This is a genomic window from Limnohabitans sp. Rim8 (assembly GCF_945901735.1).
In the GTDB taxonomy this organism is placed as follows: Bacteria; Pseudomonadota; Gammaproteobacteria; order Burkholderiales; family Burkholderiaceae_C; genus Limnohabitans_A.
The window spans coordinates 1-53,658 of sequence record NZ_CAMDLM010000013.1; the positions used below are offsets into that span (position 1 = coordinate 1).

The window sequence follows — 53,658 nt, forward strand, 5'->3', positions numbered from 1 at the left end:
GATGTGGTAACGCACACCAGGCAAATCCTTGACACGACCACCGCGCACCAGAACCACCGAGTGTTCCTGCAGGTTGTGGCCTTCACCGCCGATGTACGAAATGACTTCGAAACCGTTGGTCAAGCGAACTTTGGCTACTTTACGCAGCGCCGAGTTAGGCTTTTTTGGCGTCGTGGTGTACACGCGGGTGCACACGCCACGGCGTTGTGGAGAGTTTTGCATCGCAGGGCTTTTGGACTTGATCGTTTCGACCTCGCGCCCCTGACGCACCAATTGATTGATGGTTGGCATTGTTTGTAACGTCCCTAAACGTTGAATTTTGACAAAAGAAACTTCCCCGCCCCAAAAGCGGAAAAGCCCGCCAGTATAACCGCATGGTGAAAGAGTGGCAAGTTATCCACAATTTAACAGCGCTTCGGCAGGCGCTGGCCGTTCCCGCAGGTCATTTGATCCAAAGCCTCACAGCGTCCCAGGCACGCCCCAGAACGCCGGCTTGTTCGACCGGCTCCAGCACCTGCAAAGGCACATCAAACAAGGCTTTTTCACCCTGCAACACCTTCAGACTACCCACGACCTGCCCTTTGGCAAAAGGCGCGACCAAGGGGTCCGGGCGCACCACCTGGGTTTTGAGCTGCGCAGCGCTGCCTGCAGGGATGGCCACCACCAAGGGGAGCACCGAGCCCAGCTTGAGCACTGGCTGTTTACCTTTCCACACCGATGGCGTGACCACCGCCTGGTTGGCGTCAAAGAGCTTGACCGCATCAAAGGCTGCATAGCCCCAGTTGAGCAGCTTCTGGCTCTCGTTGGCACGGGCATTTTCACTCTCGGCCCCCAGCACCACGCTCAGCAAGCGTCGCGTGCCCACATTGGGCAACTCACGTTTGGCCGATGCCACCAAGCAATAACCCGAAGCCTGAGTGTGACCGGTTTTGAGGCCATCCACACTGGCATCTCGAAACAGCAACAGATTGCGGTTGGTGTCATTGGCCGCCGGAGTGCCTTCGTAACGGTACTTTTTGATGGCGTAATAAGGCACATAGTCTGGAAAATCGCGCATCAACCGCGTGGCCAGCAAAGCCAAGTCTCGGGTGGTGGTGGTGTGGCCAGGGGCTGTGAGGCCTTCGGGGTTTTTGTAAAGCGTGCTGCGCATGCCCAAAAAGACCGCCTGGTCGTTCATCAACTGCACAAAGCGCTCGACGCTGCCCGCGACCCCCTCGGCCAAGGCCACCGTCGCATCGTTGCCCGACTGGACAATCATGCCTTTGATCAAGTCCTCTACGGGCACCTTCATCTTGGGGTCGATGAACATGCGCGACCCTGGCATCCTCCAAGCCCGTTCGGACACCGGCAAGCTTTGCTTGAGGTCGATCTTGCGGTTTTTCAGGGCGTCAAAGACCAAATAGGCCGTCATCAGCTTGGTCAGCGATGCGGGCTCCACCGGCATATCGGGGTCTTTGGCCGCCAAAACTTGGTTGGCGGTCACGTCCATCAGCAGATAGGCTTTGACCGCCATTTCGGGTGCTTCAGGCATTTGGGCCTGAACGCACCAAGAAGCAGCGGCCAGCCAAGCACCGATCCAAAATTTCGAAATTGCGTTCATGCGCTCGTTTGCCATGCGGAAAGTTTGCAATCTAAAAGGGCCCGAACCGAGCCGCGCAACCGGAGCATCGCTCGAAAAAAGGGGCTTGAGAACAGGACCCACGCATCAGGACCTCAAATGGCGCACCACCAATGATTTGAGAAGGGGCAATTGTCCGTGAAAGAAATGTTCACATCCAGGAATCACCGTGATAGGCAAGGATTGCGGCCGGGCCCAGTCCATCACGCTGGCCAATGGCACGGTGTCGTCTTGCTCGCCATGCAAAACCAGGCAGCGCTCGTGCAAATCAGGGGCCACTGGTGCCACCTCAAAACGCGACGCCGCCGTGCCCACCAGCACCAGTTGTTGCGGCGGCCGTTGGTCGCCCAAGGCTTGCACCACATGGCTGGTCACAAAAGCACCAAAGGAAAACCCGGCCAGCGCCAGGGGCCCCACTGGTGCCACCTGTGCGATGACCTTGCACATGTCTGCAGCCTCACCTTGGCCTTCGTCGTAGGTGCCCTCGCTCGCGCCCACGCCCCTGAAATTGAAGCGCACGGCCCGCCAGCCACTTTGCACAAATGCACGCGCCAAGGTCTGCACCACTTTGTTTTGCATGGTGCCGCCAAACAAGGGGTGGGGGTGTGCAATCACTGCAGTGCCCTGCACCGGGCCTTCAGCAGGCTCGTCCATCAAGGCTTCGATCTGCCCTGCCTGGCCTTGCAGACTGAGCGCACGGGTCGTGGGGTTCATCAACGCCCCAGTTGCTCGGGGGTCACCAAACGCTGGACTACCTGGCCATTTTTCAAATGCGACTCCACGATCTCATCGATATCGCTCTGGTCCACATAGGTGTACCAAACGCCTTCCGGGTACACCACGGCCACCGGCCCGCCCGCGCAGCGGTCCAGGCAACCGGCCTTGTTGACCCGAACTTCGCCAGGACCGGCCAGACCGAGCTCTTTCACACGGGACTTGCAATGGTCAAAAGCGGCCTGGGCGTTTTGTTGTGCGCAACAGGCCTCGTTGTTTTTGCGCTCATTCAGGCAAAAAAAGATGTGGCGCTTGAAATAGGGGTTGGGGGTTTCGGTGCTCATTCGGTAATTTTAGGCCCCCGCAGGAGGGTGAGGATTCACCCAACTCAGGAAAGGCCTGGCCAGGACAGTCGGCGTACCAGGTACACCAACAAGACAAAGGGCCACATCCAACCCAGCCACTGGATGAGTCCATGAAAACGGATGAAGCGTCCCTGCTCCCAAGTTTGCAGCGTCAAGGAAAAATACACATCGGCCGAGGCGCTGTTGAGCAAGCTCAACTGCAGTACCAAGGCCGCCAAAGCCAGTACCCAGCACAGGCGGGGTGGACAAAGCGAAAGCACCGCCGCCCCCACCAAGGCCCAAACAAAGCCCTTGATCACCTCGGGACTGATCCACCCCCACGCGTGCACGGGTCCGTATGTCAAAGCGGCCGACAAGGCGCTGGCCAACAAACCCACCGCCAAGCAAGCCCCGGCCACCACCCAGCGCTGCGGCCTGCGGCGCACCACGCCATACGCCAGCAAACAAGGCAGCAGCAAACCGACGGCCACACACAAGGTCTCAGTCAAAGGCAACAAAGGCTGGAGTTCTGCCATGCGCACTGGCCACCAATCCAGCCAGGGTGTGCCCTGTAACCACTCGATCCAAGTGGTCTCCACGCGCTCAAACACATGGCCCAGGCCAAACGGGACAGGGGCCGGAAACAGCAAAGCCAAGGGCCACAGGGCCAGCAAGGCCAGTGCACCACTGGCCTCGGCTTCAAACCAACGGTCCCTGAAACGACCCCAACGCTCAAGCAGCCCAGCCCAAGCCAGGCCCCGGGCCATCAGGGCACCTGCCCAAGCGCCCCCCACGTTGAGCACCCAATCGAGGTTGGAAGGCACCCGCACCGGCAAGAACATCTGCAGCGACTCCATCACCAGCGACAAGGCGGCGGCCACCAAGGCCGCTATGGTGACGGCAGGCCATTGTCGGCGGCTGCGGTGCACGGCCAGCGCCAGCAAAAAGCCCAAGGGGGCATAGCCCAGCACGTTGGAAAAAACGTCAAACCCAGTCCAGTAACGTGGCCAGGGTGCGGTCAGGAATGACCAAGACACCAGGCCCTGAAAGCGCCAGTTGTCAAACGGGTACAGGCTGGCGTAGACGATCAGGGCCGCATACAGCCAAAACAAAGGCCAGGCGGTTGTTTTGCGCCAAGTGGGCTTGCGCATAAGCCTGACGGGTCAGCCTTTAAAAAGGCTTGACCACCACCAAAATGACCGCCAGCAGCATCATCAGCACTGGCGCTTCGTTGAACCAGCGGAACCAGACATGGCTACGCTGCATCTGCCCGTTTTCAAACTTTCGCAACAACGCGCCACAACTGTGGTGGTAACCCAACAAAGCCAGCACGATCAGCAGCTTGGCATGCATCCAGCCCTGGCCCGTGCCCAGGCCAATGCCGTAGTAAAGCCAAAGCCACAAGCCCAACGCCAAGGCCGGAACAGCCAGGATGGTCATAAAGCGGTAGAGCTTGCGTGCCATCAAGAGCAGGCGATCACGCTCGGCGGTCGAGTCGGCTGGCACCATGGCCAGGTTGACGTAAATGCGTGGCAAATAAAACAAGCCGGCAAACCAGCTGGCAATGAAAACGATGTGAAGGGCTTTGATCCAGAGCATGCTTCAAGTGTAGCCAGTGATGCCCGAACCAAGGGCCTGTTCGCAGGGCAAAAAAAAACCCCGGCCAGGGGCCGGGGGTGGGAAGCCTTGTTGCTGTCACACATCAAGGCGCCCGCTCAGGGAGGAAAAGCGGGAGGCAGCAAGCTGCCCGAATTGGAATTTATCAAATAACAAAACCAATAACAAGCATGTGTTTTCCTTTTGTGTTGTTTTTATCATTTGGTGCCATCCAAGCATTTCACCTGAAGCGCACTGCCACCTGAGCGACCGCACGCACCCAACGACTTTTGGCATCTGCGCGGACTTCAGGCACAATTTTCGATATGAACTCTGTCGCCCCATTCCCCAACAGCCGCCCACGCCGCTTACGCCGTGACGAATTCACCCGCAACCTGGTGCGCGAACACCAAGTCACAGCGCACGATCTGATCTACCCGGTCTTTGTGCTGGACGGCCAGAACCAGCGCCAGCAGGTCAGCTCCATGCCCGGCGTGGAGCGCCTGTCGCTCGACCTGTTGTTGCCCGTGGCCGAAGACTGCGTCAAGCTGGGCATCCCGGTCATGGCGCTGTTCCCGGTGATCGATCCCAGCCTGAAGGACCCGACTGGCAGCGAAGCCATGAACCCGGGCGGCCTGGTGCCCCGCGTGGTGCGTGAGCTGAAAAAACACTTTCCCGAGCTGGGCATGATGACCGATGTGGCGCTCGACCCCTTCACCAGCCACGGCCAAGATGGCCTGCTCGACGAGACCGGCTACATCCTCAACGACGAAACCACCGCCGTGCTGGTGCAGCAAGCCCTGACCCAAGCCGAAGCCGGCGTGGACATGGTCGCCCCCAGCGACATGATGGACGGGCGCATCGGCGCGATACGCCAAGCGCTCGAAGCCCGCGGCCTGATCCACACCCGCATCATGGCCTACAGCGCCAAGTACGCCAGCGCCTTTTATGGCCCCTTCCGCGACGCGGTCGGCTCGGCCGGCAACCTGGGCAAAAGCAACAAAAAGGTCTACCAGATGGACCCCGGCAACAGCGACGAAGCCCTGCGCGAAGTGGCCATGGACCTGGCAGAGGGGGCAGACATGGTGATGGTCAAGCCCGGCATGCCGTACCTGGACATCGTGCGCCGCGTCAAAGACGAGTTCAAGGTGCCGACCTTCGCTTATCAAGTGTCGGGCGAATACGCCATGCTCAAAGCGGCCTCACAAAACGGCTGGCTGGACCATGACCTGGTCATGATGGAAAGCCTGCTGGCCTTCAAACGGGCCGGTGCAGATGGCGTGCTGACTTACTTTGCCCGCGACGCTGCGCGCTGGATCGCCGCCCATTGAAAGACGCCCACAGCCCTGCGGGCGTGCCCGGGTTGCGGGTGTTCAGCATCACCGGCAACCAGGTGCAGGCTTGGCCAGAGGGCAGCGCCGAGACCCCGCAACCTCAGGCCTTGCCCGAGCAAGGCTTCCTCTGGCTGGCTTTGTCCCGCTCGCATTTCGAGCAGCATTTATCCGCCATTCAGGCCAGCCTGCAACAACTGACGGGACAAAGTCTGGTGGACCTGCATGTCGCGGACTTGCTCAACGGCCAGCTGCCCTCACGCTACGACTTCACCTCGCACTACGACCTGGTGGTGTTTCGCCGATTGGCGCAGCAAACGAGCACCGCACCCCGGCACAGCGAAACCAAGGCTGCACACGCCCAGGGCAAAAGGCCTGGTCCACCCATCTTGCGACGCATCGACACCAGCCCGGTGGGTTTTGCGGTGTTTGAGCGGGTGCTGCTGAGCGTGCACCCCGACGACTGTGCCGTGCGCGAAGCCTATGCCAGCCGCCTTTTGAACGCGACGAGCGACAAGACCTTGGCACACGACCCAAGATCTGCCGGGGCACGGGGCATCCCCTTGGGTCCAGCCGACATGATGCTGCGCATCGTCAGCCAAATGGTGGACGCTTACCTGGACTTGCGCCGCGAATTGAGCCGCCAGCTCGACCACTGGCAGGCCGAGCTGATCCACCCCGGTGCGCGCTTTCGGCGTTGGGACGCCTTGCTGCAGGCCCGGCTGGCCCTTCACCAGCTTGAAGACCTGTGCGACGACCAGCACACGGCCATGCTCAACTGGAACGAAACCCTGGACGACTGGGTGGTGAGCGATGACCCGACCGCGCTGCGCGAGCACGAGTTGCTGAAATTGCGCTGCCGGGACGTGCTGGAACACATCGACCGGGTCGTTCACCACGTACGCCGCTTGGAACACAACACCGAAACCGCCGTGCAAATGCACTTCAACGCCCAAGGCAACCGCACCAACGACATCATGCGCACCTTGACGGCGCTGACCGCAATCTTCTTGCCCCTGAACCTGATCGCTGCGGTGTTCGGCATGAACTTTGAATTCATGCCCTGGCTGCACAAGGCCAGCGCCTTTTGGTGGACGCTGGGCGGCATGGTGGCCGTTGCCACCACCTTGGCCCTGGTGTTCTGGCGCAAGCGCTACCTGGCCCGCACGGGCGATTGATCGGCCAGGTCAGCCCAAATGCTGCTTGAAAAACGCCAGCGTGCGCTCGCGCGCCAGCTGGGCCGAAGGCGCATGCCATGAAGCGCGCTGGTCGCAATTGAAGCCGTGGTGCGCGGCATAGGTGTGGACAGCCACTTCGGAGTGTGCCTTCTGGAAAGCAGCCACCGTGTCCAGTGGAATCCACTTGTCCTCATCAGCAAAGTGGGCCAGAACAGGCACCCGAGGTTGGCGGGCGATTTCGGCCGCGCTGGTGACACCGCCTCCGTAGTAAGGCGCTGCAGCACTCAAACCCGTCAAAGTGCAGGCCGCACGCCAAGTCAGCAAACCGCCCCAGCAATAACCCACGATGCCGACCTTGCCCCCTAAGGCCTGGGCCGCATGGTCAATGGCCGCCTGAATGTCCTGCATCACGCCAGGTGTGGGCAAGGCCTCCACCGCCGTTTTGTAGCCAAAGCCTTCGCCCATGTCGGCATCGGTGTACCCCAGCTCCACCCCCGGCTTGACGCGATGGAAGGCGGCCGGAGCCACGGCCAGGTAACCCTCTGCCGCATAGCCATCGGCCACTTGGCGGATGTGGTTGTTCACGCCAAAAATTTCCTGGATGACCACCACAGCCCCCTTGGGTGCGCCAACAGGCCGGGCCTCGTAGGCGGGCACTGGGGTGCCATCTGCGCTTTGAAGTTCAATCATCGTTCCCATGTGTTTTCCTTTCGGTTAGAGCTCAGTTCAACGGGCCAACGCACGCTCGACAAAGTCTAGGCGGTCCTGGCCCCAAAAAATCTCGCCATCGACCACATAACTGGGGGCACCAAACACCCCTGCATCGATGGCCGACTGGGTGTAACTTTCATAACGCTCCTGCACCGCTTGGCTGCGCGACTGTGCCATCAAACTGTCTGGCAAATTATGCTCATACAGCAGTTCGGCCAACACCTTGTCATCAGCCATGTTGCGCTCTTGCGCCCAGCAAGCGGCCAAAATCGCACCCGCGATGTGCATGGCCCCCAGTGGGCCATGGGCCAGATCGGCGGCAATGATCAGACGGGCCGATTCGTCACCACCCACCGGGAAATACTTGGGCTTGAGGTTCAAAGGCACATCCAAGTGCTGGCTAAAGCGCTGCAACTCCACCAAGCGGTAAGCCTGGCGCTGGGGCGCACGCTGGCCTAAAGGCAAGCCACCCGAAATCGGAAACACCTTGCCGCCCAGATCGATGGGCATGACACGCAGCGTAGCCCCCGTGCGCTGCACGATGTCAGCCAGGCGCTGGTGGCCCAAATAAGCCCAGGGGCTTTGGGGTGCGAGGTAATAGTCCACTGTGCGACCCATGCTGTCTCCTTGTGTGTTGTGTAATCTTTGGGTGGAACAAGGGTTTTAACCGTTCTCAACATTTTTTGCAGGAGATATGCCATGAACAAAGTCTTGTTGGTGACCGGCGGCAGCCGAGGGATCGGCGCGGCAACCGCCCTGTTGGCGGCAAAAAATGGTTGGTCGGTGGCCGTGAACTACACCGCCAACTCGCTGGCCGCCGACGAAGTGGTTCGGCAAATACGCGCAACGGGCGGGCAAGCCATGTCGGTGCAGGCCGATGTGGCCGAAGAAGCGCAGGTGCTGCGCATGTTCGAGCACATTGACGCCAAATTGGGCCGCCTGAGCGGGCTGGTCAACAACGCCGGCGTGGTCGACGTCAAGGCCCGCATAGACGAAATGAGCGTGGCCCGCTGGAAACGCATGTTCGACATCAATGTGATCGGCAGCCTGATCTGCGCCCGCGAAGCTGTGCGCCGCATGAGCACCTTTCACGGCGGAGAAGGCGGCAGCATCGTCAATGTGTCCAGCGCCGCCTCTCGCTTGGGCGCGCCGGGCCAGTACGTGGACTACGCCGCCGCCAAGGGCGCGATCGATGCCTTTACCCTTGGCCTGGCCAAAGAGGTGGCCGCAGAGGGCGTCCGGGTCAACGCGGTGCGCCCGGGTCTGATCGACACCGAGATCCACGCCTCTGGCGGCCTGCCCAACCGGGTGAAAGACCTGCAGCACCTGGTGCCAGCAGGGCGCGGCGGCAGCGCCGAAGAAGTGGCCGAGGGCATTGTCTGGCTGCTGTCGGATGCGGCCAGCTACACCACCATGAGTTTTCTGGACATTTCGGGAGGCCGGTGATGGCCGAAATCAAATACTTTTGGGAAGACTTTGCGGTGGGCGAGGTGCGCGATTTGGGCACCATCTCGCCCACTCGCGAAGAAATCATCGCCTTTGCCACCCAGTTCGACCCGCAACCTTTTCACCTGAACGACAAAGCAGCCAAAGCTTCGGTCTTTGGGGCGCTGTCGGCCAGCGGATGGCACACCTGCGCCATGGCCATGCGGCTGATGGTCACCAATTTTTTGAACGACTCCTCCAGCCTGGGTTCGCCGGGTCTGGAAGGCGTCAAATGGCTCAAACCCGTTTACCCGGGAGACACCCTGCGCCTGCAAAGCACCATGCTCGAGACCAAACCCATGAGCAAGCGTCCCGATGTAGGCATGACGCGCAACCTGTGGGAAATGTTCAACCAACACGGTGACAAAGTGCTGCACATGGAAGGCTGGGGCATGTTCAGAAGGCGCACGCCAGCCGCTTGATGGGGAGCACAATCGGGCGATGGATTTCAAACCGCTCATCACCCTGCTGGCCATCGTCAACCCTTTGGCGATCGTTCCTTTTTTCATTCACTACACGCAGGGCTTCAGCAGCGCCCAACGCCAACGCACCATCTGGGTGTCATCGTTCAGCGCCTTCGTGGTCATTGCAGCCAGCGCCTTGCTGGGCCTGCAAATTCTGGAATTTTTCGGCATCTCGCTGGCCAGCTTTCAGGTGGGTGGCGGCATGCTGCTGCTCACATCGGCCCTGTCGATGCTGAATGCGCAGCCCGCCGAAGCCCGCGCCAATGCCGAAGAAGTGCACGACGCCGAAGCCAAAGCCGCCATGGGGGCCAGCATCGCCGTGGTGCCGCTGACCATCCCGCTGTTGACTGGCCCCGCCACCATGTCCACGGTGGTGATTTACGCCGAAAAAGCCAAAGACTTTGCCCAACTGGCCACCCTCGTGGGCTACGGCGTGGTCATTGCGCTGGCAACGGCCTTGTGCTTTTCACTGGCCACCCCGATTGCCCGCATTCTGGGCAAAACCGGTATCAACGTGATGACCCGCCTCATGGGTTTGATCCTGGCCGCACTGGCGGTCGAGGTCATGGCAGATGGCCTGACCAAGCTGTTTCCGGTGCTGGCACGGGGGGGGTGATCCCGTCAAGGCACAATCCAGACATGCACAAAGAGTCCTTGATCACCCTGCTTCAGCAACGTCTGCCTGGTCTGCTGGCGGTCTATGCTTTTGGCAGCCGCATAGAGAATCAAGGACTCTCTGCGCGATCTGACAGCGACCTCGATCTGGCGGTTTTGCTCGAAGGTTATGGGGACCCCCTGACGCTGTTCAATTTGTCGGGTTCATTGGCAGACATCGCAGGCTGCACAGTAGATTTGCTGGACATCCGAGCAGCGTCCACTGTCATGCAGTACCAAATTCTGACCCTTGGCACCGCCTGGTGGCGCAAGGATGTCCGGGCTGGCTTGTTTGAAGCGGCCATGCTCAGCGAAAAAATGGCGCTCAACGAAGCCCGCGCCGGATTGATTCACGACGTGGCACAAAGAGGACGTGTGTATGGCCGATGACGTTTTGCTGAACAAGGCAGCCACCATTGAACGCTGCGTCGCCCGCGCACGGTAAGAGTTCAACACCGACCCCCAAACATTTGCCACCAACTTCACTCGTCAAGACGCGGCCATTTTGAACATACAGCGGGCTTGCGAAGCGGCGCTCGACATGGGCCACCACATCATCCGCCGGGAAAGTCTGGGGCTTCCACAAAGCTCACGCGATGTCTTTGCCCTCCTGGCCACAGCGCACTGGCTCAAACCCGAACTGGCGGAGTCCATGAAGCACATGGTGGGCTTTCGAAACATCGCGGTCCACGAATACCAGACAATGCAACTACCCATCACGGTCAACATCATCCAGTTGCAACTGGGCGAGTTTCTGGCTTATTCACGGCAGATGTTGCTGAAAGACCGCGTCTAACCCCCATACGACAAGAAAGCCGAATTTCCTCCACCGGTGCGCCACCCAGCTCAATGGTTTTTGCAGGGGTGTCGTCCCTTTCAAACCCGGCAGCCTTGTAAAAACGGATCGCTCGCGCATTTTCAGCCAGCACCCACAAGCGACATTGTCGATAGCCTAGTTCAAGCAAGCGGGTCTGAGCTGACACCCAAAGTTGACGCCCCACGCCCGTAGACCAGACCGTGGGCAATGCATACAAAGCCCAGATTTCTGCATCGCCATTCAGTGCACTCTGATCCCGGCATGGTCCGGTATTGATCCAGCCCAACATGCGACCGTCATCCATAGCCACCTGCAAATTACCCTGTTTTTCAGCCAGAAACTGTACCCAAAATGCCTGTCGCGATGCCACCGACAAGGAAGCTAGAAACGCTTCAGGCAGGATGGCTGCGTAAGCGGTCCGCCACGCCTCGACATGGATTTGAGTCACGGCCTGAGCGTCATCAGGTATGGCATCACGAATCAACATCATTCAATCTCTTTCACCGTACGCGGCCAGCCCGCCCAGCAAGACGACGGGCGATCAGACTGCCCTCTGGCACGCCACAGGCCTGTACAGGGTTCATTTGATTTTCAAAAAATGGGCTCGCAATGAACCTGTGTCTGAACGGAGTTGGCGATGAAGCAGGCTTCATGCGCGGCATGGTGCATCTGGGCAATTTGATCGGGTGTGGGCATGCGGTCGCCACAAAAGCGCACATCGGGCCTGAGGGTGACTTGTGTCATCGCCAGCTTGCCTTGGCTGTTTTTACCCATTTGTCCCGTGGCCGCATCCGCATAACGGTCGATGCAAAATTTTTGCTTTGCGGCGATGTCCAAAAACCAAAGCATGTGACAGCTCGACAAGGCCGCGACAAACATTTCTTCAGGGTCTGCTGCCAAAGGGTCCGACATGGGCAAAGGCACGACATGGGGCGAAGATGAACCAGCGAAGGCCACGCCACCATCGAAACGCACCAGATGCTTCCTGCTGTAGCGGTGATCCAGAAAGTTCTGATCGCCCCTTTGCCAAATCACTTCGGCCGTGTAGTTCGCCATATGGGTTCTGCAGCACAAAAGGCATTCGCATTTCAGATGCTGTGCCATGGATGAATTTTAGAATTCTTATTTATCCATTTGCATCATGCCTCAGCTTCATTTCCGGAACATCGAAACGCTGGCCTTTACGAGTGGCGGCAACCGTTTTTGTGATGTGCAAGGCTTCCAACACACAACGCACCTGACTGTCCGCCTGACTGAATGAGTCGCATAAGATCAGCCGTTTCTTCCCAATTTTTGCCAAACTCACTATCCTGAAGGCATGAGCACCATGAACATTTCTCTGCCTGAAACTTTAAAGACCTTCGTGGATCTGCAAGTCAGCCAACGCGGCTACGGCACCAGCAGCGAGTACGTGCGTGAATTGATCCGCAAGGACCAGGATCGCCTGCAATTGCGTGAACTGCTCATGAACGGTGCGGGTTCTGCACCCACTGCTCCCGTCAACGGGACTTACTTTGATGGCTTGCGTGACCGGGTTCACCAAGCCATACGGACCCACTCACCACGGTGAAAACCAAGCCAGTCATCCCACGCGAATTGGCCCTTCGGGATGTTGAGCAAGCTGTTGCCCACTATTTAGACGAAGATGCACCATCTGCCGCTCTCGGTTTGATTGATGCGGTGGAAAAAGCCTATGCCCACATCGGTCGGCACCCCGCCACGGGATCGCCAGGGTATGCCCATGAATTGAACCTGCCGGGTCTTCGGTTTTAGCCACTGACCGCTTACCCGCATGGTGTTTTTTACATCGGAAAAGAGGACCACATCGATGTTTGGCGCGTGCTGCACGGCCAACGCGATATCCCTGCTTGGCTTCAAACTGAACCTGATTGAGTTCACCTTGTCAGCTCTGAAACACCAGTGCCAAGTTTCATCGGTTGCTGAAAATCACGTCCCAAACCCCATAACCAACCCAGCCCTCAAATGCGCCACCAGCGCCGTCACCGCCCGGGGCACATGCGGTGCATACGGCCGGATGGCGTAGATGGTTTCGGCAAAAGCGCCCACCGGTTTCCAGTCGGGCAGCACCCGCACCAAGTGACCCTTGCGTAACTCGGCTTGGGCACTGAAGTCGGGCAGGAGGGCGATGCCTGCGCCGGTCAAGGCCGCTTCTCTCAAAGCCTCGCTGTTGTTGGCGGCGAAATGGCCACTCACGGGCACCGTGACGCGCTCACCCACTGCTGAGGACTCACGCAACTCAAAGGTCCACGCGGGCGTGTCTTGCGAGCGGGGGTAATGCAGGCAGTTGTGGGCTTGCAGCTCGGTGGGGCTTTGCGGATCGCCATGTTGGCCAATGTAAGCACGGGTGGCCACCAGCACCGATTCGGTCGCGCACAGCGCCCAAGCCACATGGGTGTCGGGTGGGCGGGCGGTGTGGCGGATGGCCAGGTCGTAGCCTTCGGTGGCCAAGGCACTCAAGCGGTCGGACAGGTCCAGCTCGATGCGCACATCCGGAAAGTCTTTCAAGAAAGCGGCAAACAGCGGCACCAGTTGCTGGCGGGCCAGCGCCACCGGCGCGGTCACGCGCAACAAACCGCTGGGCTGTTCGGCCAAGTCACGCACTTGGGCAAAACTCTGCTCGATCTGCTCAAACGAGGCGCGGGTTTCATCCACCAGCCTTTGGCCCGCCTCGGTCAATCGCAGGCTGCGGGTGGTGCGCTGCACCAGGGTCACCTTGGCAGCGCGCTCCAGTTCGGCCATGCGCTGGCTCATGGCGGCCTTGCTCACGCCCAGGCGGGCTGCGGCAGCGGTATAGCTGCCCTGCTGCGCCAGCACGCTCAGCCAGTGCAGGTGGGTCCAGAGGGTGTTGATTTTTTTCTCTTCCATGCATTGATTGTTCACTATTTTGAACAATCAATTCAGCTTTACGGACTTGTGAGGGGGTGCGGGGGTGCCTACACTCAGTGCACTTTCAGTGCTTTTGTTGGGCAAGAGCTGCGCACAAGGCGCTGAATTGTTGTAGGAGCCCACCCCTGTGGGCGATCAGAGGGTTTCCACATGATCGAAGAATCGCCCACAGGGGGCTCCTACAAAAGACACATTCACGAGCAAAAGGCGCAAGCCACAAGGAGCACCCCATGAGCACCACCCACATCGGTCATTACATTGGCGGCCAGACCGCCGCAGGCGCTTCGGGCCGCAGCCAGCCGGTCACCAACCCCGCCACCGGTGCCGTGACCGGCAGCGTATCCCTGGCCAACAGCGCCGAAGTGTCCCAGGCCGTGGCCGCTGCGCAAGCGGCGTTTCCTGCCTGGGCCGACACGCCACCGCTGCGCCGCGCCCGCGTGATGTTCAAGTTCCTCGAACTGCTGAACACCCACAAAGACGAGCTGGCCCACATGATCACCGCCGAGCACGGCAAGGTGTTCACCGATGCGCAAGGCGAAGTCTCACGCGGCATCGACATCGTGGAATTCGCCACCGGCATCCCTCAGCTGCTCAAGGGTGACTTCACCGACCAGGTCTCCACAGGCATCGACAACTGGACCCTGCGCCAGCCCCTGGGCGTGGTGGCCGGCATCACGCCGTTTAACTTCCCCGTGATGGTGCCCATGTGGATGTTTCCGGTGGCCATTGCGGCGGGCAACACCTTCATCCTCAAACCCAGCCCGACCGACCCCAGCGCATCGCTGTTCATGGCTGACTTGCTCAAAAAAGCCGGTCTGCCCGACGGCGTGTTCAACGTGGTGCAAGGCGACAAGGAAGCCGTGGACGCGCTGCTCGAGCACCCCGATGTGAAAGCCATCAGCTTTGTCGGCTCTACACCGATCGCCAACTACATTTATGAGACCGGTGCACACCACGGCAAACGTGTACAAGCCTTGGGTGGTGCGAAAAACCACTTGGTCGTCATGCCCGACGCCGACATCGACCAGACCGTGGACGCGCTGATTGGCGCCGGCTACGGCTCGGCTGGTGAGCGCTGCATGGCGATCAGCGTGGCGGTGTTGGTGGGCGATGTGGCCGACAAAATCTTGCCGAAGTTGATTGAGCGCACCCAAGCCCTGAAAGTGCTCAACGGTGAAAACCTGGCCGCCGAGATGGGCCCCATCGTGACCGACGCGGCGCGTCAGCGCATCAAGGGCTACATCGACGCGGGTGTGGCCGAAGACGCCAAGATGCTGGTCGACGGCCGCGAGTTTGACGGCGCAAAAGCCGGTGCCGGCTGCGAGCAAGGCTTTTGGCTGGGCGGCACGCTGTTCGACCACGTGACCACCGACATGAAGATCTACAAGGAAGAGATTTTTGGCCCGGTGCTGTCGTGCGTGCGCGTGCCTGACTTTGGCACCGCCGTGCAAATCATCAACGACCACGAGTTCGGCAACGGCGTGAGCTGCTTTACCCGCGACGGCAACGTGGCGCGTGAGTTCGCGCGCCGCATTCAGGTGGGCATGGTCGGCATCAACGTACCGATTCCCGTGCCCATGGCCTGGCACGGTTTTGGTGGCTGGAAGCGTTCGCTGTTTGGCGATATGCACGCCTATGGCGAAGAGGGTGTGCGTTTTTACACCAAGCAAAAGTCCATCATGCAGCGTTGGCCCGAGAGCATTGGCAAGGGTGCTGAGTTTGTGATGCCGACGGCCAAGTAACTCCGGAACAGGCACCATCACGGGTGGCAACACCGACAACCCCACGCTCATGATCGCGGAAAAAGCGGCGCGGTGGTTCTTGTAGGACGTGGCGCACTGCTCCATCCAACCCCTCGGGCAACGCCAAAGTACGCACATTTGTCAGGCAAGCGTCAGCTCGGGTCAGGGATTTCCCCTGAATCGGGAAATCCCTGAGGAAAACGGGGCGCTTGCGGGATTACATTTCACCCACTCGATGCAAAGCAGTACTTGCATCCCGAGGGCCGAGGAGACACTGAAGCCTTAGAACTCCAACATGGAACAGCATCCAACGAGGTGTGATTTTTTTCAAAGCGTCGCGCAAGCGGCGCTTTTTTTTGCCCCTCTGGCCACCCGCCGGTGACAGCCACAACACTGCCACAATCGCGCCCATGGAATTACTGATTGTTTCGCTGGCCTCCTTGCTGGCAGGCCTGATGGACGCGATCGTGGGTGGCGGCGGCCTGATCCTGATTCCTGCCTTGTTTGCCACCTTTCCGGGGGCAGCTCCCGCCACTTTGTTTGGCACCAACAAAAGCGCCGCGATCTGGGGCACAGCTTTTGCCACCTTGCAGTACAGCCGCAAAGTGGTCATGCCTTGGCGCGCCTTGCTGCCCGCTGCCGGCGCGGGTCTGTTGGGCTCCTTGATCGGGGCCTGGGCGGTCACACAGGTCGACCCCACACTGTTTCGCAAAGCCTTGCCCGTCATGATGGCCGCTCTGCTGGTGTATACCCTGGCCAAAAAAGACATGGGACGCACCCACGCACCCCGCTATGCAGGTGCAAAGCAGGCCTGGGTTGGGGCCGCCATCGGCTTGACCATCGGCTTCTACGACGGGTTTTTCGGGCCCGGCACGGGCAGTTTTTTGGTATTTGCCTATGTCCGTTTGATGGGCTATGACTTCTTGAACGCTACGGCCTCGGCCAAACTGATCAATGTGGCCACCAACTTTTCTGCGCTCATGCTGTTTGCCATTCAGGGCCATGTGTGGTGGCACTTGGCTTTGGCCATGGCGGTGTCCAACATCATCGGCAGCCTGATTGGCACCCGGCTGGCGATGAAACACGGCTCGGGTTTTGTGCGCCACGTGTTCATTGTGGTGGTGTTGGCCCTGATCTGCAAAACCGCTTACGACACCTGGTTGCGCTAGCCCTTCACCGCAAACGCCATTTGATTTGCCCCGCGTACTGCGCCAGCGCCACGCCCAACAGGGTCACGCCGGCCCCGGCGATCTTGATCCAGCTGTAATGCTCGCCCGACAAAGCCCAAGCAAACAAGCCCGCCATGGGGGGCATTAAATACATCAAAGGGGCCGTTCGTGCCACGCCGCGCACGGTGTTGATCCAGCCCCAAGCCAACCAGCCAATGAAGGCCGACACCAAAATGGACCAAAATAAACCCACCCACGCCCAAAAGTCGAGCACCGACCAAGTGGCGTCCATGCCGGCGGGCACCGACAAAAGCATCACGGGCAAACCGCCCAGCAAGGTGGCATAACCCATGGTCAAGACCGGCCCGTGTTTTTCCATCACAGGTTTGACCGCTACGGTGTAATAAGAAAAGAAAGCGGCGGCGACCAATAAAACCAAATCGCCCCCGCCAGCCCGCCAATTGCCGCCCAGCAACTTGTCGGACAGGAACATCAACACCCCGCCAAAAGCCAGGGCCACACCCGACATTTGCGCTGCGGTCAGCCGCTCAAGGCCCTGGTACCGAAGGATCAACAAGGTCAAAATCGGTCCGCACGCCAAAATCACCGAACTGGAAAACGCCGTGGACCAGTGGATGCCGTAAGTGACCAAGCCCACATGCACGGAGTGACCAAGGAAGCCCAGCCAGGCCATTTGCATCCAGTCCTTTCGGGGCAAAGGGGGCAGCCAACGGCCAAAACGCCAACGCATCAGCAACAGCGCACAGGTGGGCATGATGAGGTAACGCGCCCACAGAAAACCACCCGGTGTGATCAGGTCAAACAGGTACTTTTGCAGGCTGAAGTTGCCCCCCCAGATGACCACCAGCACGAGCGCCACAAGCAGGGCACGTCGGTCGTGACGGTGTAAGTGAGTCGGGTCGGGCATGCAGGGATTGTGCTGCCAGCAGGCAGCATCCCGTGTCCCGCTCGCATCAAGAAGGCCACAGGGTCACCGCTGAGCGCCCCAGGGTGGGGTCATGGCCTGAACCCAGACAGGAAACGCTTGGCCAACAAGTTGTGTTGGCCAGGCGAATACATCACTTCTTGCGTGCAGCGACAGCGGCTTCGGCCTCTTTCACCAGGGCAGGGCCCACGGTGTTTTTCCACTTCTCGTACACCGGCCGGGTGATTTTGACGAAGGCATCGCGCTCGTCGGCGGTAAGCGATGTCACCGTCACGCCCATGGCGGCGATGTCTTTCAGCACCGGCTTGTCGGCTTCGACCAGGCCTTTGCGGGCGATGGCGATTTCGGCTTTGCCTGCATCCACAGCGGCCTGGCGCACGATGGCCTGGTCAGCGGGTGTCCACGATGCCCAGATGTCCTTGTTGACCACAAAGATCAGCGGATCGGCCACATAGCCCCAGGTGGTTACGAATTTCTGGCCCACGGTGTGCATTTTCAGCACGGTGAACAGGAACAGCGGGTTTTCCTGGCCGTCCACCGCGCCACTGGACAGCGCCGGCTGCGCATCGGCCCAGCTCATTTGCGTGGGGTTGGCCCCCATGGCCGAGAACATATCCGAGTAAATGGGCGAGCCCACCACGCGGATTTTCATGCCTTTCAAATCGGCAGGCGACTTGATGGGGCGCTTGGAGTTGGTGAGTTCACGGAAGCCGTTTTCACCCCAAGCCAAGGGCACCACACCCGACTTGTCCAGGGTCTGGAAAATCTTCTGGCCCACGGTGCCTTGGGTCAGCGCGTCAATGGCGGCGTAGTCGGGCATCAAAAAGGGCAGCGAGAACAGATTCAACTCCTTGACCTGAGGCGACCAGTTGATGGTCGAGCCCACCGCCATGTCGATCACACCTTGGCGCAGTGCGCTGAATTCACGGGTCTGGTCACCCTGGATCAGCGACACGCCGGGGTAGAGCTTGATGTTGATGCGACCCTGGGTGCGCTCCCTGACCGTGTCGGCCCACATCTTGCCAGCCTGGCCCCAAGGTGTGGGAGGTCCCAACACCAGCGACATGCGGTACTCGGCCTTGTAATCGGCGGCTACGGCCGGTGCGGTGAAAGCGCTCAAACCAGCGGCTACAGCCAGCAGGCTGAGCAAATGACGACGAAGTTTCATGGAGGTCTCCTTGTTGAAAAAATGAACATCAATAACCCAAATAACGCGGCAGCCACAGGGCCAGTTCAGGCCAAACAATCACCGCCAGCATGACCAGGAACATCGAAAACAGCATCCAGCCCACCCAGCGCACGGTTTCTTCCATGCGCACGCCGGCGATGCGGCAAGACACCATCAAGTTCACGGCCAGCGGCGGCGTGAACTGCCCCAGCGCCACTTTGAGTGTGAGGATCACACCAAACCAGACCGGGTCCCATTTGTAATACTGCACGATGGGCCACAGCAGCGGCACAAAGATCAAGAAGATCGACACACCGTCGAGGAACATGCCCACGGTGATCAGCATCAAGATGAGCAGCGCAAGCACGCCGTATTCGCCCAAGCCCGAGTTGACGATGGCGTTCGTCACCGGGTCAATCACCCCCAGCGTGGACAGCGAAAAGGCAAAAATGCCTGCCAGCGACACCACCAGCAAGATCACAGCCGACAACTCGCCCGACTCGCGCAAAATGACAAACAGATCGCGCACCTTGATCGTGCGGTAAATCACCATGCCCACAAACAGGCCATAAAACACGGCCACCACCGCCGCCTCTGTCGGTGTGAACCACCCGGCGCGCATGCCGCCCAAAATCAAGACCGGGGCGGCCAAGCCCCAAATGGCTTCGACAAAACTTTTCCACAATTCGGGACGCGGCAAGCTCGCCTCCAGCGTACCCATCTTGTGCTTGCGGGCCATCCACACCGTGGGCACGATCAAGGCCAACCCCGCCAAAATGCCCGGGATCATGCCCGCCGCAAACAGCGCGGGCACCGAAGCGCCGGGCACCAGCACCGAATACACGATGAAGGCCACCGAAGGCGGAATCAAAATGTCGGTGGCCGCTGCCGCACCGACCACGCTGGCCGAAAACGACGCGGGGTAACCGGCCCGCGACATGGCCGCGATCATGACCGCACCCACCGCCGCCGCATTGGCCGGGCCAGAACCCGAAATGCCGCCCAAAAACATGGCCACCACAATCGCCACCAAGGGCAGCATGCCGGGGCCGCGGCCCACGATGGCGACCGCAAAATTGACCAGCCGAAGCGCCACACCCGACCGGTCAAAGATGGAGCCGACCAGCACGAACATCGGAATGGCCAGCAGCGGGTACTTGCCCAGACCCGCATAGAAGTTTTGTGGCACAGCCAGCAAGCCAAACCACTGCGCATCGGAATTGGCCAGGGCAATGCAAGCGGCTCCTGCCAAACCCAGCGCTGCACCAATGGGCACGCCCATCAGCATCATGACCACAAAGGCCACAAACAGCAGAGTCGGGATCATGGCTGACGCCCCCGGCGGATGAACAAGCCCAGCGCACGTCCGGCAATCGCCACCGACAAGACAGGCAGCCAGATGGTGTACCACCACTGGGGCACGCCGATGCCCGGTGAGGTTTCGCCAAAGCGGAAATCGTCCCACACCACGCGCACGCTGAGCACCGCAATCAGCGCAAACAACACAAAGACCATCAGCGCACCAAAGCGGGCCAGCGCCCGTTGGCGTTTTTCAGAGCCGCTGTCGGCAAAGTATTCAATGCGGATTTGCCGGTTGCGGGCCACCGAAGCAGAGCCCGCCACCAGCGCCAGCACAATCATCAAAAACACCGAAAACTCTTCCGTCCAGGCAAAAGACTGGTCGGTGAAATAGCGCACCAGCACATTGGCAAAGGTGATGAGCGCGAGCAGCCCCATCACGATCACCGTGAGCCAGTCTTCGATTTTCAGAGGAACAGCGGTTTCTTCATCGGATTCAGCAGCGGCCACTACGGCGGAGGCTTGCTCATGCAAATGGGTCATAGGTCTCAAACCAAATTTAAAATTCACTTTACCATGGCATTCTTGGCCTCAAGCCTCTCGAACAGGCCCCAAAGCGCCCCGGGGACACAGGGATGACCCCATGGAAAAACCCCCGAAGTGCAGGTGCCAGCTGATCGCCATCAAGGCGGCAACACCCTCAACGTGTGACAGGCTTCAGGCAGTCCTGCGCTGCGGCCACAATTTGATCAGCCGACACGCGGGCCACCGCTTCCAGCACAGGGGCGTAACCCACCGGGATGCGCGGCGCGCCCAAGCGCTTGACGCGCACGCCCAGGGTTTCGGCCACGGTGGCGGCGATTTCGGCGCCAAAACCTGCAGCCTGAATGGCTTCATGCACCACCAGCAAATGGCCTGTTTTGGTCGCCGAGTTGAGCACCGCGTCCCGATCCCAAGGCCACAGGGTGCGCAAATCGATCAACTCGACCTCGATACCCAAAGCCGCCAATTGCTTGCAAGCCGTTTGGCACACCTGCACCTGACGGCTCCAGCTGACCATCGTCAGGTGGTCGCCCGGGCGCAGCACGGCGGCCTGGCCCAAGGGCACTTGCACGCTTTCGTCCACCGGCCCTTCCAAGCCCCACAGGGTCTTGTGTTCCATGTAGACCACCGGGTCGCCGCACTGCAAGGCCGCGCGCAGCAAGGAATAGTTGTCTTGCACCGAGCCCGGACACACCACCACCAAGCCGGGCATGTGGGCAAACCAGGCTTCGAGGGACTGCGAATGCTGCGCCGCCGAGGCATCCCAGATGCCAATGGGCATGCGGGCCACCAGGGGCACGCGGCCCTGGCCGCCAAACATGTAACGGTTTTTGGCGGCTTGGTTGATGATTTCGTCCATGCCGCACAAGGCAAAGTCGACCACGCGCATCTCCACCACCGGGCGCATCCCCGCCAGCGCCATGCCCACCCCGCCGCCCATGATGGCCGCTTCGCTGATGGGGGTGTCGATGATACGGTGCGCGCCAAAGGTCTGTTGCAAACCTTTGTATTGGCCAAAGATACCGCCCCGTCCCACGTCTTCGCCCATCACCACCACGCGCTCGTCGGCTTCCATTTCGCGCTGCACGGCCAGCACAGCGGCCTGGCTGTAACTCATCGTGTTCAAAACCATTGACCTTCTCCTGTGGTCTGGATGTCGGTGTAGGCCGCCGACACATCGGGCCAGGGTGCCTGGGCTGCGGCCTGCATGGCCGCTTGCACTTCAGTTTGGGCCTGCTGGTCCATCTGGTCACATGCCAGGTCGGTGCTGCCTGCGGCCAGCAAGGCGCGTCGGGCATTTTGGATGGGGTCGTTCTTCAGCGCTTGTTCGACTTCCCGAGGGTCCCGGTAAGCCGCCAGGTCCACCGACACATGGCCTTTGACGCGGTAGGTGAGGGCATGCAAAAAGCGCGGCCCGTGGCCTGCGCGAACTTCTTGCACCAGTTCGGCCGCTTTGCCGTAAACGGCCCACACATCGTTGCCGTCGACCTGGTGCGCTGCGATGCCCAAGCTTTCGCTGCGCGCCGAGGCGCCTGGCCCGGCGATCATGGGGCCACTGGCAGTGGTCGCGCTCCAGCGGTTGTCTTCACACACAAAGAGCACCGGCAATTGGTGCACCTGCGCCCAGTTGAGCGCTTCTAAAAACGGCCCCCGGTTGGTGGCGCCATCGCCAAAAAAGCAGACGGTGATGTCGCTGCGCTTTTGCAGTTTTTGCGCGTGCGCCGCACCCACGGCAATGGGCAAGCCCGCTGCCACCACGCCGTTGGCCCCCAACATGCCGACTGAAAAATCAGCGATGTGCATGGAGCCGCCTTTGCCCCCGTTAAAACCTGTGGCTTTGCCGTACAACTCGCACATCATGCGGCTGAGATCCGCCCCCTTGGCCAGGGTGTGGCCGTGGCCGCGGTGGGTGGAGGTCAGGTAGTCGCTGGAGGTGAGGTGGGCGCACACGCCAGCGGCCACGCCTTCTTGCCCGGTAGACAGGTGCAAGGGGCCGCGCACTTTGGCGCTGCCGTCGGCGGTTTTGTTGTAGGCGCTGACGCCGCCCTGGCTCAGAATTTCTGCGGCATTTTCAAACGCCCGAATGCGGGCCATGCACAGGTACAAAGCGGCCAATGCGTCTTTTTGAGCGATGGAGGGCATCGGTGTCTCCTGTGTTGAGATCGCCCCGAAAAACAACTTTTCCAAGGCCCTGACCACTTTAAAGGCGTTTGACTGAAAGAACAGCGCGCAGGTGACACAGGCCCTTGCACTTTTTGACGAGGTCTTAGACCGCCACCACGGGCACGCGCGCGGCCAGCGCACACAGCAGCTCATAGCCCACGGTGCCTGCCGCATGCGCCACTTCATCGATGCTGAGCACCGCACCTTGGGCCGACTGCCCCCAAAGCGTGACGGTGCTGCCCACAGCCGCTTCGGGAAAGGGACTCAGGTCCACCGTCAGCATGTCCATGCTGACACGGCCCACCGTGCGCCCGCGCTCGCCGTTCACCAGCACCGGCGTGCCCGTGGGGCAGCTGCGCGGGTAACCGTCGGCATAACCGCAGGCCACCACACCTATGCGCATGGGCCGGTCAGCGACAAAACTGGAGCCGTAACCCACACTGTCCCCCGCCTGCAAATGCTGTACCGCAATGATTTGGGCATGCAAGCTCATGGCCGGCAACAGGCCCCAATGGGCAGCGCTGTGTTCTGGAAAGTCGGGCGAGCTGCCATACACGGCAATGCCAGGGCGAATCCAGTCGGCTTTCACGGCCAGGTCCTGCGCATGGCGCAAGGTGGCGGCGCTGTTGCTCACACTGCGTTCGCCGGGCAGGTCGCGGGTGGCTTCTTCAAACAAGGCCATTTGTGCGGCGATGCCTTTGGGGCCGTCGGCGTCGCTGAAATGGGTCATGAGCGAGATTTCATCCACCTGCGGCAAGGCGTTCAGGCGCGTCCAGGCCGAGCGAAAACGCTGCGGTGCAAAGCCCAGCCGGTTCATGCCGGAGTTCATCTTGAGAAAGACCCGGTGTGGCTCGCGCGTCTTGTGCAGCGCCAGCATGTCGATTTGCTCGTCGCAATGCACCGTGTGCCACAGGTGCAGGCGCGAGCACAGCTCCAGGTCTCGTGCCTCAAAAGCGCCTTCGAGCAACAAGATCGGGCCACGCCAGCCCAGGGCGCGCACGCGTACGGCTTCCGTCAGATCGAGCAACGCAAAACCATCGGCCCCGCGCAAGCCTTCAAACACCCGCTCAATGCCGTGCCCGTAGGCATTGGCCTTGACCACCGCCCACACCTGGGCATCGGCTGCGGCTTGGCGTGCCAAACCCAGGTTGTGGCGCAAGGCAGCGGTGTGGAGGGTGGCTTGAATGGGGCGGGGCATGGGCAATACATGAAAAAGGCCGATGAAGTATGCCAGCTTCATCGGCCCTGGGAAGCCCAGCGCCCGAGCGGGCGCTGGGCTGATGCAGGTCAGCGTGCCTTCAAAAACTCGCCCACTTCCAGCAAGACCAACTCGTTGTCGTCGGCCTTGTTGGGGTCGCGGCTGCTGGAGAACGGCAGGTTGTTGTCGTTGCCCACCACAATGTGCGTCGCGTCCACCACGTCCACATTTTCAATGGTGAAGAACGGGAAGCTCAAAGCGCCATTGACCAGCGGCTTGCGGGCCAGCTTGTTAGGGTCTTGCATGTTCATCAAATCGATGTAGCCGATCTTGCGCAGCGGGCCGCCCACGTTGGCTTCGGTCAGCTCAACTTTGTACACGCGCTTGAACTTGGGCAGGTCGTGGAAGCAATCGGTGCGCTTGACGCCCTCGGGGCAAGCCTTGTCGGGCGTGCCTTCGCCGTTATCGCGCTCGATGATCAGGCCCGTGGTCTCGTCGATCATGTTGAAGTCACCGATGGCGTGGTGGTTGCCTTCCATCACGTACTTCCAGTGGCGACCCGTCCATTTTTCGGCTTTCACATCAAATTCCAGCACGCGCAAATACTGCTTGCCGTCCAACATCTCTGGGGCTTTGGTGGCTTCGTCCCACAAAGCGCCCTCCAGCAAGGCATAGAGTTTGCTGCCATCCTTGGAGGCGGCCATGCCTTCATAGCCCCTGGAGCGGCGTGACTGGAAACGCACCAACTGGTCGGGCGAGCCGGGGGTGGTGACGGCAGGGTGGTCGGGCGAGCGCACGACTTTGCCGTCGACTTGCGTCTCGAACACCGCCTGGACTTTGCCCTTCATGTCGGCCTTGATCAGGAAGGGGCCAAATTCATCGCCGATCCAAATCGAGCCGCCGGCGAACTGAAAGCTCTCGGTGTCAAAGTCCGAACCGGTCAGGTAACGCTGCTTGGTGCCCTCGTGGACGATGCGAAACGGCACTTTTTTGTCCGGATCGTGCAAAAACACCGTTTGCGCGCGCTTGAATTCGCCCTTTTTGAAGTCCACTTTGTAATGGTTCAGGTGCAACATGAAATCGGGCGAATTGGCTTTGGAGCCCGCGCCGTTGTCGGTCAAGATCCAGAAGCTGCCGTCGGCCATGCGCTTGATGCCCGAGTGGCCTTGAACCGGTTGACCCTTGAAGGGCAAAAACACGCCCGTGGGGCGACCTGCCGACTGGCCTTCGACGCTGCCGATTTTCTCGACGCGCTGGCCGGTGGTGAACTTGCCGCTGATCTGCAAATCGGCAGGGGCGTCTTTGGGCGCAGGGATCAAGGTCATGGCGGGCAGCACGGCGTGGCCAGCCAAAGTGGCAGGGAAAGCGTTTTGCGCTTGGGCTTGCAAAGCCCCTGTGGCGCAAACCAGCATCCAGGCCGCAGCAGCGGCGCTCAAACGGTGAGGCAATGGGAATTTCATGGTGATCTCAGCAGAAGTGAAGGGTTTTTGAAGTTAATCAACCCCCGTGAAGCCGGCATGAACCTTCCATGACAAGGGCAAGACGGGCAGAGCCTGTGGCACCCCTTTCCCCGCGCCATAAGGGGCTTGCAAATGATTTACACTGACCCGCTGCCTTTTAACCCCGCGCAATCTGCCTGAGCCGTTCGGGCACTGGCTGTACCTTGTCATCCATGGAAGTTTTTGAGTTTTTGATGCCCATCTTCACCGAATACGGCTATTTGGCCGTGTTCGTGATGCTGTTGATCTGCGGCTTTGGTGTGCCTGTTCCAGAAGACGTGACCTTGGTGACCGGCGGTGTCATCGCGGGTCTGGGTCACGCCGATGTGCACACCATGTTTGCCGTGGGCATGGCAGGCGTCATGATTGGTGATGGCCTGATGTTCACGCTGGGGCGCCTGTACGGCGAGCGCATTGCCAAATTGCCCGGTTTTCGCAAAATCCTGACACCCGAGCGCTTCGCCAGCGCCCAAGATGCCTTTCATAAATACGGCAAATGGGTCATGTTCGTGGCCCGCTTTTTGCCGGGTTTACGCACCCCAGTTTTCTTCTCGGCCGGCATGAGCCAGCGCGTCAGCTTTGCCACCTGGTTTTTCATGGACGGCTTTGCCGCCCTGATCAGCGTACCGATCTGGGTTTACTTGGGATACTTTGGCGCGCAAAACTGGGACTGGATGTTTGGCGTGCTGCGCCAATTCCAACACGGCATTTTTGCCCTGCTGGGCGTTGGCCTTGTCTGGCTGGGTTGGCGCTGGTGGCGCAAGCGCCAGGCAGCTCTGGCCGCCAAAGCCTCTGGCGACGTCTCCTAAGCCCACGCATGGGCCACGCCTCCCCCAAAAGCCTGGCGGTCGCCGGGCTCCTGTTCAACGCCTTTGTCTGGGGCGTGTGCTGGTGGCCCTTCAAACAACTCGAAGCCCAGGGCCTGCACCCTTTGTGGGCCACAGCGCTGGTCTACGCCTTCGTCTTTCTGTCCATCGCCTTGTGGCTGTGGCGCAGCGGGCAACTGCAGAGCTGGCGGGGTCATCCCGGACTTTGGCTCTTGCTGCTGGCCTCGGGCCTGACCAATGTGGGCTTCAACTGGGCCGTCACGGTGGGCGACGTGGTGCGGGTGGTGCTGTTGTTTTATTTGATGCCCGCCTGGTCGGTGCTGGTCGCTTGGTGGCTCTTGGGTGAAAAGCCCAGCCCCATGGCCTTGTTGCGCTTGTTGCTGGCGCTGGCTGGTTTGTTCATTGTGCTCAAAACCCCCGAAACGCCCTGGCCTGTGCCCGAAAGCCTGGCCGATGGACTGGCCTTGATGGGGGGACTGACTTTTGCCATCACCAACGCCTTGCTGCTCAAACTCAAAGACACGCCCAGTTCATCGCGCACCCTGGCCATGTTTGGCGGCGGCGCGGTCATGGCCACGCTGGCGGCCATCGCGGGCTTGGCCACAGGGGTGGTGACCCTCGGTGCGGCCCCCGCCTGGAGCTGGCTGCCCCTGGTGGCCCTGCTGGGTGTCTCGTTTTTATTTGGCAACTTGGCCCTGCAATACGGCGCAGCGCGCCTGGCCGCCCACACCACGGCGCTGGTCATGCTGTCCGAGGTGCTGTTTGCCAGTGTGTCCTCTGTCATGTTGGGTGCTGCACAATGGGAAAGCCGCACGCTATGGGGTGGTTCGCTGATTTTGCTGGCAGCGCTGCTGTCGGTGATAGACACCTCACGAAAAGACTGAAACACGCTGACTGAACAACGCTAACGGAGCCCCTCCATGAGCCTTTATGACCTCGAAGCCCAAAGCATCGACAACCAAACCGTGCCCCTTTCGCGCTTCAAAGGCCAGGTGATGTTGATCGTCAACACCGCCAGCGCTTGCGGCTTCACGCCCCAGTTCACCGGGCTGGAAAAGCTGCACAAAACCTACGCCGATCAAGGCCTGGCCGTGCTGGGATTTCCGTGCAACCAATTCGCCAGCCAGGACCCGGGCGACGACGCGCAAATTGCCAACTTCTGCCAGAAGAACTACGGCGTGAGCTTTCAGATGATGAGCAAAGTCAAAGTCAATGGCGCTGACGCCCACCCGCTGTACCAATGGCTCACCGCCGAAGCCCCCGGCATTTTGGGCAGCAAGGGCATCAAGTGGAACTTCACCAAGTTCTTGGTGGGACGCGACGGGCGTGTGATCAAGCGCTATGCGCCGCAGGATGCGCCAGAAAAAATCGCCAAGGACATTGAGGCGGCGCTGGCGGGTTGAAGCCCCAAGCCCGTTCAGGCGTCTCGGCTCAAGCCCACCAAGTCAGCACCGCCAGCCACACCAACAGCGCAGCACCGCCCCACACCAAGACCCGCGTGCGCAGGCGCAGCATTTCCACGGCGCTGACCAAGCGCGCGTTTTGTTCGGCCAACTCGGCCAGGGTTTCGGTCAGCTCGCGCTGGGTCTGGGCTTGGCGCTCGATCTGGCCTTGCGCGGCGATCAAAGCATTTTTGAGTTCGCCCAGAGTGGGCACTGCACTCACAGGGGTGGTCGTGGCAGAGGTGCCTGTTTGGCCCGGGGGCTGACGGTCCATCAGCTTGCGTGCGGCTTTGAGGACCGAAGGCGCGTGTTCAATCACATCGCCCCAGGGAATCACTTTGAGCGCCATCAACCAAGGTATCGCCATCGTCTTGTCCTTTGTGTGCGCTGTGCCAGCGCGGTCTGCCATACAGTGCTGAATACTACCCGGGTGGTCATTTTGGTGTAATTGGGCGCTGGCCTTGCCGGATGGGCAAAAGGACTTTAGGGGGCTGGTGACGCAGCTTGGCGAACCCGGAATCGGGCGTATCAGGCCGACAATTTGGGGGACAAGCCTCAGCGGTTCAATGATGCGCCCTGCTCGCGTAAATGCGCCCCATCCAGGTACTGAGCCAACAAGTCAATGTCTGAATCCCGCACATTCAGACCTTGAAACACCACTTTCCACTCAGCCACCTGACTGACAATTTCAGCCACAGTCTGCTGGGCTTGCGCATCTGTCAACCCAAAGGCCCGCGCCTGCGACAGCGCATTGGCAATACTGGATTCGTGGCCCGAAGCGCCGACACGCATTTGCTGATAACCCAAGCCTTGCGCGGCAGGCAGCACATCAAAGGCTGGCGACAAGGCATAAAAACCATCCGCACCCCGAACCAGCGCATGGTTTTTTTCATGGTCGTCGGTGTTATCAATCAGCATGTTGAAGACCATGCGCCTGAAAAGTTCTTGCTGCTGCGCGCGCACTTGATCAGGATGTCCCAAACGGCGAATGAGCTGGGCCAACTCGGGATAGCCCATGGCCTCGCCTGCTGCGCGCAAGGCAACATGGGACGACAACACATGCAAGCGCCTGACACCCTCACGGTCAAAACGTTTGACAGCCAATGCGTGACCTTGCGGCAAAGGCAAGGCCAGTGTGTCGGCTGTATGAATGCCGCAACGACGCGCCAACTGCATACTGGCGTGCTCAATTAAGGGGGAATCGAGTTCACCACCCTCTGAAAACTTGACCACCCAAGACGCGCCATCGATGTGCATCAAGGACTTGGGCCGTGCGCCACCCATGGACACACCGGGCTGCAGCAAACGGCGCTGTTGCTCACTGACGGCTTCTCCCGCCATGACACGCTGCACGGCTTGGTGCATATCTGCCAAACCATCAAACGTGGGCATGGCCGCGGTGGGGGCGGCAACGTAAGTGTCGGGGTGCAACGACACCCCCAAAGCGCCAAAGCGGTCATCGCCTGCAAAGTACAGATACTCCAGCAAAGACAATCGGGCGGGACGCTCCAGCAAGCGAATGACACGCTCACCCCATTGGTCGGGCCGGGCGTCGTCCACGGCGCCCACCGCCGTGTCGCGCTCGGCGGGCAACATCAGACCCGTTTGCAAGGGCAGGTCTTCGCTCAGCGCAAAGCCCTGGGCTGATGCAATCCACGCGTGGTCATAAGTCAGGGCCACCTTGCGGCGCAGGTCTTGCAGACTCAATGTGCCAACGCGCTTGGGCACTTGCACATCGGCCAGCCACCAGAGGCTCATGCTGTCCTGGGCTTGATAAGGGCAGTTCACAGCGCCGCCTCCGGCTTGCGTGACATGCGACGGCCACGTTGGCGCACGGCCTCAATATCTTGCTCCAGTGCGTTCAAGTCTTGCGCCGGAGCGGCCACCTCAGGCAAGGCAGCGTGTCGCCCCATCAACCACAAAGCCGTCACATAAACCCCCATGCCCACCGATGGGTCGCCCTTTTCCATGCGGATGAGTGTGGGCACCGACACCGCCATGCGGCTGGCCCAAGCGCGCAGACTTTCCTTGCGGCGCTGACGCGCCAGCGCCAGGTTTTCACCCAAGTCCCGCAAGGCTTTGGCGGCGGATGCGGGCAGTTGGTCGGCAGCTGAAGATGGCTTTGGCATAACACAAACTTTACCATAACTAATTTTTTGTACTTTTAAAGGATCACTCAATTCTTTCTATAATTTTTTTTGCAATCAATTTTCCATCTTAGCAAGGAATTTAATATTGAAATATTAACAACACACGTTAGAATTTCAATGATGATTGACCGCCAAATCCTTTCAACGTTGTCTGAACGCCTGCATGAAGCTCCAGCGGTCGTGCTGCTCGGGCCACGCCAAGTGGGCAAAACCACTTTGGCCCTGACACTGGCGGAGCGCTGGCCCACAGGCGCCACCTATCTGGATCTGGAGAGGCCTGCAGACCGTTTGCGGCTCCAAGATGCGGATGCATTTTTGCGTGCACAGGGCAGCAAGCTGATCATCCTGGACGAAATTCACCGAATGCCGGGCTTGTTTGACGTGTTGCGCGGCATCATCGACGAGCGCCGCCGTGCGGGTCAGCGCTTTGGCCATTTTTTGTTGCTGGGTTCAGCCTCGCTGGACCTGATGCAGCAAAGCAGCGAAACCCTGGCGGGGCGTGTGGCGTACCTGGACATCGGCCCCATCCATGCGCTGGAATGGCCTGCCACCGATCTGGACACACTGTGGCTGCGCGGCGGTTTTCCGGACAGCCTGCTGGCCGCCAGCGATGCGGCCAGTCTGCGTTGGCGCGAAGATTTTGTGCGCAGCTATTTGCAACGCGATGTGCCCATGTTCGCCCCGCGACTGCCTGCCGAAACCGTGGGCCGCCTGTGGACCATGCTGGCCCATCAACAGGGCGCCTTGCTCCAGCAAAGCCGCCTGGCCAGCGGCTTGGGCGTGAGCAGCCCGGCGGTGGAGCGCTACATCGACTTGCTGGTCGACCTGCAACTGGTGCGCCGCTTGCGCCCCTGGAGCGGCAACGTGGGCAAGCGCTTGGTCAAAGCGCCCAAGGTCTATGTGCGCGACAGCGGCTTGGTGCATGCCTTGCTGGGCGTGGGCAGTTTGCATGGTCTGGCCGGGCACCCGGTGTGTGGTCCCAGCTATGAAGGCTATTGCATCGACAACCTGATGGCCGCCGCCCACCCGCAATGCACGGCTTACTGCTACAGAACCCATGCTGGTGCCGAAATCGATCTGCTGATTGAACGTGCAGGCCAAGCCTGGATGGCCATCGAAATCAAGCGTTCGACAGCACCCACCCTGAGCAAAGGCTTGGACATCGCCTGCGCCGACTTGAACATCGAGCAACGCTACGTGGTCTATCCCGGCACGGAACGCTTTCCGATGCGCTACGGCACTCAGGCGATCGGATTGGTGGAATTGATGGGCGTGCTCGCTGCGGGTTGACGGCCATGCCATCGCTCATGGACGACACGCCCGACACGGTGTGTAGCCACGGCGCACCGCAGCCTCGCGGGAAGTGAAATTGATCTCACTGCCTGCACCCACGCTGCGCATGCTGGTGCAACTGCTCCGGTGAAAAATCCGGTTTTCGCTCTCCGAAGTTGCCCAGTAACGTTCGCTGTCCTTATAGGGCTCTGACTCCAGCGAAACCGACTTTGCGCCGCACTGAGAACACTTCAGACGAGGCGCGATGGCCTCAATCTCGTTCACAGTTGGGCGGCGAGGACCGGCCAAAAGTCCGGCATTGCGGAACGCCAGAAAAGCCGAGACCTTGTGATCACAGGCGGCGCAGCGAAGGAACAGTGCGGTGTCCGGCATTCAGATCAGCACCTGCCGCTCACTGTTGGCTTTGGACCAATGCAGAATTTCATAGCTTTGGCGCAGTCCAGCCAAATAAAACGGATCGGTCTGAAGCAGCGCATCTATGGTTTGCTTGGAGTCAGCCTGTGCAATCCACAACCCGCCCTTGGGCGTTTCCGAGGGTTCACGGCGCAGCGATCCACCCACCTGGATGACATCCTTGTGCCGCTCCAGCCAATCGATGTGCGCCTGTAAATGATCAGCCCGCACTTGAGCATGGTCGGGGTTATCGGTGAATAAAACGGCAAACAACATGCGCAGACTCCTTGCACCACCGCTCAAATGATGACCTTACTTTGCAACGCCCCATCCACCAACTCCACCCAATGCCGCACCGGCAGGCCGCTGCCGCTTTGCAGGTGGGTGATGCAGCCGATGTTGGCGCTGATCACGCCTTGCGGCTCCAATGCGTTCAGGTGGTCCAGCTTGCGGTCGCGCAGTTGCTTGGACAGATCCGGGTTGAGCACGCTGTAGGTGCCGGCCGAGCCGCAGCACAGATGTGACTCATTGGCGGTGACCTTGATCTGGAAGCCCAAGTCGGTCAGGTGTTTCTCGACGCCGCCTCTGAGTTGCTGGCCGTGTTGCAGCGTGCAGGGCGGGTGGTAGGCCTGCAGGCCTGCGGCTTGCAGGGCTTGGGGTTTGAGCTTGCCCTTGAGCAACGGCACCAATTCGGGCAGCAGCTCGCTCAGGTCTTTGGTCAACGCGCCGATGCGGGCGGCTTTGTCGGCGTATTGCGGGTCGTCTTTGAGCACATGGCCGTAGTCTTTGACCATGACGCCGCAGCCCGAAGCGTTCATCACAATCGCCTCGATCTCGCCCGACTCGACCAAGGGCCACCAAGCGTCGATGTTGGCACGCATGTGGTCCTTGCCGCCGTCGTGGTCGTTCAGGTGAAATTTCAGCGCGCCACAGCAACCGGCTTTGGGGGCTGTCACGGTCTGGATGCCTGCCGCATCGAGCACGCGGGCGGTCGCGGTGTTGATGTTGGGGCTCATGCTCGGCTGCACACAACCGGCCAGCATCAGCACCTTGCGGGCATGCTGCGTGGTGGGCCAGGCACCGGCATTTTGCGGCGCGGGCACTTTGGCTTGCAGGCTTTCGGGCAGCAGGCCACGCACCATTTGGCCCATCTTCAAGGCGGGGGCAAACAGCGGCGAAGGCAGGCCTTCTTTGAGCGCCCAGCGCAGCATCTTTTCACCGGCGGGGCGCTCGACCTTGGCGTCCACCAGCTTGCGGCCAATGTCCACCAGGTGACCGTATTGCACGCCGCTGGGGCAAGTGCTTTCGCAGTTGCGGCAGGTGAGGCACCGGTCCAGGTGCATCTGGGTTTTGCGGGTGGGCGTTTCGCCTTCCAGCACCGCCTTCATCAAATAAATGCGGCCACGCGGGCCGTCGAGCTCGTCGCCCAGCAGCTGGTAGGTGGGGCAAGTGGCGGTGCAAAAGCCGCAGTGCACACACTTGCGCAAAATGGCTTCGGCCGCCAGCCCATCGGGGGTGTTTTGGTATTCGGGGGCGAGCTGGGTTTGCATGACGATTCGCCTCAGATGGGGTGCATGCGACCGGTGGCGAACACGCCTTTCGGGTCGAACTGTTTTTGCAATTGCTGCTGAATGCGGTCTTGCACGGCGTCCAGCGGGGTGTTCACGCCGGCAATTTTGTCCAGCTCGGCATGCGTGGCGCTGGCACGGAACAGCGTGGCATGGCCGCCCACAGATTGCGCCAACTCGCGCAATGGCACGGCCGCCGTGGCCGGCGCCCACAGCCAACGCTGCGCACCTTGCCATTCAATGTAGGTGGCGTAGGGCAAATCCAGCACCGGCGCGGTTTGCGGCAGCGACAGTCGCCACAGGCAAGCGTCGGTTGACGGGGCATCAAAAAACGGCAGGGTCTGCTCGCCGCTGGCACGCCAGTCTTGCGCGGCTTCGGCGTTGTTCATCACCGTGACTTGAGCACCTTGCGCCACGGCATCGGCCGTCATGCGGGTCACGGCCGACTGCACCGCCGCAACGGCACCACGCAAGCGCACAAACAAATAATCAGCCACCGGCTGGGCGCTGGTGTCGCGCACCCAGGCGCTGGCGTTCAGGGGCAGGGGCTGACCGCCCCAGCGGTGCAGCAAATCGAGCGCCGTTTTTTGCGGCAGACCCGCGCACATGAGCGTGGCCTCGGCTAGGGCCACGGGCAAGACTTTCAGGCTGACCTCGGTGACCAGGCCCAGCGTGCCCCAGCTGCCGGCCATGAGGCGGCTCACGTCGTAACCGGCCACGTTTTTCATGACCTGCCCGCCAAAAGTCAGGTGCTCGCCCAAGCCGTTGATGAAGCGCGCACCCAACACATAGTCGCGCACAGCGCCTGCGGTGGCGCGGGCCGGGCCGCTCAGACCGGCAGCGACCATGCCGCCCACCGTCGCACCCTGTGCTGAGCCTTGGCCAAAATGCGGCGGCTCAAAGGCCAGGCACTGGCCTTTTTCGGCCAATGCGGCTTCCAACTCGGCCAGCGGCGTGCCGCATCGGGCCGTGACCACCAGCTCGCTGGGCTCGTAGCTCACGATGCCCTGGTAGGCACGGGTGTCCAGCACCTCACCGCTGAGGCTTTGGCCCCAAAAGTCTTTGCTGCCGCCACCGCGCAAGCGCAAAGTACTGCCGTCCGCAGCGGCTTGGCGCACGGCGTCGATGAGGGAATTGAGTTGAGCTTCCATGGGCCAAGATGGTAACCCCCGACCTTGAGCGGGCGTGTGAAGATTTTTAACGGGGAGGTTGTGGGAAATTGCGCGAGTCAAAGCACCATAAGGTGCGCCGTGGTGGCGCCGCGTACAGCACTGATCGGAATTCGTTGATCCAGCGTCACCAATCTTCCTTTGTTTTTGACAGCCAATGCCAAGAGGTACAAATCCGTCAATTGTCTCGCGCTGTGTATGTGCCCATGCTGAAACAGCAGAGGATCCAAGAGGCTGATCTCATCGGACCAAAATGCATGGTGATTCGTTCGTGTGGAGTTTTGCAACATGCCGACCAACATCGACAGGGGTTGAGGGCTGCTGTAACCGGGTTGGCCCATGATGCGAAGGCACCCATTTTGGGTCAATGCGCAGGTAGCCCAACCATTTTGAATGTGGTCTTCAAACCATTGCGCAGCGCGAACATGGTGTACGTGATCGCGATCGTGCAACGCAATTAACACATTGACGTCGAACAGGGCGCGCATCAAACGCCCTCGGCATCACGCAAACGTTCGATCAACTCATTGCTAACGACCACGCCCCGTGAAGGCAAGGGCTGAATGCCATATTGGGTCAAGCGCTCTGATACGTGAGGCACGGTTTGAAACACTTGCGGCTGATAGGAACCCACTGCGAATGCTTTACGCGCCAAATCACTCATCACTTGCCCGATTGATTTTTTCTCTCTTTGAGCAATTTCTTTGGCTGCAAAAAGCACATCGTCTGCAATGTCTAAAGTAGTTCGCATTTTGCTTCCTCGTAATATGATGTTTGATGCTAACACATCAAACATCAAACTTGTTTGTTCCCCCCATTTGAATGGAACATGTCTTCGCCTAGGGCTTTAAACCGCAACAAACTCATTCTCCGCCAACCCCGCCACCTCCACGCGCGTCGCAAACACACAGCCTGCTTCCGGGCACAGCGCCAGCTCTTGTGAGCTACGGCCCTGGCGGGAGGTGGTGATGAACAAAGTTTTCAGGTCCGGTCCGCCAAAGCAAGGCATGGTGGGGCAAGGCACTGGGGTTCGCACTTCGGCCAGCACCGCACCGGTGGGTGACAGGCGCAGCAGGCGCTGGCCTTCATATTGGGCGCTCCAGTAGCAGCCCTCGCTGTCCACGGCGGCACCGTCGGGCCGGCCGCCATACTGGGTCCCATGGGGCATCTCGCTGCCCCAAACCCAACCCGCGGGCTTGGGTGTCATGGTGTGGAAAACGCGCCCCGCGCTCAGTTGACCTGAGGCCGCATCAAAGTCAAAGGCACGCACCTGGTGCACGGCGGTGTCGGCCCAATAGGCGGTGCGACCGTCTGGTGACCAGGCCAGGCCGTTGGCCGTCACCACACCGTCCATCATGGCGTGCAGGCCTTGACCGTCCAACATGTAGAGCACGCCCAACGCTTGGTCTTTGGGTTCATACAAACTGCCCGCCCAAAAGCGGCCTTGTGCGTCGCACTTGCCGTCGTTGAAACGCAAACGGGTGGTGTCATAGGGCGCGGCGGCAAGCAACTGCAAGTCGCCACCCCACTCGTGTGCCCGGTAAATGCCATCGCGCAAGGCCATCACCAGACCACCGCCTTTCACAGGCGCAATGCAGCCCGGCTCTTGCGTCAGGGGCCAATACGCCACCGGCCCTTGCCCCTGCAAACCCTGCACCGCCACACGGCCAATGCGCCGCCCGGGGATGTCCACCCAATACAGGCGCTCCTCCTGCGGATGCCAAAACGGTGACTCGCTCAGGCCATCGGGTTCGGTGGTGATGGCGGTCCAGGAAGGGGTCAACATGGCAGGTGGGTGCATGAAATCCATTGTGCCCGAGCGGCCCCCCCAAAGAAAAAGCCCGCAGGGCCTGAGCTCTGCGGGCTGATGAGGGGGTGGCTTGCGCCACCGCTTGCCATGCAAATTGTCTTGACCAGCCTTTAGCCGTGGTAAGCCGACTCGCCGTGCGAGGAGATGTCCAGACCTTCGCGCTCTTCTTCTTCCGTGACGCGCAGACCAATGGTCAGGTCCACGATCTTGAAGGCGACCAGCGAGACCACGCCCGACCAGACAATGGTCAGCAGCACCGCCTTGGCCTGTGTCCACACTTGCCCAGCGATGGAGTAAGCATCGGGTGCGATCATGGCCACCGTGACCCAGTCACCCACAGCGCTGGGGCCACCCAAAGACGGCGAGTTGAACACGCCGGTCAACAGGGCACCGACGATGCCGCCAACGCCGTGCACACCGAACACGTCCAATGAGTCATCTGCGCCCAGCATCTTCTTGAGGCCATTCACACCCCACAGGCAAGCAAAGCCCGCAACGATGCCAATCACCAGACCGCCGCCGATGCCCACGTTGCCAGCGGCCGGTGTGATGGCCACCAAGCCAGCCACTGCACCCGAGGCCGCACCCAGCATGGAGGCTTTGCCGCGCATCATGGCTTCACCCACACACCAGGCCAGCACCGCACCGGCTGTGGCCACCAGCGTGTTGATGAAGGCCAGCGCTGCGAAACCGTTGGCTTCCAGAGCGGAACCGGCGTTGAAACCAAACCAGCCCACCCACAGCAAGGACGCACCCACCATGGTCAAGGTCAGGCTGTGCGGCGCCATGGCTTCACGGCCATAACCCACGCGCTTGCCAATCATGAAGGCACCAACCAAGCCCGCCACAGCGGCGTTGATGTGCACCACGGTGCCGCCTGCGAAGTCAAGCGCACCCCACTGCCAGATCAAACCGGCTTTGCTGGTCATCTCATCGGCCACTTCTTTGGCGGTGTAAGCATCAGGACCCATCCAGAACCAGACCATGTGTGCAATGGGCAGGTAACTGAAGGTGAACCACAGCACCATGAAGGCCAGTACTGCAGAGAACTTGATGCGCTCAGCGAAGGCCCCCACGATCAGTGCGCAAGTGATGCCTGCGAACGTGGCCTGGAAGGCTGCAAACGAGATTTCAGGAATGACCACGCCCTTGCTGAAGGTGGCGGCATTGGCAAAGGTGCCTGCTGCGTTGTCCCAAATGCCTTTCATGAACAAGCGGTCAAAACCACCGATGAAGGCATTGCCTTCGGTGAATGCCAGGCTGTAGCCATAGATGAACCACAGCACGGTGACCATCGAGAAGGTGACCACGACCTGCATCAGCACCGACAGCATGTTTTTGCTGCGCACCAAGCCGCCGTAAAACAGGGCCAGACCGGGAATGACCATCATGATCACCAGGATGGTGGACACCATCATCCAGGCGGTGTCGCCTTTGTTGGGCACCAACACGGGGGCTGCTTCGGCCGCTGCCGGAGCAGCCGTGGCGGCTGCCGGTGCTGCAGCGGGCGCAGCGGCATCGGCCGGTTTGGCTTCGGCCGCTGGGGCCGTTGCGGCGGTGAGAGCGGTTTGTGCGGTGGCCACAGAAGCCGTTCCGAGCAAACCCAATCCCAGACTCAGGCCCAAGGCCAGGGTAGCGAGAAACTTTTTCATTTTCGACTCTCTTTCTTGTCTATCAAAGGGCTTCGCCACCGGTTTCACCGGTACGGATGCGAATCACCTGTTCGAGGTCGTACACAAAGATCTTGCCGTCGCCGATCTTGCCGGTACGGGCACCGGTTTCGATGGCTTCGATGACGCGCTCGACCAGCTCGTCGGAGACGGCAGCTTCGATCTTCACTTTGGGCAAAAAGTCGACCACGTATTCCGCACCACGGTACAGCTCGGTGTGGCCTTTTTGACGACCAAAGCCTTTGACTTCGGTCACGGTGATGCCCTGCACGCCGATGCCCGAGAGTGCTTCACGCACCTCGTCCAGCTTGAAGGGTTTGATGATGGCGGTCACCAGTTTCATGATGGCTCCTTGGTGTTTTGGGGGTGATCAGAGGGCGTATTTCAGGCCGACGACTGCGCCAGTCTTGCCGTTGTATTTGCCCTTCAGCGTGTAAAAATCTTTATCAGCATCGGTCCCAACAACTGCAACGGTGGCAGACAAACCGTTGCCCAGGTCTTTAGCAAGGGTCAATGCGTAATCAGTGTAGGAGCCAGCATCGTTGAGCACATTCTTGATTTTTTGATATCCAATATGTGGCGTCAAAGAAAATCCATTTCCGAGATCTACAGCAGCGCTCAAGTCCAGGTAATAACTGTTTTTGCTGCCAACGTTTCCAAACAAATTAGAGATTGCGTGGGAATACTTGGCTGTAACAACACCAAAAGTAGCGGCTCCATAAACTTCGTTGGTATTGGCATTGGCCCCATAGTTGACGTAGTTGTTGCCTGAATATTCATAGCGCAAAAATCCAACGTCGTAAGACACATCACCTACCGCACCTTTGTAGCCGGCATACAGGTCCAACTCAGTTGAACCTTTGGTGACACCAGGTGTGTCCTTGATCCACTTGATGCTAGAGCCCCAAGCGCCCACATAAAAACCGCTCTTGAGGGCGTAGTCAAAACCGCCTTGCAAAGCAGGCTTGAGGCGCGACTGGGAAATGCCACGGTAACGGTAGTCGCTGACGGCGCCCACGTTGAAAGACAGACTGCTTTCGGGCGCTGCCGCCTGGGCTTGAGCCCAACCACTCACGGAGCCCAAAGCCAAAGCAAGGATTGAAGGAACGAGGATTTTTTTCATGAGGTACTCCAATGAAGTGATAAAGGACCAACCACCCATGCAGGGAGCGTGCCAACCCTCTTTCATCGACTTCTACAAGGGCATTCACCAGTGCTTTTTCAGTCTGTGCATGGTTGAATGGCATCCAAACAACTTACGTGCATCGCGTCTGGCTGCACGAGTACACACCATGCACCAGCATGGGGCATGGAGGGGGATATGAGTCTCAGTTTGGTGCACAGCCGCGCATTGGTCGGTTTGCAAGCGCCGGCCGTCACCGTGGAGGTGCATCTGGCCAATGGCCTGCCCAGCTTCACGCTGGTGGGGCTGGCCGATGTCGAAGTCAAAGAAGCCCGCGAACGGGTGCGCTCGGCCCTGCAAAACAGCGGGCTGGACTTTCCGCACAACCAGCGCATCACCGTCAACCTGGCCCCAGCCGATTTGCCCAAAGACTCGGGCCGTCTGGATTTGCCCATCGCGCTGGGCATCTTGGCGGCCAGTGGACAAATTGACGCGAGCCAACTGGCGGGCTATGAGTTTGCAGGGGAGTTGTCGTTGTCGGGTGAGCTGCGTCCGGTACGCGGCGCACTGGCCATGAGCTTGGTGCTGCGCCGGCAGCAAGTGCGCACCAGGCTGGTCTTGCCACCGGGCAGCGCCGAAGAAGCGGCGCTGGTGCCCGATGCCGAAATTTATCGGGCCAGGCACCTGCTCGATGTGGTCCAGCAGTTTCTGCCGCCCTCTAATGAAGCCCCACCCGAGCCCAGCGACGGCTGGGCCCGCATGGCCGCCACCACGCCCAGTGCCCCGCCGCTCTATGCCGATCTGGGTGATGTGAAAGGCCAGGCGGGCGTGAAACGGGTGCTGGAGATCGCCGCCGCCGGAGGCCATTCGCTGCTCATGGTCGGCCCACCTGGCTCGGGCAAGTCCATGCTGGCGCAACGCTTTGCCGGGTTGCTGCCGCCCATGGCCATCGAAGACGCGCTGGAATCGGCGGCGATTGCCAGTCTGGCCGGGCGTTTTGACCTGACGCGCTGGGCGCAACGCCCCACCAGCCAGCCCCACCACTCGGCCAGCGCGGTGGCACTGGTGGGGGGCGGCTCGCCCCCGCGCCCTGGTGAAATCTCACTGGCGCACCACGGCGTGCTGTTTCTGGACGAGCTGCCCGAATTTCCCCGGGCCGCATTGGAGGCCCTGCGCGAGCCGCTGGAGACCGGCACCATCACCATCGCCCGCGCCGCACGGCGGGCCGAATTTCCGGCGCGCTTTCAGTTGATCGCCGCCATGAACCCCTGCCCTTGCGGTTATTTGGGCAGCACATCACGGGCCTGCCGCTGCACGCCCGACCAAGTCAGCCGTTACCAAGGCAAGCTGAGTGGCCCGCTGCTGGACCGTATTGACTTGCACATCGAAGTGCCCAGCCTGCCCGCGCCCGATTTGCTGAATGCCCCACCTGGCGAAAGCACCGCCACCATCGCGGCACGCAGCCTGGTCGCCCGCGAACTCGCCTTGACACGGCAAGGCTGCACCAACGCTGACCTGCAAGGCCAGGCCATCGACAGCCAATCGCGCCTGGACGACAGTGCCACGGTCTTGCTGCAAAAAGCCGCCGTCAAACTCGGCTGGAGCGGCCGCAGCGTGCACCGCAGCCTCAAAGTCGCCCGCACCATTGCCGACCTGGCGGGCAGCGAGACGATCACGTCAGTGCATGTGGCCGAGGCCGTGCAGTACCGGCGGGTGCTCAGAGAGCAGTAAGGCGGCCTGTTCAAAAGGGCCGCCCTGACCCGGACCATGGCCTCAAACCAAAGACAAACCACCGTCCATCATCAAGGTGTGCCCGGTGACCAGTCCCGAAGCCGATGAGGCCAAAAACATCACCGCGTGCACGATGTCTTCTTCGGTGCCGGTGCGCTTGAGCGGAATGCTTTGCGTCTTGGTGCGGACGTAATCCGGGTTGGCAAACAAGTCCTTCGTCATGCCCGACGGAATGGCCGTGGGGGCCAGCGCATTCACGCGCACCAGCGGTGCCCACTCGACGGCCATCACCTTGGTCATGTGCGAGACCGCCGCTTTCTGGATGCCGTAAGGCGTGCCCTTGCCCGAGACCACCACCCCATTGACGCTGCCGATGTTCACAATGGCCCCGCCGCGCGAACGCATCGGCTCACCGAACACCTGACAGCTGCGGTAAACACCGTTCAGGTTCACATCGGTCAGCGTCATCCAGGTCTCTTCGTCACAATCGGCAAAGTCTGATCGGATTTGCAAGCCATGCGCATTGACCAGCACATCCAGACCTTCGGTCTGCGCCACCTCGGCTTGCACCGCTTGCAGCGAAGCCCGGTCGCGCACATCGGCCACACGGTGCGCCATCTGCGGGTGCGGCTCACCGGCTTCTGCGGGTGACAGGTCCACACTCCAGACCTGCGCACCCAAAGACGCAAAGCCCCGGCAAATCGCTGCCCCCAAGGTGCCGCGCCCGCCCGTCACCAGCACGCGGGCCCCCACCAAATCGCGGTAGGGAAACGCGTAATCGCCACTTGGCGCAAAGTTGCCCAAAACCGCCATGGCTCAGTCCACCGTGGCGCCGGAAATCTTCACACCCTCGGCCCACATCTCAATTTGTCGCGTCACAAACTGGCGAAACTCATCTGGCTTGTTGCCCACCACAGTGCTGCCCAAGTCGTTCATTTTTTGTGCCACATCGGCTTGCTTGAGCGCGTCGGCCAAGTCCAGCGCCAGCTTGTCCAACACGGGTTTAGGTGTGCCCTTGGGCGCAAAAAACCCGGCCCAGGGCGCAGCGTTGAAATTGGCAAAACCTTGCTCGGCCACCGTTTTGTAATCAGGCGCACCGGGGGCCCGCTGAGGCGTGGTGATGGCGATCATCTTGAGCTTGCCCGCTTTCAAATGCTGCTGGACCGCTGGCAAACCGGTGACGCCCACCATCAAGGTGCCGCCCAGCAAGTCGGTGATCATGGGCGTGCTGCCCTTGTAAGGGATGTGGGTCAGTTGCACATTGGCCCTGGCTTTCAGGATTTCCATGCCCAGGTGCGAGGCCGTGCCGTTGCCGTCCGAGCCATAGGAAAATTTTCCAGGTTCTTTCTTGAGCAAGGCGATCAACTCGGGCAGGGTGTTGGCGGGCACCTGCGGGTTGACCACAATCGCGTTCGGGTAGATCGTGGCCTGCGTCAAAGGCTCGAAATCGTTCAACGGGTGGTAGGGCATCTTCTTGTACAAGGAGATGTTGATCGAATGCGATCCGGTCACGCCCAACACGATGTTGTAACCATCCGGTGCCGATTTGGCCACCAAGTCCGAGCCCACGTTGCCGCCCGCACCCGCCTTGTTGTCAATGACCACAGGCTGCCCCCATTTGGTGCTGAGTTTTTCGGCCACCACGCGGGCCGTGATGTCGGTCGCGCCGCCGGGCGGGAAAGGCACAACGATGCGCACCGGCTTGTTCGGAAAGTCGGTGGTCTGCGCCGCCAAAGGTCCGGCCAGCCAGGCCGTGGCCAGCACAGCGGTCATGGCAAGGGTTTTCTTCAACATGGGGTTTTCTCCTGAGGTGAATTCCAAAACGGAAACGGCTGGGTGTCCAACGGAGCGTGCAGCAATTGCGCGGCCCAGTCAGCGGTTTTCGCGGCAGGCAAGCTGCCCTCGCAGTAACTCAAAAATTTGTCCATCAAGGCCTCTTCGGTGAAAGGCATTTGTGCATCCCCGGGCACGGCCGTCACTTCGTGTTCGTGCCGACTGCCGTCTTGGCAGGCGATCAACAGCCGTGCGCCGCGCAGGCCCTGCTGCGTCCAGGGTGCGTCTACTTGCACCTGCACCTTGGCTTCCAGCGCACGCAGAGCAGGGTCTTGAAACTGCGGTTCGCGGTAAACCCAGGGGTCCAGTCGGCCCCAACGCAACATGGCGGCCAGACCAAAACTCAGTGAGAACTGCGCCTGCAAAGGCGTTTGGGGTGCCCGGTTGCCACAGTAAATGGTGGCTTCTTCATAAATTTGCAGCACCACGGCGTCCACCGTGTCCAGATCGATCGCGGCCCGCAACGCCACGGCCGCCAAGGCGCCGTAATGCACATGGCGCACCGCCGCATAGGGCTTGAAGTAGGCCTTCAGCAATTGAAAGTCCGGTGCATCGTCAAAAGCCACGGGCGGTTTGCCCAGACCAACGCGTGCGTATTCGGCCACCGAACCAGCGGGCGCGGTGATGCCACTGGCCACCGCCAGCGCGGCACTTTGCCCCAGTTGCGCCGCATGGCCCAGATAGGTGTTGCGTGCGGTGTCGCCCGATCGCACCGGCCAATACAAACTCATGGGCAACTGGCAAGCGGCCATGTTCACGGCCTGCACGATTTGAGCGGGCGTCAGGCCCAGCGCATGGGCCACCGCAGCGGCTGCGCCCAAGGCTGGCCAGTTGCCGTCCACATGCATGCCCGGGTTGATGCGCAAGCTGGCCCCCATGTGGGCACCGATTTCGTAGCCCACCACCAACGATTTCAGGAACTGCCCATAGGTCAGCCGCGACGCCATGGGCAACAAGGCCGCCAAAGCCGCCACACCCGGTCGGCCGTGGGCGCCTGCATGGCCCTCACAGGCTTCGTCCCAGCATGCGGCCATGGCCAAGATCAGCGCAGCGTTTGCTGCAGACAGACCCGGGCCGCCAGGCTTCAGACGAAAGTTGCCCGGATCTGCCGCGGCCGCGCGCTGCGCCAGTTCGGTCACGGGCCCTGCGCGCAAGCCCGCCGTGATGCAGCCCAGGGTGTCGAGCACCAGCCGACGGGCGTGGGTGTGCAACGCCGGGTGTGCGTTCAGATCGACCCCGTGCAAACGCTGCAAAACCGAGAGCAATTGAGCATCCATAACTTGTCCACTTTGATCGCACTCTAATGCGTGTTGCGCCCCGAGTGGCGCACCGATGCGACAGCTTTTTTGAACCGATGCCCGCAAGATGAAGAACCGGGGGGGTGACAGGTTCACGATAATGTGCCCATGCGGAATTCACCTGGCCAATCCATGAGAGCTTTAAATTTGGGCCCTTTCAGCTTCTGGCTGTCGCTGCCCCAGCTCATCACCTGGGGCAGTGTTTTCTATACCTTCTCGCTGTTGATGACGCCGCTCGAAGCCGAGCTGGGCATGACGCGCGCTGATTCGTCTCTGGCCTTCAGCTTGTCACTGCTGGCCGAGGGTTTGATGGCCTATAGAGTGGGGCGCTGGATCGATGCGGGGCGGGAGCGCTGGGTCATGACGCTGGGCTCCTTGTGGGTGGGTGTGGGCCTGGTCGGTCACAGTTTCGTGACCACGGTTGCGGGGTTTTATGCCGCCTGGATCTGGCTGGGCTTGGGCATGGCGGCCACGCTTTACACACCGGTGTTTGCGTTGGTCACACGCCGCTTTCCGCAGGACTTTCGCCGCGCCATCATCACGCTCACGTTTTTGGGCGGACTGGCCAGCACGGTGTTCATTCCGTTGTTTGCTTGGTGGATGGATCTGTGGGGTTGGCGCCAAGCCCTGTGGGCTCTGGCGGCGATGCAATTCTTGATTTGTGCGCCGCTGCACGCCTGGTTGCTGCAAGGCGCGCCGCTCAAGGTTCTGGAGACCACTTCGCACGGCGCGGTGCAACCGGCCTCGGTGCGCGAACACCTGCGCAACGCGCCGTTTTGGCTCTTGGCGCTGTTCATGGTGCTCACCATGTCGGTCACCTCGGCCTTGCCCGCGCACATGATCGCCTTGCTGCAAGAGTCGGGCTTGTCACCCACCTGGGTGATCGCCATTCCGGCGGCCATCGGGGTGATCCAGGTGCTGGGGCGTCTGGTGCTGTTTGTGTTCGAGCGTTACTGGGACGTTCACGCCGCCAACCGCTGGATTCCCACGCTGATCCCGGCGGGCGTGCTGGCCTTGCTGATCGGCGGGCTCAGCCCGCTGGCCTCGCTGGTGTTTGTGCTGTTGTATGGCCTGGGCAATGGCATGAACACCATCGTCAAGGGCACGGCCATGGCGCAGTACGTCAGCCGCCAGCATGTCGGGCAGCTCAACGGCCTGCTGGGTCTGCCGATTGCGCTGGCCCGCGCTGGTGCGCCTTTGACGCTGGGTTTGATGTGGTCTCCCGAGCTTGGCTATACCCTGGCGTTGTGGTGGTTACTGATAGCCAGCTTGGTCGGCACCGCCGCGCTGTGGGCGGCTCAAATTTACGCACGCAATGCACAGCACTGAACCGTGCATCCAGATGGCCTTATATCTTCAAGAGCATATATAACCAACTAAAAAATCGTTCCCATGTCTGAAGGGGGTGGCCACAATCTGGCCATCTTTTGTTCATCTCCTTCTGGAAACGACCCATGAAACACTTCTCTGCTTTGCTCCTGGCCTGGACGGCCGCCAGCTTCAGCGCCAGCGCCCTGGCAACTCAACCCCTGCTCAGCCCTGCCGAATTGCAAGCCAAGCTGTCAGACGCCAACCTGCGCGTGATCGACATCCGCGACCCCAAATCGTACGCGGCCAACCACATCCCCGGCGCATTGAATGCGCCCTATGGCACCTGGCGCGGCCCGGCCAACAACCCCGGCGAACTGCCAGCCCTGCCCAAGCTGACCACCTTGGTGCAAAGCCTGGGCCTGACCCCCAGCACCCACGCCGTGATCGTCTCCAGCGGCGCAGACGCCACCGACTTCGGCGCCTCGGCGCGGGTTTACTGGACGCTCAAGGTTTTGGGTCTGAAAGAGCTGTCGGTGCTCAACGGCGGCGTGAAAGGCTGGACCACGGCCGGTTTGCCGCAAAACAACCAAGCCGTGAAAGTCGCGGCCAGCAACTTTCAGCCGCAAATTGACAAGAGCTTGGTGGCCACCAAAGAAGAGCTGGTGGCCCGCGTGAAGTCGGGCGACGCCGCCCTGATCGACGCACGCCCGGCTGAATTCTTCAAAGGCGACACACGCCACGTGGCCGCCAGCGTGCCCGGTACCTTGCAGGGCGCGGTGAACGTGGAGCACGACAAATGGTTTGCACCCGGCACCTCCACTTTTGTGAGCACAGACCAAGCCCAAAAAGTGGCCGCGTCCAGCCCCATCGACCCGGCCAAAGAGACCGTGTCGTTTTGCAACACCGGCCACTGGGCGGCGACCAACTGGTTTGCCATGTCCGAAGTGCTGGGCCAGAAAAATGTGAAGCTGTATGCGGGCTCGATGGTCGAGTGGTCCAAAGACCCCAACGGTCTTCCCATGGCCAACGTGCCCAGCCGCCCCAAACAGTTGCTGATCGACGCCAAATTCTGGGCCGAGAAAACCTTCAAATAAACTCAGATCATGAAACGCCTTCCTTTAGCGGCCTTGCTGGCCGCTTTTTTCATCTTTTTAGCCCTGTCGGTGTCCATCCGACAGGCGGTGTTGATGCTGGTGGGCGTGGGCATGGGCGCGGTTTTGGCCGGAGCCCGATTTGGCTTCACCACCGGATGGCGGCAACTGATTGAGCAGCGCAACCCGCAAGGCGTGGCCGGGCAGGTGCTGCTGCTGGCGCTGGCCAGCTTGGCAGCCCTGCCGCTGCTGGGGCAGTTTTCTGAATTGCAAGCTGCTTTGGGGCCCCCCAGCGTGAGCCTACTGGTGGGCGCATTCGTGTTCGGGCTGACCATGCAAATTGCCGACGGCTGCGGCTCGGGCACTTTGTACAAAGCCGGCCTGGGCGTGCCGCTCAACATGGGTATCTTGCCGCTGTTTGCCTTGGGCAGTTTTATGGGCTCGGTGCATCTGGACAGCTGGGTGTCGCTGGGCCAAATGGCTCCGGTCAGCTTGTCGGCCGAATACGGCACAGGCAACGCATTGGCCCTGACGCTGGCTTTGCTGGCCGCCGTGCTGGTCGCAGTGCGCCTGTGGGTGGGCGCGGGCCAAACCTGGCTGGACAAACGCTGGCTTTGGGGTGCCGTGGCGCTGGCGGTGCTCGCCACACTCAACTTGCTGCTGGCGGGCCAGCCTTGGGGCGTGGTGTACGGCTTTGGGCTTTGGGCCGCCAAGGTGTCGGTGGCGCTGGGCGCTTTTGAGCCTACGGCCAACGCGTTTTGGGGCCAGGCGGGCAACGCGCAGCGCCTGACACAAACCGTGTTCATGGACGTGACCACCATCACCAACATCGGCATCTTGGGCGGTGCGCTGTGGGTTTCGGCCAAAGCCTCGACCCACAGCACGCCTTTGACCACCCAGCAATGGGTGATTGGCTTGGTCGCCGGGTTCGTCATGGGCTACAGCTCGCGCTTGGCCTTTGGTTGCAACATCGGCGCCATGCTCAGCGGCATCTCCACCGGCAGCTTGCACGGCTGGATCTGGGTGCCTCTGGCTTTTGCAGGCACGTTGATCGGTGTGCGCGTGCGCCGCCATTACCAATTTTGAAGGAGGCCGCATGAGCAACACGCACAAATTACAAGCGGTTTTCTGGCTCGGCTTGGCTGCCTTTTTGAGCTGGGACTTCATGGTCTCGGCCCCGGTGGACCTGCGCAACGAACCACCGCTGATCGCTGCGGGTTCAGGTCAGGCCACCACTGGCGGGCATTGTTCGATGGCCAAGTGAGCCGTCGTCCCTCAGCGCCGTAATGGCTTGACCGGTCACAGATTGAACGCTACCATTCCTTACCTTTTCGTAAGGAATAAGCATGCTCTCCACCTTGACCAGCAAAGCGCAAATCACGCTGCCCAAAGATGTTCGCCTGATGCTTCAACTGGAGCCCGGCGACAAGGTGGCATTTGTGCCGCAGGCCAATGGCCAAATTGTGGTGAGCAAAGCTTCCAAGGCCTCCTTTGCCAACTTGCGCGGCTTGCTGCCAGCGCCTGCCCTGGCGCGCACGGTCGAAGAAATGAACCAGGCCATCGAAGCGCAGGCCAGCGGCACGCCTTTGCTTGCTCGCAAAACCCGCAAGCCATGAGATGCTGGCCGTCGACACCAACGTCCTCGTTCGCCTGATCACCAACGACGAGCCCAAGCAAGCTCTGCGCGCGCAGCAAGCCTTGGACGCCGAGCTGAATGCAGGCCGGGAATGCATGGTCGGGCACATTGTGGTGTGCGAAGTGATGTGGGTTCTGAAGGGGCTCTACGCTTATTCACAGGTGCAATGTCAGGCCACTTTAGCGGCCCTGCTTGCTTTTCCAGGCCTGCGCTTCGAGGCCATACCGGTATTGTTATCGGCCGCCAAAGCCTGGCAAAACCAGGGTGGGGACTTCGCAGACCACCTGATCGGGGCTCAAATGCAGTCCTTGGGGTGCGAGGCCGTGCTGACCTTCGACAAGCGGGCCAGCAAAGCGGGCACACACCGGGCTGTGTAGGTCAGCCGCTGGGTGCGTGGCACGGCAAACTTTGTGCCGTGAGACCGCACCGCCCGAGGTCAGGCAGCCCTTGGCCACCGCAGGCCTGGCCAGTACCAATTTTCGCCTTCAATACTGGGCTCTTGCACAAATGGTCACGCAACACACCGTTGGTGGGTGCAACTTACATCCTGGCGAACTTCTTGGCACCGGCATAATTTCAGGTCCGACGCCCACTGAGGTCAAGGCCATTGTGGAAGTGAGCCAGGGCGTCTCTTTCGCATTTGACTTGCTAGTCACCGGCGAGCAACGTTGCTTTTTCTAGAGGATGGCGACAATGTCATCTTGCGCGGATGGTGCGAAAAACTCGGCGCAACGCACGTAGGTTTCGGTCGCTGTCACGGCAAAATTTTGCCTGCCATCCTTGGCTTAAATTCAATCGCTTGACCCCGTTCATTCAGCGCGTCAACCAACGACGCGCCGCAAAGCTCAGCGCATCCACACACGCCACCATGAGCAGCATCGAGCCCAAAATCGTGGCGGTCTTGTTCATGTGGAACAGGCCCATGTGGAAGGACAGCAATTGGCCCAGGCCCCCCGCGCCCACGACCCCCAACACGGCGGCGGCGCGGATGTTGTTTTCCCAGCGGTACAGCGTGTAGCTCATGAGTTGAGGCAAGACCTGGGGCAAGGTGGCGTAAAAGAACACGCGCAGCGGTCCCACGCCTTGGGTGCGCAGGGCGTCGCCGGGGCCGGTGGGGATGTTCTCCATGGCCTCGGCAAACAAACGGCCCAGCACACCACCGGTGTGCAGGGCCAGCGCCAAAGTGCCCGCCATGGGCCCGAGGCCCGCCGAAATCAAGAGCAATGCGGCCCACACCAACTCAGGAATGGCGCGCAGGGCATTGAGCAACCAACGCGTGGGGCTGCGCAACCAAGCCGAATCTTGGGCGGACATGCGGCTGGCGGGCACGGCCAGCGCCAAGCCCAGCACCGCCGCTATGACGGTGCCCAGCGCCGACATGGCCAAGGTTTCCCAAGCGGCCCAGGCCACTTTGTTCACAAAAACCGGCGACAGATCGGGCGGGAAAAATTCGGCCACAAAGCGGCCCATGCTGCGCGCAGCTTCTATGGACGCAAAAGACGCCCAGTCCAGGTCCAGCGAGACAAAACTGGCCACCACCAAGACCAGCAAAGCCAAAGTGAACCAGCAGGCATTGCAGCGGGCGTCAAACAAAGGGGGTGGCAACTTGTAGGGCAAGTTGGCGGCTTCGCGATGGGGGGTCCTCATGCCAACGCCTTTCTTAACCAGGCGCTCACGCGGTCGGCCAGGGCCACCAGCGCGATGAAGACCAGCAGCATGGTGGCCACTTCGCCGCCATTGAACATTTTCATGGAATTGTCCAACTGCTGGCCCAAGCCGCCCGCACCCACAAAGCCGAGCACCACCGAGGAGCGGATCGCGCATTCCCAGCGGTACACGGTGTACGACGCCAGCTCGGCCGCATGGCTGGGCAGCAGCGCATAGACAAAAGCCTGCAGGCGGCCGCTGCCGTTGCGCATCAGGTTTTGGGTGGCGTGGCTCTCGCCGCTTTCCAGAATCTCGGCATAGACCTTACCCAGCATGCCGCCATAGGTCAGGGCAATGGCCAGCACGCCTGCCGTGGGCCCCAAGCCCACCACGCGCACGAAGACCAGCGCCCAAATCAACTCCGGAATGCTGCGCAGCACAATCAAGGTGGCACGCACCAGCCAACGCAGCACCGCAGGCAAACGGTCCATGCGGCCCGACAACGCCGACAGCGACAAGACCCGCGTGGCCAATAAGCTCAAGGGCACGGCCAGCACCAGCGCCAGCGTGACGCCCGCCGTGGCCATGGCCACGGTGCGCCAAGTCTCACGCACCACCATGTCCATGAACTCGGCGTTGTACACCAGCGGCCAAAAGGTGGCCAAAAACTGAGCCGTCACTTGGCGGTTCTCAGGCTCCCACAGCACCCACAAACGGAATTCGGTGGCCACGCCCAGTGGCCAGAGCAGCACCAAAGCCAGGCTCAACCAAAACACGCGCCTGAAAAAGGCCGGGTCGCGGGCAGGCGCATCCAGGCGAGGCCGGGCCTTAGGCAGGTGTGAAACAGAAGCGGTCATCTTGAACAAGGCGCAGCAAGCCACTGCGTCAACGGCAGTGCATCACCACAGGCGCGGACTGGGTTGGAGCGACTTCTGGTGAGGGCATGAGCGGGGCTTCGCCACGCAACTCGTGCTCGTACTGGTCGTACAAATGCGCCAAGCGCTCGGGGCTGACTTGTGCAGAAGGCAAGTCAAACACCATCTGACCATCGCGCAGCCCAATGATGCGCGGGAAGTGCGCCAGCGCCATATCCACCTGGTGCAAAGTGGCCACCAAGGTGACTTGGCGCTCGGCGGCCAAACCCACCAAGGCCGTCATGGCCATGCGGGCGCGCATCGGGTCGAGCGCCGACAGCGGCTCATCAATCAGCCACAGGCTGGCCGGGGCCAACAAGGCGCGGGCCAGGCCCACGCGCTGGCGCTCACCGCCCGACAGGCGGTCCACGCGGTCAAACAATTTGTCGCCCAAGTCAAAGTGCACCAGCGCTTCGTATGCGGCCGGGATGTCGGTGGGGTAGAACAGCGAACGCAAACTGGCCCACAAGCCCATGGCGGGCAATCGCCCAGCCAGCACCGAGGTCACCACGCGTTGGCGGGGGGGGAGCGGCGGCACCTGCGGGGCCAAAAACAACTGGCCGCGCAAATGGCGCAGCGCGCCAGCCGATTGCATCCAGGGGTTCACGCCCGACAGCTGCAGCGTGCCCTGGGTGGGCCGCTGCGCGCAGGCCAACACCTGCAGCAAAGTCGTCTTGCCCGCGCCCGATGGGCCAATGATGGCCACTTGTTCGCCTGCGCTCAAGCGCAGGTCCAACGCCCGCAAAGCCGCTGGCGCGCCAGGCAAGGCGGCCGGGTGGCGCGCCTCCAAGGCCGAGAGTTCGATCTTCACCGCTAAGCTGCTCAAGCTTTACAGCAAGCCCGCGCTGCGCGCAGCCGACTCCAAGCCCTTGTAGTTTTCGGGCGTGGTGGAGATGTAGCGGGTCGAGCGGTTGAGCTTCAGGATTTCGGCATGCTCGGGGTTGGCGGGGTTCAGGGCCAACAAGGCGGTCTTGATTTTTTCGCGCAAATCGGCCGGCATGTCGGCATGCACCGACCAGTTGTAATTGAAGTAAGGCGGGGTGGTGAAGAACACGTTCACGTCTTGCGTGTTGACCTTGTTCTCGGACACGAACTTGCGCCAGACGGTGATGTCCAGCGCCGCTGCGTCAACCTTGCCGCTGACCACCGAGGCGATGGTGGCGTCGTGCGCGCCGCTGTAGGCGATGCGTTTGAAGTCTTTTTCAGGGTCGATGTTGGCTTGCAGCAAGAAGCTGCGCGGCATCAGGTGGCCCGAGGTGCTGCTTTGCGAGCCGAACGACACTTGCTTGCCCTTCATGTCGGCCAAGGATTTGATGCCCGAGTTGGTCTTGGCGATGAACACCGACTGGAATTTGGTGTCTTCTTCGCGCTGCGCCAGAGGCACGATCTTACCGCCCGAGCGGATGCTGGCTTGCACAAAAGTGAAGCCACCGAACCAGACCACGTCGACCTTCTTGTTCACCAACGACTCCACCGCAGCGGGGTAATCGGTCACGGGGGTGAACTGCACCTTCATGCCCAATTGTTTTTCCAGGTAAGTGGCCAAGGGCGTGAATTTGCGCACCTGCTCGGTGGCCGCTTCTTCGGGGATGGTGGTCACGCGCAGCGTGGTTTGCGCACTGGCGTGGGTCATGGCGGACAAGGCCAGCAAACCCATGCAAGCGGTGGACAGGATTTTGGTGAGGAGGGTGTGGATCATGGTGACTTTACAAAAAACACGAGGACTGATTACACCCTGAAATCCTTGAACCCCGTGCTGCAAGGGCCAAACCTGCAGGCGTCGTGCCGCTTGAACACTGGCTTAATATCCTGCCATGACAACGCCTCAATTCATCCAGCTGTATCAGCACAACGCCGCTGCTGTGGCGCACGAACTCTTGCAGGGCCTGAGCGCCCCTCAGGCCTTCACCTCGCCCAAATACCTGTACGACGCACTGGGCTCGCGCCTGTTCGAGGCCATCACCGAGCTGCCCGAGTACGACCTGACCCGGACCGAAGCGCAGCTGATGCAGTTGCACAGCGCCAACATGGCAGATCAGCTGCCGCAAGGCGCGTGCTGGATCGACCTGGGTGCGGGCAATTGCGAAAAAGCCGGGCGTTTGCTCGGCCCCATGGGTGCCGGTCGCTATGTGGCGGTGGACATTTCGGTGGACTTTGTGCGCCAGGCCCTGGATGTGCTGCAGCGCCAGCACCCCGGCTTGCCCATGGCGGGCTTGGGCGTGGACTTTTCAGGCGGCCTGCAGCTGCCTGCCGGACTGGCGCTCGACCCGGCGCAGCCGCGTGTGCTGTTCTACCCAGGCTCGAGCATCGGCAATTTCACGCCCGAACAGGCGCTGGATTTCCTGCGCAACTTGCACAGCGCCTGCGGGATTGCGCCAGGCAGCGGTTTGCTGATCGGGGTGGATTTGCTCAAGGACCCCGCCGAACTGGAGGCCGCCTACGACGACGCGCTGGGCGTGACCGCCGCCTTCGACCTGAATTTGTTGCTGCACATCAACCGTTTGGTGGGCAGCAACTTTGCCGTGCGCGACTGGCGGCACTTGTCACGCTTCAACGCGCCGCAATCGCGCGTCGAGATGCACCTGCAAGCGCGCCACTCGGTGACGGTGCAGTGGCCCGGTGGCCAACGCCAGTTTGCAGCAAGTGAGACCATCCATACCGAAAACGCCTGCAAGTGGAGCGTGAAGAACTTTGAGTCATTGCTGCTGTCTGCAGGCTTTGGATCGGCCCGTGTCTGGACCGATCCGAAAGAACGTTTTGCGGTGTTCTGGGCAATGGCCTGAGCTTGTCGCCCATTTGATTGGGCCACTGAACAAGCCTGCCCATAATGAATCCAGACCCGCGTTCATGCTGGGTTCATAGTCATCACCAGGAGACTTGCATGTTGAACGATCTGAAAGACAAAGTGGTTCTGATCACTGGCTCAAGCACGGGCATCGGTGCCGCCGCCGCCGTGGCCTTTGGCAAACTGGGTGCCCGCGTGGCAGTGCACTACAACAGCAGCCAAGGGCCTGCCGAAGAAGTCCTGGGCCGCGTCAAGGCCACGGGCGCGCAGGCTATTTTGCTCAAAGGCGATGTGCTCGAGTCGGCGCAATGCCAACGGCTCGTGGATGAAACCGTCAAGGCTTTTGGCCGCATCGACATTCTGATCAACAACGCGGGCGCTTTGGTCCAACGGGTCCCGATTGAAGAGATCACCGATGAAT

Annotated in this window: 62 protein-coding genes (1 of these 62 only partly in view); 23 read left to right on the plus strand and 39 right to left on the minus strand. The window is 60.8% G+C overall.

The features are described 5' to 3' along the window. The 6 genes from rpsL to Q0O99_RS08165 form a co-directional block, all read right to left on the minus strand. Positions 1-291: 30S ribosomal protein S12 (rpsL, locus tag Q0O99_RS08140; protein ID WP_293750297.1), on the minus strand; the 291-nt coding region annotated here is incomplete at its 3' end. A 151-nt stretch (positions 292-442) separates the two neighbouring features. Further along, positions 443-1,531: a D-alanyl-D-alanine carboxypeptidase family protein gene (locus Q0O99_RS08145; protein WP_293750471.1), complete on the minus strand. Its 1,089-nt coding sequence runs from the start codon at positions 1,529-1,531 to the stop codon at positions 443-445. Between the two features lie 174 nt (positions 1,532-1,705). Then, on the minus strand, positions 1,706-2,332 hold the full coding sequence (locus tag Q0O99_RS08150) for a CocE/NonD family hydrolase (RefSeq protein WP_293750299.1): 627 nt from the start codon (positions 2,330-2,332) through the stop codon (positions 1,706-1,708). Then, positions 2,332-2,676, minus strand: coding sequence for a (2Fe-2S) ferredoxin domain-containing protein (locus tag Q0O99_RS08155; protein ID WP_293750301.1), 345 nt, complete (start codon positions 2,674-2,676; stop codon positions 2,332-2,334). The genes Q0O99_RS08150 and Q0O99_RS08155 overlap by 1 nt, the downstream gene beginning before the upstream one ends. A gap of 44 nt (positions 2,677-2,720) precedes the next feature. After that, a complete protein-coding gene (locus Q0O99_RS08160) occupies positions 2,721-3,827 on the minus strand; it encodes a VanZ family protein (RefSeq protein ID WP_293750303.1) in 1,107 nt (368 codons plus the stop codon). Positions 3,828-3,846: 19 nt separating this feature from the next. Next, positions 3,847-4,275, minus strand: coding sequence for a CopD family protein (locus Q0O99_RS08165; RefSeq protein WP_293750305.1), 429 nt, complete (start codon positions 4,273-4,275; stop codon positions 3,847-3,849). 323 nt (positions 4,276-4,598) lie between these two features. Between Q0O99_RS08165 and hemB the strand changes: the two genes are divergently transcribed. Continuing rightward, the gene (gene hemB / locus Q0O99_RS08170) at positions 4,599-5,603 is read left to right on the plus strand and encodes a porphobilinogen synthase (protein WP_293750307.1); all 1,005 of its coding nucleotides are present in this window, start codon (positions 4,599-4,601) and stop codon (positions 5,601-5,603) included. Between the two features lie 62 nt (positions 5,604-5,665). After that, positions 5,666-6,781, plus strand: coding sequence for a magnesium transporter CorA family protein (locus tag Q0O99_RS08175; RefSeq protein ID WP_293750472.1), 1,116 nt, complete (start codon positions 5,666-5,668; stop codon positions 6,779-6,781). Between the two features lie 9 nt (positions 6,782-6,790). Here Q0O99_RS08175 and Q0O99_RS08180 read toward each other — a convergent pair whose 3' ends face one another. Both Q0O99_RS08180 and Q0O99_RS08185 read right to left on the minus strand, forming a co-directional pair. Continuing rightward, a complete protein-coding gene (locus Q0O99_RS08180) occupies positions 6,791-7,480 on the minus strand; it encodes a dienelactone hydrolase family protein (RefSeq protein ID WP_293750309.1) in 690 nt (229 codons plus the stop codon). Between the two features lie 27 nt (positions 7,481-7,507). Beyond that, entirely contained in the window at positions 7,508-8,110 is a 603-nt protein-coding gene (locus tag Q0O99_RS08185) for a 2-hydroxychromene-2-carboxylate isomerase (protein WP_293750311.1), read from the minus strand. 81 nt (positions 8,111-8,191) lie between these two features. On the opposite strand from Q0O99_RS08185, the gene Q0O99_RS08190 reads away from it, so the two are divergent. From Q0O99_RS08190 to Q0O99_RS08210, 5 genes are all read left to right on the plus strand, one after another. Further along, positions 8,192-8,938 carry an SDR family oxidoreductase gene (locus Q0O99_RS08190; protein ID WP_293750313.1) on the plus strand — a complete coding sequence of 249 codons (747 nt, stop codon included), beginning with the start codon at positions 8,192-8,194 and terminating at the stop codon, positions 8,936-8,938. Next, positions 8,938-9,399: a MaoC family dehydratase gene (locus Q0O99_RS08195; RefSeq protein ID WP_293750314.1), complete on the plus strand. Its 462-nt coding sequence runs from the start codon at positions 8,938-8,940 to the stop codon at positions 9,397-9,399. Before Q0O99_RS08190 ends, Q0O99_RS08195 begins: the two co-directional genes overlap by 1 nt. Positions 9,400-9,418: 19 nt before the next feature. Then, a complete protein-coding gene (locus tag Q0O99_RS08200; RefSeq protein WP_293750315.1) occupies positions 9,419-10,057 on the plus strand; it encodes a MarC family protein in 639 nt (212 codons plus the stop codon). A 23-nt stretch (positions 10,058-10,080) separates the two neighbouring features. Then, positions 10,081-10,485, plus strand: coding sequence for a nucleotidyltransferase domain-containing protein (locus Q0O99_RS08205; RefSeq protein WP_293750316.1), 405 nt, complete (start codon positions 10,081-10,083; stop codon positions 10,483-10,485). 115 nt (positions 10,486-10,600) lie between these two features. Further along, positions 10,601-10,891: a DUF86 domain-containing protein gene (locus Q0O99_RS08210; RefSeq protein ID WP_293750318.1), complete on the plus strand. Its 291-nt coding sequence runs from the start codon at positions 10,601-10,603 to the stop codon at positions 10,889-10,891. On the opposite strand, the gene Q0O99_RS08215 is transcribed toward Q0O99_RS08210, so the two are convergent. Further along, on the minus strand, positions 10,824-11,402 hold the full coding sequence (locus tag Q0O99_RS08215) for a GNAT family N-acetyltransferase (RefSeq protein WP_293750320.1): 579 nt from the start codon (positions 11,400-11,402) through the stop codon (positions 10,824-10,826). The genes Q0O99_RS08210 and Q0O99_RS08215 overlap by 68 nt on opposite strands. A 101-nt stretch (positions 11,403-11,503) precedes the next feature. Further along, the gene (locus Q0O99_RS08220) at positions 11,504-11,968 is read right to left on the minus strand and encodes an OsmC family protein (RefSeq protein ID WP_293750322.1); all 465 of its coding nucleotides are present in this window, start codon (positions 11,966-11,968) and stop codon (positions 11,504-11,506) included. Between the two features lie 262 nt (positions 11,969-12,230). Here Q0O99_RS08220 and Q0O99_RS08225 point away from each other — a divergent pair, with 262 nt between their 5' ends. Continuing rightward, on the plus strand, positions 12,231-12,482 hold the full coding sequence (locus Q0O99_RS08225; RefSeq protein WP_293750324.1) for a type II toxin-antitoxin system ParD family antitoxin: 252 nt from the start codon (positions 12,231-12,233) through the stop codon (positions 12,480-12,482). 65 nt (positions 12,483-12,547) lie between these two features. Here the strand turns inward: Q0O99_RS08225 and Q0O99_RS17535 are convergent, their stop codons facing one another. After that, positions 12,548-12,766 (minus strand): hypothetical protein, encoded by a 219-nt coding sequence (locus Q0O99_RS17535; RefSeq protein WP_367185230.1) that lies wholly within the window; start codon positions 12,764-12,766, stop codon positions 12,548-12,550. Positions 12,767-12,859: 93 nt separating this feature from the next. Beyond that, complete coding sequence (locus tag Q0O99_RS08235) at positions 12,860-13,798, minus strand: LysR family transcriptional regulator (protein ID WP_293750326.1); 939 nt, start codon at positions 13,796-13,798, stop codon at positions 12,860-12,862. A gap of 251 nt (positions 13,799-14,049) precedes the next feature. On the opposite strand from Q0O99_RS08235, the gene Q0O99_RS08240 reads away from it, so the two are divergent. Together Q0O99_RS08240 and Q0O99_RS08245 are read left to right on the plus strand one after the other, a co-directional pair. Then, on the plus strand, positions 14,050-15,561 hold the full coding sequence (locus tag Q0O99_RS08240; protein WP_293750328.1) for a CoA-acylating methylmalonate-semialdehyde dehydrogenase: 1,512 nt from the start codon (positions 14,050-14,052) through the stop codon (positions 15,559-15,561). A gap of 410 nt (positions 15,562-15,971) precedes the next feature. Beyond that, positions 15,972-16,730 carry a TSUP family transporter gene (locus tag Q0O99_RS08245; RefSeq protein WP_293750330.1) on the plus strand — a complete coding sequence of 253 codons (759 nt, stop codon included), beginning with the start codon at positions 15,972-15,974 and terminating at the stop codon, positions 16,728-16,730. A gap of 4 nt (positions 16,731-16,734) precedes the next feature. Here the strand turns inward: Q0O99_RS08245 and Q0O99_RS08250 are convergent, their stop codons facing one another. From Q0O99_RS08250 to Q0O99_RS08285, 8 genes are all read right to left on the minus strand, one after another. After that, the gene (locus tag Q0O99_RS08250) at positions 16,735-17,658 is read right to left on the minus strand and encodes a DMT family transporter (protein ID WP_293750332.1); all 924 of its coding nucleotides are present in this window, start codon (positions 17,656-17,658) and stop codon (positions 16,735-16,737) included. A gap of 151 nt (positions 17,659-17,809) precedes the next feature. Continuing rightward, positions 17,810-18,844: a DctP family TRAP transporter solute-binding subunit gene (locus Q0O99_RS08255; protein WP_293750334.1), complete on the minus strand. Its 1,035-nt coding sequence runs from the start codon at positions 18,842-18,844 to the stop codon at positions 17,810-17,812. A gap of 28 nt (positions 18,845-18,872) precedes the next feature. Continuing rightward, the gene (locus Q0O99_RS08260; protein WP_293750336.1) at positions 18,873-20,171 is read right to left on the minus strand and encodes a TRAP transporter large permease; all 1,299 of its coding nucleotides are present in this window, start codon (positions 20,169-20,171) and stop codon (positions 18,873-18,875) included. Continuing rightward, positions 20,168-20,686 (minus strand): TRAP transporter small permease, encoded by a 519-nt coding sequence (locus tag Q0O99_RS08265; RefSeq protein ID WP_293750338.1) that lies wholly within the window; start codon positions 20,684-20,686, stop codon positions 20,168-20,170. Before Q0O99_RS08265 ends, Q0O99_RS08260 begins: the two co-directional genes overlap by 4 nt. A 157-nt stretch (positions 20,687-20,843) precedes the next feature. Continuing rightward, the gene (locus Q0O99_RS08270; protein WP_293750340.1) at positions 20,844-21,818 is read right to left on the minus strand and encodes a transketolase C-terminal domain-containing protein; all 975 of its coding nucleotides are present in this window, start codon (positions 21,816-21,818) and stop codon (positions 20,844-20,846) included. Further along, positions 21,809-22,828 (minus strand): thiamine pyrophosphate-dependent dehydrogenase E1 component subunit alpha, encoded by a 1,020-nt coding sequence (locus Q0O99_RS08275; protein ID WP_293750342.1) that lies wholly within the window; start codon positions 22,826-22,828, stop codon positions 21,809-21,811. The genes Q0O99_RS08270 and Q0O99_RS08275 overlap by 10 nt, the downstream gene beginning before the upstream one ends. 124 nt (positions 22,829-22,952) lie before the next feature. Then, entirely contained in the window at positions 22,953-24,047 is a 1,095-nt protein-coding gene (gene alr / locus Q0O99_RS08280; RefSeq protein WP_293750344.1) for an alanine racemase, read from the minus strand. Between the two features lie 89 nt (positions 24,048-24,136). Further along, complete coding sequence (locus Q0O99_RS08285; protein ID WP_293750473.1) at positions 24,137-25,459, minus strand: esterase-like activity of phytase family protein; 1,323 nt, start codon at positions 25,457-25,459, stop codon at positions 24,137-24,139. Between the two features lie 281 nt (positions 25,460-25,740). Between Q0O99_RS08285 and Q0O99_RS08290 the strand changes: the two genes are divergently transcribed. The 3 genes from Q0O99_RS08290 to Q0O99_RS08300 are packed head-to-tail and all read left to right on the plus strand — an operon-like array spanning position 25,741 to position 27,776. After that, complete coding sequence (locus Q0O99_RS08290) at positions 25,741-26,355, plus strand: DedA family protein (RefSeq protein WP_293750346.1); 615 nt, start codon at positions 25,741-25,743, stop codon at positions 26,353-26,355. Positions 26,356-26,363: 8 nt separating this feature from the next. Further along, positions 26,364-27,257 (plus strand): DMT family transporter, encoded by an 894-nt coding sequence (locus tag Q0O99_RS08295; RefSeq protein ID WP_293750348.1) that lies wholly within the window; start codon positions 26,364-26,366, stop codon positions 27,255-27,257. 36 nt (positions 27,258-27,293) lie between these two features. After that, positions 27,294-27,776: a glutathione peroxidase gene (locus tag Q0O99_RS08300; RefSeq protein ID WP_293750350.1), complete on the plus strand. Its 483-nt coding sequence runs from the start codon at positions 27,294-27,296 to the stop codon at positions 27,774-27,776. Between the two features lie 28 nt (positions 27,777-27,804). Here Q0O99_RS08300 and Q0O99_RS08305 read toward each other — a convergent pair whose 3' ends face one another. From Q0O99_RS08305 to Q0O99_RS08315, 3 genes are all read right to left on the minus strand, one after another. Then, positions 27,805-28,182 (minus strand): hypothetical protein, encoded by a 378-nt coding sequence (locus Q0O99_RS08305; protein WP_293750352.1) that lies wholly within the window; start codon positions 28,180-28,182, stop codon positions 27,805-27,807. 188 nt (positions 28,183-28,370) lie between these two features. Then, complete coding sequence (locus Q0O99_RS08310) at positions 28,371-29,603, minus strand: type II toxin-antitoxin system HipA family toxin (RefSeq protein WP_293750354.1); 1,233 nt, start codon at positions 29,601-29,603, stop codon at positions 28,371-28,373. Continuing rightward, positions 29,600-29,944 (minus strand): XRE family transcriptional regulator, encoded by a 345-nt coding sequence (locus tag Q0O99_RS08315; protein ID WP_293750356.1) that lies wholly within the window; start codon positions 29,942-29,944, stop codon positions 29,600-29,602. Before Q0O99_RS08315 ends, Q0O99_RS08310 begins: the two co-directional genes overlap by 4 nt. 141 nt (positions 29,945-30,085) lie before the next feature. Between Q0O99_RS08315 and Q0O99_RS08320 the strand changes: the two genes are divergently transcribed. Beyond that, on the plus strand, positions 30,086-31,255 hold the full coding sequence (locus Q0O99_RS08320; RefSeq protein WP_293750358.1) for an ATP-binding protein: 1,170 nt from the start codon (positions 30,086-30,088) through the stop codon (positions 31,253-31,255). Between the two features lie 375 nt (positions 31,256-31,630). Here Q0O99_RS08320 and Q0O99_RS08325 read toward each other — a convergent pair whose 3' ends face one another. The 9 genes from Q0O99_RS08325 to Q0O99_RS08365 all read right to left on the minus strand — a co-directional run bounded on the left by Q0O99_RS08325 (position 31,631) and on the right by Q0O99_RS08365 (position 38,991). After that, positions 31,631-31,927, minus strand: a complete 297-nt coding sequence (locus Q0O99_RS08325; RefSeq protein ID WP_293750360.1) for a YciI family protein — start codon at positions 31,925-31,927, stop codon at positions 31,631-31,633. Between the two features lie 23 nt (positions 31,928-31,950). Continuing rightward, positions 31,951-33,201 (minus strand): glycolate oxidase subunit GlcF, encoded by a 1,251-nt coding sequence (glcF, locus tag Q0O99_RS08330; protein ID WP_293750361.1) that lies wholly within the window; start codon positions 33,199-33,201, stop codon positions 31,951-31,953. An 11-nt stretch (positions 33,202-33,212) separates the two neighbouring features. Next, positions 33,213-34,370 carry a glycolate oxidase subunit GlcE gene (gene glcE, locus Q0O99_RS08335; RefSeq protein ID WP_293750362.1) on the minus strand — a complete coding sequence of 386 codons (1,158 nt, stop codon included), beginning with the start codon at positions 34,368-34,370 and terminating at the stop codon, positions 33,213-33,215. Between the two features lie 77 nt (positions 34,371-34,447). Beyond that, positions 34,448-34,876, minus strand: coding sequence for a TA system VapC family ribonuclease toxin (locus Q0O99_RS08340; protein WP_293750363.1), 429 nt, complete (start codon positions 34,874-34,876; stop codon positions 34,448-34,450). Continuing rightward, a complete protein-coding gene (locus Q0O99_RS08345) occupies positions 34,876-35,139 on the minus strand; it encodes a CopG family transcriptional regulator (RefSeq protein ID WP_293750364.1) in 264 nt (87 codons plus the stop codon). The genes Q0O99_RS08340 and Q0O99_RS08345 overlap by 1 nt, the downstream gene beginning before the upstream one ends. A 96-nt stretch (positions 35,140-35,235) precedes the next feature. Next, complete coding sequence (locus Q0O99_RS08350; protein ID WP_293750365.1) at positions 35,236-36,174, minus strand: SMP-30/gluconolactonase/LRE family protein; 939 nt, start codon at positions 36,172-36,174, stop codon at positions 35,236-35,238. Between the two features lie 134 nt (positions 36,175-36,308). Continuing rightward, on the minus strand, positions 36,309-37,850 hold the full coding sequence (locus Q0O99_RS08355) for an ammonium transporter (RefSeq protein ID WP_293750367.1): 1,542 nt from the start codon (positions 37,848-37,850) through the stop codon (positions 36,309-36,311). Between the two features lie 22 nt (positions 37,851-37,872). Beyond that, positions 37,873-38,211, minus strand: coding sequence for a P-II family nitrogen regulator (glnK, locus tag Q0O99_RS08360; RefSeq protein WP_293750369.1), 339 nt, complete (start codon positions 38,209-38,211; stop codon positions 37,873-37,875). Between the two features lie 27 nt (positions 38,212-38,238). Next, positions 38,239-38,991, minus strand: a complete 753-nt coding sequence (locus Q0O99_RS08365; RefSeq protein ID WP_293750371.1) for a TorF family putative porin — start codon at positions 38,989-38,991, stop codon at positions 38,239-38,241. Positions 38,992-39,189: 198 nt separating this feature from the next. Between Q0O99_RS08365 and Q0O99_RS08370 the strand changes: the two genes are divergently transcribed. Then, positions 39,190-40,722 (plus strand): YifB family Mg chelatase-like AAA ATPase, encoded by a 1,533-nt coding sequence (locus Q0O99_RS08370; RefSeq protein WP_293750373.1) that lies wholly within the window; start codon positions 39,190-39,192, stop codon positions 40,720-40,722. A 42-nt stretch (positions 40,723-40,764) separates the two neighbouring features. Here Q0O99_RS08370 and Q0O99_RS08375 read toward each other — a convergent pair whose 3' ends face one another. Genes Q0O99_RS08375 through Q0O99_RS08385 form a run of 3 tightly spaced genes read right to left on the minus strand, consistent with a single transcriptional unit; the run spans position 40,765 to position 43,832 of the window. Then, complete coding sequence (locus Q0O99_RS08375; protein WP_293750374.1) at positions 40,765-41,535, minus strand: SDR family oxidoreductase; 771 nt, start codon at positions 41,533-41,535, stop codon at positions 40,765-40,767. 3 nt (positions 41,536-41,538) lie between these two features. Further along, positions 41,539-42,516 (minus strand): tripartite tricarboxylate transporter substrate binding protein, encoded by a 978-nt coding sequence (locus tag Q0O99_RS08380; RefSeq protein ID WP_293750376.1) that lies wholly within the window; start codon positions 42,514-42,516, stop codon positions 41,539-41,541. Continuing rightward, the gene (locus Q0O99_RS08385) at positions 42,510-43,832 is read right to left on the minus strand and encodes an MmgE/PrpD family protein (protein ID WP_293750378.1); all 1,323 of its coding nucleotides are present in this window, start codon (positions 43,830-43,832) and stop codon (positions 42,510-42,512) included. Before Q0O99_RS08385 ends, Q0O99_RS08380 begins: the two co-directional genes overlap by 7 nt. Before the next feature lie 153 nt (positions 43,833-43,985). Between Q0O99_RS08385 and Q0O99_RS08390 the strand changes: the two genes are divergently transcribed. The 6 genes from Q0O99_RS08390 (at position 43,986) to Q0O99_RS08415 (ending at position 48,268) form a co-directional block, all read left to right on the plus strand. Next, the gene (locus Q0O99_RS08390) at positions 43,986-45,182 is read left to right on the plus strand and encodes an MFS transporter (protein WP_293750380.1); all 1,197 of its coding nucleotides are present in this window, start codon (positions 43,986-43,988) and stop codon (positions 45,180-45,182) included. A 125-nt stretch (positions 45,183-45,307) separates the two neighbouring features. Next, positions 45,308-46,258, plus strand: coding sequence for a sulfurtransferase (locus Q0O99_RS08395; RefSeq protein ID WP_293750382.1), 951 nt, complete (start codon positions 45,308-45,310; stop codon positions 46,256-46,258). A gap of 9 nt (positions 46,259-46,267) precedes the next feature. Continuing rightward, positions 46,268-47,341, plus strand: a complete 1,074-nt coding sequence (locus tag Q0O99_RS08400) for a YeeE/YedE thiosulfate transporter family protein (protein WP_293750384.1) — start codon at positions 46,268-46,270, stop codon at positions 47,339-47,341. Between the two features lie 10 nt (positions 47,342-47,351). Continuing rightward, the gene (locus Q0O99_RS08405) at positions 47,352-47,519 is read left to right on the plus strand and encodes a hypothetical protein (RefSeq protein ID WP_293750386.1); all 168 of its coding nucleotides are present in this window, start codon (positions 47,352-47,354) and stop codon (positions 47,517-47,519) included. Positions 47,520-47,601: 82 nt separating this feature from the next. Next, positions 47,602-47,871 (plus strand): AbrB/MazE/SpoVT family DNA-binding domain-containing protein, encoded by a 270-nt coding sequence (locus Q0O99_RS08410; protein ID WP_293750388.1) that lies wholly within the window; start codon positions 47,602-47,604, stop codon positions 47,869-47,871. A gap of 1 nt (position 47,872) precedes the next feature. Further along, the gene (locus Q0O99_RS08415; protein ID WP_293750390.1) at positions 47,873-48,268 is read left to right on the plus strand and encodes a PIN domain-containing protein; all 396 of its coding nucleotides are present in this window, start codon (positions 47,873-47,875) and stop codon (positions 48,266-48,268) included. 436 nt (positions 48,269-48,704) lie between these two features. Here Q0O99_RS08415 and phnE read toward each other — a convergent pair whose 3' ends face one another. From phnE to Q0O99_RS08435, 4 genes are read right to left on the minus strand one after another with little or no spacing between them, the layout of a single operon-like run. Further along, the gene (gene phnE, locus Q0O99_RS08420; protein WP_293750392.1) at positions 48,705-49,538 is read right to left on the minus strand and encodes a phosphonate ABC transporter, permease protein PhnE; all 834 of its coding nucleotides are present in this window, start codon (positions 49,536-49,538) and stop codon (positions 48,705-48,707) included. Beyond that, on the minus strand, positions 49,535-50,395 hold the full coding sequence (locus tag Q0O99_RS08425; RefSeq protein WP_293750394.1) for an ABC transporter permease: 861 nt from the start codon (positions 50,393-50,395) through the stop codon (positions 49,535-49,537). The genes phnE and Q0O99_RS08425 overlap by 4 nt, the downstream gene beginning before the upstream one ends. A gap of 28 nt (positions 50,396-50,423) precedes the next feature. After that, the gene (locus Q0O99_RS08430; protein ID WP_293750475.1) at positions 50,424-51,263 is read right to left on the minus strand and encodes a phosphonate ABC transporter ATP-binding protein; all 840 of its coding nucleotides are present in this window, start codon (positions 51,261-51,263) and stop codon (positions 50,424-50,426) included. A gap of 18 nt (positions 51,264-51,281) precedes the next feature. Beyond that, positions 51,282-52,109, minus strand: coding sequence for a putative selenate ABC transporter substrate-binding protein (locus Q0O99_RS08435; protein ID WP_293750477.1), 828 nt, complete (start codon positions 52,107-52,109; stop codon positions 51,282-51,284). Between the two features lie 157 nt (positions 52,110-52,266). Between Q0O99_RS08435 and egtD the strand changes: the two genes are divergently transcribed. Together egtD and Q0O99_RS08445 are read left to right on the plus strand one after the other, a co-directional pair. Then, positions 52,267-53,235 (plus strand): L-histidine N(alpha)-methyltransferase, encoded by a 969-nt coding sequence (gene egtD / locus Q0O99_RS08440; RefSeq protein WP_293750396.1) that lies wholly within the window; start codon positions 52,267-52,269, stop codon positions 53,233-53,235. Positions 53,236-53,336: 101 nt separating this feature from the next. Further along, a protein-coding gene (locus tag Q0O99_RS08445; RefSeq protein ID WP_293750479.1) for an SDR family NAD(P)-dependent oxidoreductase crosses the window boundary here: on the plus strand, positions 53,337-53,658 show its 5' end (the start). Its footprint extends 443 nt past the window's final position; only the first 322 of its 765 coding nucleotides appear in the window; it begins with the start codon at positions 53,337-53,339; the stop codon falls past the right edge of the window.

What these genes read in the sequence shown, in the direction of transcription:
- Q0O99_RS08245 (WP_293750330.1), top strand. Translation starts at nt 15,972, where the DNA reads ATGGAATTACTGATTGTTTCGCTGGCCTCCTTGCTGGCAGGCCTGATG.
- egtD (WP_293750396.1), top strand. Translation starts at nt 52,267, where the DNA reads ATGACAACGCCTCAATTCATCCAGCTGTATCAGCACAACGCCGCTGCT.
- Q0O99_RS08345 (WP_293750364.1), bottom strand. Translation starts at nt 35,139, where the DNA reads ATGCGAACTACTTTAGACATTGCAGACGATGTGCTTTTTGCAGCCAAA.
- Q0O99_RS08155 (WP_293750301.1), bottom strand. Translation starts at nt 2,676, where the DNA reads ATGAGCACCGAAACCCCCAACCCCTATTTCAAGCGCCACATCTTTTTT.
- Q0O99_RS08395 (WP_293750382.1), top strand. Translation starts at nt 45,308, where the DNA reads ATGAAACACTTCTCTGCTTTGCTCCTGGCCTGGACGGCCGCCAGCTTC.
- glcF (WP_293750361.1), bottom strand. Translation starts at nt 33,201, where the DNA reads ATGCAAACCCAGCTCGCCCCCGAATACCAAAACACCCCCGATGGGCTG.
- Q0O99_RS08205 (WP_293750316.1), top strand. Translation starts at nt 10,081, where the DNA reads ATGCACAAAGAGTCCTTGATCACCCTGCTTCAGCAACGTCTGCCTGGT.
- Q0O99_RS08275 (WP_293750342.1), bottom strand. Translation starts at nt 22,828, where the DNA reads ATGCCCTCCATCGCTCAAAAAGACGCATTGGCCGCTTTGTACCTGTGC.
- Q0O99_RS08415 (WP_293750390.1), top strand. Translation starts at nt 47,873, where the DNA reads ATGCTGGCCGTCGACACCAACGTCCTCGTTCGCCTGATCACCAACGAC.
- Q0O99_RS08290 (WP_293750346.1), top strand. Translation starts at nt 25,741, where the DNA reads ATGCCCATCTTCACCGAATACGGCTATTTGGCCGTGTTCGTGATGCTG.
- Q0O99_RS08285 (WP_293750473.1), bottom strand. Translation starts at nt 25,459, where the DNA reads ATGCTGGTTTGCGCCACAGGGGCTTTGCAAGCCCAAGCGCAAAACGCT.
- Q0O99_RS08370 (WP_293750373.1), top strand. Translation starts at nt 39,190, where the DNA reads ATGAGTCTCAGTTTGGTGCACAGCCGCGCATTGGTCGGTTTGCAAGCG.
- Q0O99_RS08255 (WP_293750334.1), bottom strand. Translation starts at nt 18,844, where the DNA reads ATGAAACTTCGTCGTCATTTGCTCAGCCTGCTGGCTGTAGCCGCTGGT.
- Q0O99_RS08240 (WP_293750328.1), top strand. Translation starts at nt 14,050, where the DNA reads ATGAGCACCACCCACATCGGTCATTACATTGGCGGCCAGACCGCCGCA.
- hemB (WP_293750307.1), top strand. Translation starts at nt 4,599, where the DNA reads ATGAACTCTGTCGCCCCATTCCCCAACAGCCGCCCACGCCGCTTACGC.
- Q0O99_RS08355 (WP_293750367.1), bottom strand. Translation starts at nt 37,850, where the DNA reads ATGAAAAAGTTTCTCGCTACCCTGGCCTTGGGCCTGAGTCTGGGATTG.
- Q0O99_RS08385 (WP_293750378.1), bottom strand. Translation starts at nt 43,832, where the DNA reads ATGGATGCTCAATTGCTCTCGGTTTTGCAGCGTTTGCACGGGGTCGAT.
- Q0O99_RS08160 (WP_293750303.1), bottom strand. Translation starts at nt 3,827, where the DNA reads ATGCGCAAGCCCACTTGGCGCAAAACAACCGCCTGGCCTTTGTTTTGG.
- Q0O99_RS08200 (WP_293750315.1), top strand. Translation starts at nt 9,419, where the DNA reads ATGGATTTCAAACCGCTCATCACCCTGCTGGCCATCGTCAACCCTTTG.
- Q0O99_RS08325 (WP_293750360.1), bottom strand. Translation starts at nt 31,927, where the DNA reads ATGTTGTTTGCCGTTTTATTCACCGATAACCCCGACCATGCTCAAGTG.
- Q0O99_RS08195 (WP_293750314.1), top strand. Translation starts at nt 8,938, where the DNA reads ATGGCCGAAATCAAATACTTTTGGGAAGACTTTGCGGTGGGCGAGGTG.
- Q0O99_RS08215 (WP_293750320.1), bottom strand. Translation starts at nt 11,402, where the DNA reads ATGATGTTGATTCGTGATGCCATACCTGATGACGCTCAGGCCGTGACT.
- Q0O99_RS08225 (WP_293750324.1), top strand. Translation starts at nt 12,231, where the DNA reads ATGAGCACCATGAACATTTCTCTGCCTGAAACTTTAAAGACCTTCGTG.
- Q0O99_RS08400 (WP_293750384.1), top strand. Translation starts at nt 46,268, where the DNA reads ATGAAACGCCTTCCTTTAGCGGCCTTGCTGGCCGCTTTTTTCATCTTT.
- Q0O99_RS08185 (WP_293750311.1), bottom strand. Translation starts at nt 8,110, where the DNA reads ATGGGTCGCACAGTGGACTATTACCTCGCACCCCAAAGCCCCTGGGCT.
- Q0O99_RS08425 (WP_293750394.1), bottom strand. Translation starts at nt 50,395, where the DNA reads ATGACCGCTTCTGTTTCACACCTGCCTAAGGCCCGGCCTCGCCTGGAT.
- Q0O99_RS08350 (WP_293750365.1), bottom strand. Translation starts at nt 36,174, where the DNA reads ATGTTGACCCCTTCCTGGACCGCCATCACCACCGAACCCGATGGCCTG.
- Q0O99_RS08320 (WP_293750358.1), top strand. Translation starts at nt 30,086, where the DNA reads ATGATTGACCGCCAAATCCTTTCAACGTTGTCTGAACGCCTGCATGAA.
- glcE (WP_293750362.1), bottom strand. Translation starts at nt 34,370, where the DNA reads ATGGAAGCTCAACTCAATTCCCTCATCGACGCCGTGCGCCAAGCCGCT.
- Q0O99_RS08150 (WP_293750299.1), bottom strand. Translation starts at nt 2,332, where the DNA reads ATGAACCCCACGACCCGTGCGCTCAGTCTGCAAGGCCAGGCAGGGCAG.
- Q0O99_RS08220 (WP_293750322.1), bottom strand. Translation starts at nt 11,968, where the DNA reads ATGGCGAACTACACGGCCGAAGTGATTTGGCAAAGGGGCGATCAGAAC.
- Q0O99_RS08435 (WP_293750477.1), bottom strand. Translation starts at nt 52,109, where the DNA reads ATGGGTTTGCTGGCCTTGTCCGCCATGACCCACGCCAGTGCGCAAACC.
- Q0O99_RS08410 (WP_293750388.1), top strand. Translation starts at nt 47,602, where the DNA reads ATGCTCTCCACCTTGACCAGCAAAGCGCAAATCACGCTGCCCAAAGAT.
- Q0O99_RS08390 (WP_293750380.1), top strand. Translation starts at nt 43,986, where the DNA reads ATGAGAGCTTTAAATTTGGGCCCTTTCAGCTTCTGGCTGTCGCTGCCC.
- Q0O99_RS08340 (WP_293750363.1), bottom strand. Translation starts at nt 34,876, where the DNA reads ATGCGCGCCCTGTTCGACGTCAATGTGTTAATTGCGTTGCACGATCGC.
- Q0O99_RS08260 (WP_293750336.1), bottom strand. Translation starts at nt 20,171, where the DNA reads ATGATCCCGACTCTGCTGTTTGTGGCCTTTGTGGTCATGATGCTGATG.
- phnE (WP_293750392.1), bottom strand. Translation starts at nt 49,538, where the DNA reads ATGAGGACCCCCCATCGCGAAGCCGCCAACTTGCCCTACAAGTTGCCA.
- Q0O99_RS08250 (WP_293750332.1), bottom strand. Translation starts at nt 17,658, where the DNA reads ATGCCCGACCCGACTCACTTACACCGTCACGACCGACGTGCCCTGCTT.
- Q0O99_RS08165 (WP_293750305.1), bottom strand. Translation starts at nt 4,275, where the DNA reads ATGCTCTGGATCAAAGCCCTTCACATCGTTTTCATTGCCAGCTGGTTT.
- Q0O99_RS08235 (WP_293750326.1), bottom strand. Translation starts at nt 13,798, where the DNA reads ATGGAAGAGAAAAAAATCAACACCCTCTGGACCCACCTGCACTGGCTG.
- Q0O99_RS08145 (WP_293750471.1), bottom strand. Translation starts at nt 1,531, where the DNA reads ATGCCTGAAGCACCCGAAATGGCGGTCAAAGCCTATCTGCTGATGGAC.
- Q0O99_RS08405 (WP_293750386.1), top strand. Translation starts at nt 47,352, where the DNA reads ATGAGCAACACGCACAAATTACAAGCGGTTTTCTGGCTCGGCTTGGCT.
- Q0O99_RS08295 (WP_293750348.1), top strand. Translation starts at nt 26,364, where the DNA reads ATGGGCCACGCCTCCCCCAAAAGCCTGGCGGTCGCCGGGCTCCTGTTC.
- Q0O99_RS08270 (WP_293750340.1), bottom strand. Translation starts at nt 21,818, where the DNA reads ATGGTTTTGAACACGATGAGTTACAGCCAGGCCGCTGTGCTGGCCGTG.
- Q0O99_RS08305 (WP_293750352.1), bottom strand. Translation starts at nt 28,182, where the DNA reads ATGGCGATACCTTGGTTGATGGCGCTCAAAGTGATTCCCTGGGGCGAT.
- Q0O99_RS08375 (WP_293750374.1), bottom strand. Translation starts at nt 41,535, where the DNA reads ATGGCGGTTTTGGGCAACTTTGCGCCAAGTGGCGATTACGCGTTTCCC.
- Q0O99_RS08180 (WP_293750309.1), bottom strand. Translation starts at nt 7,480, where the DNA reads ATGGGAACGATGATTGAACTTCAAAGCGCAGATGGCACCCCAGTGCCC.
- alr (WP_293750344.1), bottom strand. Translation starts at nt 24,047, where the DNA reads ATGCCCCGCCCCATTCAAGCCACCCTCCACACCGCTGCCTTGCGCCAC.
- Q0O99_RS08300 (WP_293750350.1), top strand. Translation starts at nt 27,294, where the DNA reads ATGAGCCTTTATGACCTCGAAGCCCAAAGCATCGACAACCAAACCGTG.
- Q0O99_RS08365 (WP_293750371.1), bottom strand. Translation starts at nt 38,991, where the DNA reads ATGAAAAAAATCCTCGTTCCTTCAATCCTTGCTTTGGCTTTGGGCTCC.
- Q0O99_RS08190 (WP_293750313.1), top strand. Translation starts at nt 8,192, where the DNA reads ATGAACAAAGTCTTGTTGGTGACCGGCGGCAGCCGAGGGATCGGCGCG.
- Q0O99_RS08265 (WP_293750338.1), bottom strand. Translation starts at nt 20,686, where the DNA reads ATGACCCATTTGCATGAGCAAGCCTCCGCCGTAGTGGCCGCTGCTGAA.
- Q0O99_RS08380 (WP_293750376.1), bottom strand. Translation starts at nt 42,516, where the DNA reads ATGTTGAAGAAAACCCTTGCCATGACCGCTGTGCTGGCCACGGCCTGG.
- Q0O99_RS08315 (WP_293750356.1), bottom strand. Translation starts at nt 29,944, where the DNA reads ATGCCAAAGCCATCTTCAGCTGCCGACCAACTGCCCGCATCCGCCGCC.
- glnK (WP_293750369.1), bottom strand. Translation starts at nt 38,211, where the DNA reads ATGAAACTGGTGACCGCCATCATCAAACCCTTCAAGCTGGACGAGGTG.